Origin of the sequence: Paludisphaera sp., from assembly GCF_037189885.1 — a bacterium.
Taxonomy (GTDB): domain Bacteria; phylum Planctomycetota; class Planctomycetia; order Isosphaerales; family Isosphaeraceae; genus Paludisphaera.
This window is the reverse complement of the sequence record NZ_JBBCIR010000009.1, coordinates 1-57195: the sequence shown is the minus strand read 5'-3', so window position 1 is coordinate 57195 and position 57195 is coordinate 1. Positions and strand designations below refer to the sequence as shown.

At 71.8% G+C, this 57195-nt stretch carries 49 protein-coding genes (1 of these 49 only partly in view); 26 read left to right on the top strand and 23 right to left on the bottom strand.

Features of this window, described 5'->3' with window-relative positions:
* Both WG209_RS03910 and WG209_RS03905 read right to left on the bottom strand, forming a co-directional pair.
* Positions 1-135, bottom strand: the 5' portion of a protein-coding gene (locus WG209_RS03910; protein ID WP_337173697.1) for a superoxide dismutase. The gene continues 483 nt to the left of window position 1, outside the view; the window shows 135 of its 618 coding nt (coding positions 1-135); its start codon is at positions 133-135; its stop codon lies off the left edge, out of view.
* A gap of 186 nt (positions 136-321) precedes the next feature.
* Complete coding sequence (locus WG209_RS03905) at positions 322-2097, bottom strand: matrixin family metalloprotease (protein WP_337173696.1); 1776 nt, start codon at positions 2095-2097, stop codon at positions 322-324.
* Between the two features lie 604 nt (positions 2098-2701).
* Here WG209_RS03905 and WG209_RS03900 point away from each other — a divergent pair.
* Together WG209_RS03900 and WG209_RS03895 are read left to right on the top strand one after the other, a co-directional pair.
* Positions 2702-4732 carry an acetylxylan esterase gene (locus WG209_RS03900; RefSeq protein ID WP_337173695.1) on the top strand — a complete coding sequence of 677 codons (2031 nt, stop codon included), beginning with the start codon at positions 2702-2704 and terminating at the stop codon, positions 4730-4732.
* Between the two features lie 173 nt (positions 4733-4905).
* A complete protein-coding gene (locus WG209_RS03895) occupies positions 4906-6735 on the top strand; it encodes an HlyD family efflux transporter periplasmic adaptor subunit (RefSeq protein WP_337173694.1) in 1830 nt (609 codons plus the stop codon).
* 20 nt (positions 6736-6755) lie between these two features.
* Here the strand turns inward: WG209_RS03895 and WG209_RS03890 are convergent, their stop codons facing one another.
* Positions 6756-7670 (bottom strand): NAD(P)-dependent oxidoreductase, encoded by a 915-nt coding sequence (locus WG209_RS03890; protein WP_337173693.1) that lies wholly within the window; start codon positions 7668-7670, stop codon positions 6756-6758.
* A gap of 44 nt (positions 7671-7714) precedes the next feature.
* Between WG209_RS03890 and WG209_RS03885 the strand changes: the two genes are divergently transcribed.
* Positions 7715-8965, top strand: a complete 1251-nt coding sequence (locus WG209_RS03885; RefSeq protein WP_337173692.1) for an SGNH/GDSL hydrolase family protein — start codon at positions 7715-7717, stop codon at positions 8963-8965.
* 338 nt (positions 8966-9303) lie between these two features.
* Here WG209_RS03885 and WG209_RS03880 read toward each other — a convergent pair whose 3' ends face one another.
* Positions 9304-10290, bottom strand: coding sequence for a peptidoglycan recognition family protein (locus WG209_RS03880; protein WP_337173691.1), 987 nt, complete (start codon positions 10288-10290; stop codon positions 9304-9306).
* A gap of 148 nt (positions 10291-10438) precedes the next feature.
* Between WG209_RS03880 and WG209_RS03875 the strand changes: the two genes are divergently transcribed.
* Positions 10439-11392 carry a serine hydrolase gene (locus WG209_RS03875; RefSeq protein ID WP_337173690.1) on the top strand — a complete coding sequence of 318 codons (954 nt, stop codon included), beginning with the start codon at positions 10439-10441 and terminating at the stop codon, positions 11390-11392.
* A 20-nt stretch (positions 11393-11412) separates the two neighbouring features.
* Positions 11413-11931, top strand: coding sequence for a hypothetical protein (locus WG209_RS03870; RefSeq protein ID WP_337173689.1), 519 nt, complete (start codon positions 11413-11415; stop codon positions 11929-11931).
* Between the two features lie 282 nt (positions 11932-12213).
* Here the strand turns inward: WG209_RS03870 and WG209_RS03865 are convergent, their stop codons facing one another.
* The 5 genes from WG209_RS03865 to WG209_RS03845 form a co-directional block, all read right to left on the bottom strand.
* The gene (locus WG209_RS03865; RefSeq protein ID WP_337173688.1) at positions 12214-12600 is read right to left on the bottom strand and encodes a thioesterase family protein; all 387 of its coding nucleotides are present in this window, start codon (positions 12598-12600) and stop codon (positions 12214-12216) included.
* A complete protein-coding gene (locus WG209_RS03860; protein ID WP_337173687.1) occupies positions 12597-13181 on the bottom strand; it encodes a tyrosine-protein phosphatase in 585 nt (194 codons plus the stop codon). The genes WG209_RS03865 and WG209_RS03860 overlap by 4 nt, the downstream gene beginning before the upstream one ends.
* The gene (locus tag WG209_RS03855) at positions 13147-13890 is read right to left on the bottom strand and encodes a hypothetical protein (protein WP_337173686.1); all 744 of its coding nucleotides are present in this window, start codon (positions 13888-13890) and stop codon (positions 13147-13149) included. Before WG209_RS03855 ends, WG209_RS03860 begins: the two co-directional genes overlap by 35 nt.
* A gap of 186 nt (positions 13891-14076) precedes the next feature.
* Positions 14077-14886, bottom strand: coding sequence for a hypothetical protein (locus tag WG209_RS03850; protein WP_337173685.1), 810 nt, complete (start codon positions 14884-14886; stop codon positions 14077-14079).
* A gap of 317 nt (positions 14887-15203) precedes the next feature.
* Positions 15204-18278 (bottom strand): PVC-type heme-binding CxxCH protein, encoded by a 3075-nt coding sequence (locus WG209_RS03845; RefSeq protein ID WP_337173684.1) that lies wholly within the window; start codon positions 18276-18278, stop codon positions 15204-15206.
* 712 nt (positions 18279-18990) lie between these two features.
* Between WG209_RS03845 and lysS the strand changes: the two genes are divergently transcribed.
* The gene (gene lysS / locus WG209_RS03840; protein ID WP_337173683.1) at positions 18991-20505 is read left to right on the top strand and encodes a lysine--tRNA ligase; all 1515 of its coding nucleotides are present in this window, start codon (positions 18991-18993) and stop codon (positions 20503-20505) included.
* A 34-nt stretch (positions 20506-20539) separates the two neighbouring features.
* Here lysS and WG209_RS03835 read toward each other — a convergent pair whose 3' ends face one another.
* Entirely contained in the window at positions 20540-21712 is a 1173-nt protein-coding gene (locus tag WG209_RS03835; RefSeq protein ID WP_337173682.1) for an AI-2E family transporter, read from the bottom strand.
* Between the two features lie 287 nt (positions 21713-21999).
* Between WG209_RS03835 and WG209_RS03830 the strand changes: the two genes are divergently transcribed.
* Entirely contained in the window at positions 22000-22836 is an 837-nt protein-coding gene (locus tag WG209_RS03830; RefSeq protein ID WP_337173681.1) for a PEP-CTERM sorting domain-containing protein, read from the top strand.
* A 29-nt stretch (positions 22837-22865) separates the two neighbouring features.
* Here the strand turns inward: WG209_RS03830 and WG209_RS03825 are convergent, their stop codons facing one another.
* The 7 genes from WG209_RS03825 to WG209_RS03795 all read right to left on the bottom strand — a co-directional run bounded on the left by WG209_RS03825 (position 22866) and on the right by WG209_RS03795 (position 26597).
* On the bottom strand, positions 22866-23249 hold the full coding sequence (locus tag WG209_RS03825; protein ID WP_337173680.1) for a response regulator: 384 nt from the start codon (positions 23247-23249) through the stop codon (positions 22866-22868).
* A 114-nt stretch (positions 23250-23363) separates the two neighbouring features.
* Positions 23364-23834 (bottom strand): hypothetical protein, encoded by a 471-nt coding sequence (locus tag WG209_RS03820; protein WP_337173679.1) that lies wholly within the window; start codon positions 23832-23834, stop codon positions 23364-23366.
* Entirely contained in the window at positions 23815-24234 is a 420-nt protein-coding gene (locus WG209_RS03815) for a hypothetical protein (RefSeq protein WP_337173678.1), read from the bottom strand. Before WG209_RS03815 ends, WG209_RS03820 begins: the two co-directional genes overlap by 20 nt.
* Before the next feature lie 131 nt (positions 24235-24365).
* Positions 24366-25058 carry an HAD family phosphatase gene (locus WG209_RS03810; RefSeq protein WP_337173677.1) on the bottom strand — a complete coding sequence of 231 codons (693 nt, stop codon included), beginning with the start codon at positions 25056-25058 and terminating at the stop codon, positions 24366-24368.
* Between the two features lie 88 nt (positions 25059-25146).
* Positions 25147-25494, bottom strand: coding sequence for a P-II family nitrogen regulator (locus WG209_RS03805; protein ID WP_337173676.1), 348 nt, complete (start codon positions 25492-25494; stop codon positions 25147-25149).
* 612 nt (positions 25495-26106) lie between these two features.
* Complete coding sequence (locus WG209_RS03800; RefSeq protein ID WP_337173675.1) at positions 26107-26295, bottom strand: hypothetical protein; 189 nt, start codon at positions 26293-26295, stop codon at positions 26107-26109.
* A 17-nt stretch (positions 26296-26312) separates the two neighbouring features.
* Entirely contained in the window at positions 26313-26597 is a 285-nt protein-coding gene (locus WG209_RS03795; RefSeq protein WP_337173674.1) for a hypothetical protein, read from the bottom strand.
* Between the two features lie 286 nt (positions 26598-26883).
* Between WG209_RS03795 and WG209_RS03790 the strand changes: the two genes are divergently transcribed.
* Positions 26884-27729 carry an RNA polymerase sigma factor RpoD/SigA gene (locus tag WG209_RS03790; RefSeq protein ID WP_337173673.1) on the top strand — a complete coding sequence of 282 codons (846 nt, stop codon included), beginning with the start codon at positions 26884-26886 and terminating at the stop codon, positions 27727-27729.
* Positions 27730-27742: 13 nt separating this feature from the next.
* On the opposite strand, the gene queA is transcribed toward WG209_RS03790, so the two are convergent.
* A complete protein-coding gene (queA, locus tag WG209_RS03785; RefSeq protein ID WP_337173672.1) occupies positions 27743-28786 on the bottom strand; it encodes a tRNA preQ1(34) S-adenosylmethionine ribosyltransferase-isomerase QueA in 1044 nt (347 codons plus the stop codon).
* Between the two features lie 89 nt (positions 28787-28875).
* On the opposite strand from queA, the gene WG209_RS03780 reads away from it, so the two are divergent.
* Positions 28876-30072 (top strand): glycosyltransferase, encoded by a 1197-nt coding sequence (locus WG209_RS03780; protein ID WP_337173671.1) that lies wholly within the window; start codon positions 28876-28878, stop codon positions 30070-30072.
* Here the strand turns inward: WG209_RS03780 and WG209_RS03775 are convergent.
* Entirely contained in the window at positions 30045-30647 is a 603-nt protein-coding gene (locus WG209_RS03775) for a hypothetical protein (RefSeq protein ID WP_337173670.1), read from the bottom strand. The two genes, WG209_RS03780 and WG209_RS03775, sit on opposite strands and share 28 nt — an antisense overlap.
* A 757-nt stretch (positions 30648-31404) precedes the next feature.
* Between WG209_RS03775 and WG209_RS03770 the strand changes: the two genes are divergently transcribed.
* The 6 genes from WG209_RS03770 (at position 31405) to WG209_RS03745 (ending at position 40030) form a co-directional block, all read left to right on the top strand.
* On the top strand, positions 31405-31944 hold the full coding sequence (locus tag WG209_RS03770; protein WP_337173669.1) for a helix-turn-helix transcriptional regulator: 540 nt from the start codon (positions 31405-31407) through the stop codon (positions 31942-31944).
* A 168-nt stretch (positions 31945-32112) separates the two neighbouring features.
* On the top strand, positions 32113-33348 hold the full coding sequence (locus WG209_RS03765) for a BON domain-containing protein (RefSeq protein ID WP_337173668.1): 1236 nt from the start codon (positions 32113-32115) through the stop codon (positions 33346-33348).
* Between the two features lie 234 nt (positions 33349-33582).
* Positions 33583-35571 (top strand): squalene--hopene cyclase, encoded by a 1989-nt coding sequence (gene shc, locus WG209_RS03760; protein WP_337173667.1) that lies wholly within the window; start codon positions 33583-33585, stop codon positions 35569-35571.
* Positions 35572-35653: 82 nt separating this feature from the next.
* Positions 35654-36655 (top strand): adenosyl-hopene transferase HpnH, encoded by a 1002-nt coding sequence (gene hpnH, locus WG209_RS03755; RefSeq protein ID WP_337173666.1) that lies wholly within the window; start codon positions 35654-35656, stop codon positions 36653-36655.
* Positions 36656-36731: 76 nt separating this feature from the next.
* Complete coding sequence (locus WG209_RS03750; RefSeq protein WP_337173665.1) at positions 36732-37499, top strand: nucleoside phosphorylase; 768 nt, start codon at positions 36732-36734, stop codon at positions 37497-37499.
* A 200-nt stretch (positions 37500-37699) separates the two neighbouring features.
* The gene (locus WG209_RS03745; RefSeq protein ID WP_337173664.1) at positions 37700-40030 is read left to right on the top strand and encodes a patatin-like phospholipase family protein; all 2331 of its coding nucleotides are present in this window, start codon (positions 37700-37702) and stop codon (positions 40028-40030) included.
* A 15-nt stretch (positions 40031-40045) separates the two neighbouring features.
* Here the strand turns inward: WG209_RS03745 and WG209_RS03740 are convergent, their stop codons facing one another.
* A complete protein-coding gene (locus tag WG209_RS03740; protein ID WP_337173663.1) occupies positions 40046-40582 on the bottom strand; it encodes a hypothetical protein in 537 nt (178 codons plus the stop codon).
* Between the two features lie 108 nt (positions 40583-40690).
* On the opposite strand from WG209_RS03740, the gene WG209_RS03735 reads away from it, so the two are divergent.
* From WG209_RS03735 to WG209_RS03690, 10 genes are all read left to right on the top strand, one after another.
* Complete coding sequence (locus WG209_RS03735; RefSeq protein WP_337173662.1) at positions 40691-41515, top strand: sugar phosphate isomerase/epimerase family protein; 825 nt, start codon at positions 40691-40693, stop codon at positions 41513-41515.
* Positions 41516-41538: 23 nt separating this feature from the next.
* Positions 41539-42492: a sugar phosphate isomerase/epimerase family protein gene (locus WG209_RS03730; protein WP_337173661.1), complete on the top strand. Its 954-nt coding sequence runs from the start codon at positions 41539-41541 to the stop codon at positions 42490-42492.
* A gap of 135 nt (positions 42493-42627) precedes the next feature.
* Complete coding sequence (locus WG209_RS03725; RefSeq protein ID WP_337173660.1) at positions 42628-43572, top strand: glycosyltransferase; 945 nt, start codon at positions 42628-42630, stop codon at positions 43570-43572.
* 78 nt (positions 43573-43650) lie between these two features.
* Positions 43651-44691: a CDP-alcohol phosphatidyltransferase family protein gene (locus tag WG209_RS03720; RefSeq protein ID WP_337173659.1), complete on the top strand. Its 1041-nt coding sequence runs from the start codon at positions 43651-43653 to the stop codon at positions 44689-44691.
* The gene (locus WG209_RS03715) at positions 44684-45451 is read left to right on the top strand and encodes a glycosyltransferase family 2 protein (protein WP_337173658.1); all 768 of its coding nucleotides are present in this window, start codon (positions 44684-44686) and stop codon (positions 45449-45451) included. The genes WG209_RS03720 and WG209_RS03715 overlap by 8 nt, the downstream gene beginning before the upstream one ends.
* Complete coding sequence (locus WG209_RS03710; protein WP_337173657.1) at positions 45448-46149, top strand: methyltransferase domain-containing protein; 702 nt, start codon at positions 45448-45450, stop codon at positions 46147-46149. The genes WG209_RS03715 and WG209_RS03710 overlap by 4 nt, the downstream gene beginning before the upstream one ends.
* A complete protein-coding gene (locus WG209_RS03705) occupies positions 46142-47644 on the top strand; it encodes a hypothetical protein (protein WP_337173656.1) in 1503 nt (500 codons plus the stop codon). Before WG209_RS03710 ends, WG209_RS03705 begins: the two co-directional genes overlap by 8 nt.
* Positions 47644-48768, top strand: a complete 1125-nt coding sequence (locus WG209_RS03700; protein ID WP_337173655.1) for a glycosyltransferase — start codon at positions 47644-47646, stop codon at positions 48766-48768. Before WG209_RS03705 ends, WG209_RS03700 begins: the two co-directional genes overlap by 1 nt.
* Complete coding sequence (locus WG209_RS03695) at positions 48749-50077, top strand: glycosyltransferase family 9 protein (RefSeq protein ID WP_337173654.1); 1329 nt, start codon at positions 48749-48751, stop codon at positions 50075-50077. Before WG209_RS03700 ends, WG209_RS03695 begins: the two co-directional genes overlap by 20 nt.
* Positions 50049-50210 carry a hypothetical protein gene (locus WG209_RS03690; RefSeq protein ID WP_337173653.1) on the top strand — a complete coding sequence of 54 codons (162 nt, stop codon included), beginning with the start codon at positions 50049-50051 and terminating at the stop codon, positions 50208-50210. Before WG209_RS03695 ends, WG209_RS03690 begins: the two co-directional genes overlap by 29 nt.
* A gap of 12 nt (positions 50211-50222) precedes the next feature.
* On the opposite strand, the gene pruA is transcribed toward WG209_RS03690, so the two are convergent.
* Positions 50223-53288, bottom strand: coding sequence for an L-glutamate gamma-semialdehyde dehydrogenase (gene pruA / locus WG209_RS03685; RefSeq protein ID WP_337173652.1), 3066 nt, complete (start codon positions 53286-53288; stop codon positions 50223-50225).
* Positions 53289-53928: 640 nt separating this feature from the next.
* Here pruA and WG209_RS03680 point away from each other — a divergent pair.
* Positions 53929-54591, top strand: coding sequence for a YIP1 family protein (locus tag WG209_RS03680; RefSeq protein WP_337173651.1), 663 nt, complete (start codon positions 53929-53931; stop codon positions 54589-54591).
* 16 nt (positions 54592-54607) lie between these two features.
* On the opposite strand, the gene hemL is transcribed toward WG209_RS03680, so the two are convergent.
* On the bottom strand, positions 54608-55927 hold the full coding sequence (gene hemL, locus WG209_RS03675) for a glutamate-1-semialdehyde 2,1-aminomutase (RefSeq protein ID WP_337173650.1): 1320 nt from the start codon (positions 55925-55927) through the stop codon (positions 54608-54610).
* A 45-nt stretch (positions 55928-55972) separates the two neighbouring features.
* Entirely contained in the window at positions 55973-56977 is a 1005-nt protein-coding gene (gene hemB / locus WG209_RS03670) for a porphobilinogen synthase (protein WP_337173649.1), read from the bottom strand.
* Between the last annotated feature and the right edge of the window lie 218 nt (positions 56978-57195).

The following is a 57195-nucleotide window of genomic DNA, read 5'->3' as shown; positions in this document are numbered from 1 at the left end:
CTTCAGCGCCGCGTTCAGGTTGTTGACGTAGGCGGCGTGGTGCTTGTCGTGGTGGATCTCCATCGTCTTGGCGTCGATGTGCGGTTCGAGGGCCCCGAAGTCGTAGGGCAGCGGGGGGACGGTGTACTCGGCCATTCTTGATCGCTCCTTGTTCGCGGGGTCCGTCGGCGGGCCGTCAAGTCGATCGCCCCGGGCCGACGGGGCCCGGGGCGGTTCGCGACGTTCCGGTGGCGGGTCGGTCGATTCGACGTCCCGCTCAGGCTACCACACGACGGACTCGCCCTCAAACGAGGGAGGCAACTCCCGAGCCGTCGCCGAGCGTCAGGCGGGGGCCCGACGCAGGGCGGACTCCCAGCCGGCGGAGGCGAGCATGGGGGCCGTCTGCCGGAGCGGGGGCATGCGGCCGAACGGCGGCCGCCGCGCCGGCGGCAGCGGCGCGCGGCCCGGCGGCACGCGGGCCGGGGCCTGCGTCGCGGCGGCGATGGTCATGTTGTAGCCGGCGACGGGCGCGGCGCTCGGGGCCTGGATGAGCACGGTGAGCGCGGCGTTCCTCGTCGCCGAGACCGTCGCCTCGCCGTTCCCCTGGGCCACGACGCGGCCCCGGTTGTTGTAGATCTGCACGATCGTCCCCGGCGCCGAGACGTGGTAGACGCCCGCGACCGCCGCCTGGAACGCGTGGAAGTCGACGTCGCCCGTCGTCAGCGTCAGGCCGTAATAGACCTGCTGCGTGACCCGGCCCAGCCGCGTCGCCGTCCTCGCCGTGTCGTTCTGCTCGAATACGTCCGGCAGCACCACCGTCGTCGTCGGGTAGATGGGGCCGGTGGCGGGGGGAGTCGGCGCGACGGGGGGGATCGGCGCCGGGATGTTGGGCATCGTCGGGACGGTCGGGACCGCCGGGGCCGTCGGGACGGTCGGCCGGACCACGACCGGGGGCGGCGGCGGGGCCGGCGTGCCCGACACGGAGATCGTCAGGTTGTAGGTCCCCACCGCGAAGACGTCGTCGGTCGCGCCGGTGACGGCGGCGTAATACCGCCGGCCAGGGACCAGGGAGGACGCCCGGGCCGTCGCGTCGGCGCTCCACTTGCTGGGATCCGAGGCCGTCGCCAGCACGCGGCCCGAGTCGTCGTGGAGCGTGACCTTGGGGCTGAGCATGCTGAGGTTCGACGCCGACGCGGTCACGGACCACGTCCCGGCGGAGTACGAGGGGGCGACGAAGCTGAACCACTGGGTCTCGCCGATCACGTCCAGCGACGCCGCCTCGGAGGTGAACGTGTTCGAGGTCGCCAGCGGGCCCGTCATGTCGATGGGCAGCGCCGCGCTCTTGCCGTACCCCTGGGCCTCGTAGACGTCGACCTTCCGCGCCCCGTAGATCGCGCGGATGCCTTCGAGGTCGCCGTCCGAGAGGGTCGTGACGACGCCCCCGTAGACGGAGCGCATCACGTGGGACGAGTCCGTGGGATGCCCCAGGCCGAGGGAGTGGCCGGTCTCGTGCAACAGGACGCTGAACAGGTCGTACTGGCGGCCGATGCCGTAGTCCATCGTCAGGTTGATCTCGACGTCGCCGCCGCTGGTCGACCCGTTCGGGGGGGGGTAGTAGGTCTGGGCGAGGATCTTCTGCTCGCCCATCGCGACGCCGCCGATCCGGATGTCGCCGAACCGCGGATCCCCCTGCCAGGCGCCCAGCGCGTTCTGCCCGTAGGGGCCGTCGGCGACCGGGACGATGTTGATGTTGGCCGCGGTCTGCCAGGTGGCCAGCGCGCGCGCCAGCTCGCGCCGCCACGTCCCGGCGCCGAACTTGGCGTCGAACGCCGAGGAGATCGTGTTCGTCCCGCTGATCCACGACACGCCGTCGGGGGCGATGCTGTAGGTGATGCGCGAGGGGTCCGACCACTTGTAGCCCGAGATCACGTAGTCGACGCCCGACGCGCTGAGGAGCTGTCGCTCCTCCAGGACTTCGGACAGCGTCGGCCGCAGCCGTCGCCTCCGGGCCCGGGCCTTGGCCCTGGCGTCCACGATCCTCGATCCGATCCGCCGCCCAACATCCTTGCATCCCGTCCAGGTCCGCTCTCCGAGCTGGACCATGGGAAGCCCGAGCATGCCGCACCCCTGACCTTGCGGCGCGACGCGGGGCCCTCGGCGCGGACGACGATCCAGCCTCCCGTCGCGGGCGGACGAGACGGGCCGTCGGCCCATCCCCTCGCCCTCGACGGCCGGCGGCCGTCCCCCTCGCTCGCCCCTCCCTCGCCGCGCCTCTCCCGCCCTGGTCCATCCCTCCGTGAGTCCGACCCCCTATCCCTGGCGAAGTCGACCGCCGTCGCCGGCGGCCCGCGGCCTGGCCGCGCTTCCCTCGGAGGTTCACCGGGCCGTCGAGGTGGTCGACGACCTTGCGTGCCGCGCAGAGTTTGGCGACATGCATCAATCTGACGGCCTTGCCGAAGCCGCCGAATATTTCGGAGAGACCTTCGATACCCAAAACCTAGGTCAGGATTCCAGAGATATCCTCAAGAAATCCCCTGCGGCGGCCGAACAAAGCGGCCCACCCGCGCCAGGCGCACGGATCAGGCGGCATAATCGGATTATGCCAGGGACAACAGCCGCCACCCAGCCACCCACGCAGCCACGCCGCCCGCCCGCCCCTTGCGACGCCCCGGCGCGCCCGATAGCCTGATCCCCGGACGATCGGGACACGCGGAGGGCGGCCATGCGGACGATCCGGGAGAGCGACCCCAAGGCGGAGTACGGCGAGGCCCTGCGTCGATCGTTCCCGACGCCCGCGGCGGGCCCGGCCGGGGGGGTCGGCTGGGACGATCGATTGCGCGGCGTCGCCGAGGGGCTGCGAAGCTCGTTCGGAGCGGCCCTGGCGGCCGAGGCGGCCGACCTGGAGCCGGAGATCCTGGGCGTCGTGGAGCGCGACGACTACCTGATCGAGCGGCTGACCTTCCAGAGCCGCCCCGGCGTCCGCGTCACGGCGAACCTCTACCGGCCCCGTCGCGTCGACGCCCCCGCGGCGGGAGTCCTGTGCGTCCACGGGCACTGGAGTTGGGCCCGCGTCGACCCCGGCGTCCAGGCCCGTTGCATCGGGCTGGCGAAGCTGGGCTACGTCTGCCTCTGCGTCGACGCCTTCGGCGCCGGCGAACGCGCCGTCGCCCCCGCGCCGGGGACCTATCACGGCGGCCCCATGGGGGCCTCCACCTGGGCGGCCGGCGTCCCGCTGATCGGCCTGCAGGTCTTCGACAACCGCCGCGCGGTCGACTACCTGGCGAGCCGCCCCGAGGTCGACCCCGCCCGGCTGGCCATCACCGGGGCCTCCGGCGGCGGCAACCAGTCGCTCTACGCCGGGGCGCTCGACGACCGCCTCAAGGCCGTCGTCCCGGTCTGCGGGGTCGGCACCTACGAGGCCTACCTGAGCGCGGCCTGCTGCGCCTGCGAGGTCAACCCCTCGGGGATGACCTACGCCAGCACCGGCGACCTGCTGGCCCTGATCGCGCCCCGGGCGCTGCTGGTCATCAGCGCTAGCCAGGACGCCCCGCAGTTCAGCGTGGGGGAGGCCGCCAGGAGCCTCGCCTACGCCCGGGGCCGGTTCGAGGCCCTGGAGGCGGGGGACAAGGTCCGGCAGGTCGTGATCGACTCGGGCCACGACTACAACAAGCCGATGCGCGAGGCGATGTACGGCTGGCTCGACCGCTGGCTCCGCGAGAAGGGGGACGGCTCGCCCGTCGCCGAGCCGGAGATCCAGGCCGAGGACCCCGAGACGATCCGCTGCTATCCCGACGCCGCGTCCCGGCCGGCGACGATCGTCACGATCCCGGCGTTCGTCCACGCCGAGGCGAAGGCGCGCTTCGCCGCGCTGCCGGCCGCGCCCGACCACCGCGAGGCCTGGGACGCGGCCGCGTTCATGCTCCGGGACGACCTGGACCGTGTCCTGGGGGGAGTAGCCCCGACGAACCCCCGAGCGCGGATGACCTTCGGCGCGGCGGGCGGCCCCTGGTCGATCGCGATGGAACCCGAGGCCGGCCTGTCGCTCCGGGGGATCTACCGTCGCCCCGCGCCGCCGGCCGCGCCGAAGGGGCTGGCGATCCTGGCGAGCGAGGAGGAAGTCTCCGCGGAAGCCACGGCCGCCTGGGCCGAGACGTGGGCCCGCGCCGGGCACGCGACCTGCGCGGTCGAGCTGCGCGCCCTCGGGCGGCTCAAGCCGGCGACGAACCCGGTGGCCGGGGCGATCGACCACGACGAGGCGGAATGGGGAGTCTGGACCGGTCGCCCCCTGCTCGGCCGCTGGGTCCGCGACTTACTCACCTGGGTCGAACTCCTCGCCTCCTTCGCGGACGGGCCGCCGAAGCTCCCACCCGGCACCCCGGTGGTCGTCCACGGCCGGGGCGCGGCGGGGACCGCGGCGATCCTCGCGGCGGGGCTCTCCGAACGGATCGGGACGGCCGTCGCGGAGGACGCCATCGTCCGCCTGGTCGGGCCCGAACCGGCCGCCTGGGGGCCCATGCGGATGGGCCTGATCGTCCCGAATCTGTTGACCCTGGGCGACTTCGGACGCCTCGCGAGCCTGGCGGCGCCGCGACGCCTGGCGATCGTCCGGGGGCTGGGGACGGACGGCGAGCCGGTGCCGCGGGGCGAGCTGGTCGAGGCGTTCGCGCATTCTCGCACGATCTACCGGCTCCACGACGCCGCCGACGCCCTCTCGTTCGCGGATCGACTGGAGGACGTCCCTGGCCTGACGTGAACGTGCGCGCGGCGAATCGAGGGTCCGGGCGCGGGGATTTTGACGCCGATTCAAGATAGGTCAGCGCCGCGACGGGCGTTGACCCGGGCGGTCGACTTCCGATAATCGAGATATCATCGACGAGGAGTCGCGGCCCGCGGCCGGATCGAGCGCCCCTTCCCTTCGGACGACTCATGCAAGACTTCACGCCCCCCGCCCCGCGCATCGAGCTGCCCTCCCCGCCTCGGCGCTCCTCGTTCGCGCGGAAGTCGGCCGGGCTCGTCCTCGCGCTGGCGGCGATCGGGGGGGCGGCCTGGGCCTGGGAGAACGGCTACCGTCCCGAGTGGCTGAAGGACGACGACGGCCCGGCGTTCGAGCTGGTACAGGTCGACCGCGGCGACGTCATTCAGTTCGTCGTGGAGTTCGGCACGATCGAGAGCGCGTCCGACGCCGTGGTGAAGTGCGAGGTCGAGGCGCTGGTCGGCGTCGCGGGCGGGTCCGGCGGCGGGTCCGGCGGCGGGGCCGGCGGATCGTCGGGCGCCGCGAGCAAGGCCTCGACGGGGAGCGCGCCGGCGGCCGGGGTCGCGAAGGCCGCGGCGGCCACGAAGGGGGCTTCGGGGGGCGGCGCGGCCGCGACGTCCGGGGCGGCCGCGGGGGGCAGGCCGACGATCCGCAGCTTCAGTTACACGGTCCCCAGGTACACGCCCCTCCGTCGGACGACCAGCACGGCCGGCGCCGGCGGGGGCGGCGGCGGTGGCGGTGGGGGCGGCGGCCGGGGCGGCCGGGGCGGCGGCGGCGGCGGGTTCGAGGAGCGGGCGGGGTCGACCCGGATCATCTCGATCCTCCCCGAGGGGACGGAGGTGAAGAAGGGGGACGTGGTCTGCGAGCTGGACGCCTCCGCCTTCCGCGACGAGCTGAAGGCCCAGCAGATCCGCTGGCTCCAGGCGAAGTCCTACGTCGTGCAGGCCGCCTCCACGCTGGCCGTCAACGAGATCACCCTGCGAGAGTATCGCGACGGCATCCTGCCGCAGGACCTCCACCAGATCCGCCAGTACATCGACACGTGCGAGACCGACCGCGACCGCGCCGCGAAGAACCTGGAATGGTCGCGGGGCATCCAGGCGAAGAACCTGCGCGCCGCCTCCCAGGTCCTCGCCGACGAGCTGACGCTCCAGCAGGCCGAGTTCGTCCTGAGCGAGGCGAACGGCATGCTGGAGCGGCTGGAGAAGTACACCGGCCCGAAGATCATCAAGTCGCTGGAGGCGAAGCTCGCCTCGATCCGGGCCGACAAGCTCGCCCAGGACGCCAGCTTCGCCCTGGAGGACGAGCGGCTGAAGCGGCTGGAGAAGAACATCGCCGCCTGCACCCTGCGCGCCCCCAGCGACGGCGTGGTCGTCTACGTCAACCAGACCAACGCCTGGGGGCGCGTCGAGTCGTACATCGAGGAGGGGACGACGGTCCGCCAGGACCAGCCCATCTTCCAGCTCCCGGATCCCAAGCGCATGCGGGTCAAGGCCCGGATCAACGAGACCAAGGTCTCCTCGCTGCGGGCCGGGCAGACGTGCCAGGTGCGGGTGGACGCCTACCCGGACCGCCCCCTGCTCGGCAAGGTGGTGGACATCACGGCGATCTCCAGCCCGGTGAACGGCCCGTTCTCGGACGTGCGGGTCTACTTCGCGATCATCTCGATCGACGACGCCTTCTCCGACCTGCGCCCCGGCCTCAGCGCCGAGGTGACGTTCCTCAGCGACCGCCGGGACGACGTCGAGCGGATCCCGCTGGCCTCGGTCCGTCGCCACGGCGGCGCCTCGTTCGTCGCGCTCCCCGAGGAGCGGCCCGACGACGACCGCGACGAGCCCGCCTACCGCTGGCAGAAGGTCGACCTCGGCCTGAGCGACGCCGAGTTCGTCGAGGTCGTCTCCGGCCTCCGCGCCGGCGACCGCATCATCGCCGACCCCTCCGCCCTCGCCGCCCCCGCCCTCGCCCCGGCCAATACCCAGGTCGCCACCGCCGCGGGGGAGTGAACCGGCATCGAGAGGCCGGCTCACCCCCGCGCCGCGGCGACCAGCTCCGCGACGGTCCGTTCCAGCAACGGCGCGCCGCCGAAGGTCATGCCGAGGGCGCGCAGCCGGTCGGTCACGATCTCGTTCCTCGGCCGGCCCGGCTCCCCCTCGATCGGCCCTCGGGCGTCGGCCAGCCGGCGGGCGATCTGGGCGACCTCGTGCTCGGAGACGTAGCGGTCGCAGCAGTTGAACATCCGGCCCGAGACGGCGTCGGCCTCGGCGTCCAGGAGGATCGCCACGGCCTTCGCCACGTCGGCCGCGTGGACCACCTTCGCGCCGCGGCGGCACTCGACGGGCCGCCCGGCGACCGCCTCGCGGACGAGGTCGAACCACTTGCTGTCGGCCGGGCGACGGGCCAGGCCGTACACGCCGCAAGGGCGCAGGGAGCAGGCGGCGAGCCGTCCGGAGAGGCCGTAATCGGCGACGAACGCCTCGACGGCCCCCTTGCTCGCGCCGTAGTGGCTGCGGCTCCAGCTCGGGTGGGTTTCGTCGAGCGGCCGGTCGGGCAGGATGACGTCGTGGACGGCGCCCGAGGAGAGGAAGACGAACCGGCCGACGCCCGCCTCGCGGGCGCGCTCCATCAGCCGGATCGAGCCGGTGACGTTGCGGTCGACGAACTCCAGGACATCCCCCTCGTCGCCGACGAACCCCCGGCCGGGGCGATCGACGGCCGCGTGGACCACGGCGTCGGCGTCGCGGACCAGCTCCCGCGCCGCGCGGTCGTCCCCCAGGCCGCCGTCGATCCATTCGAGCGAGCCGGGCGTACCACCCTCGGGGAAGCCGAAGAGGTCGCTCGACGCCCGCCGCCAGGCGACGACGCGGTGTCCCGACGCGAGCAGATTTGCGACGATGTAGCGGCCGACGAACCCCGTCGCCCCGGTCACGGCGATCCTCATCCCACCCTCCCGGCCGGCGCGCCCGACCCCTCGGAGACCTCGACGTGGAGCCCACCCCCGCCCGTTCGCCCGCCCGCGTCCGCTGGTTCAAGCGGCTCATCATACTCGGCACGCTGGCGGCCGTCGCGGGCGTGGTGGCCTCGTTCCCGATCGGGCGGCATTACGCGATCGAGGGCTACACCGCGGCCAGGCGCTCCGCGCTCTACCACCTCACCGGCCTGACCCCCGACCGCTCCGAGATCGAGGCCGACTGGGCCCGTCGGCGGGCGCTCGGCGTCGCCCGGACCACCGAGGTCCTGACCAAATTCTACGAGAAGGCCGACGAGCCCATGAGGGAGCTGTTCCGGGTCGCCGGGATGGACCCCGAGCACGGCCTGGTCCGCTACGGCCGGGCCGACCAGGCGTTCCTGCTCTCCTCGCAGGTCTTCGAGCCCGACGACTCGGGCCGCTCGTACCGCTTCCGGCCGGGCCGGAAGTCGGTCTGGCTGCGGCAGGTCACGCTGCACGACGGCCCGTTCGGCCTGTTCCTGGTCCTCGACACGCCGGCCCATCGCGAGGCCGCCCAAAAGGCCGGCGCGATCGTCGACGAGGTCTCGGCCACCACGATCAACTCGTGGGGCCTGCGTGGCCCGGAGCCCGACCCGTCCGCCCCGCTCCGCGGGATCGTCCTGGGCGACTCGTTCATGCAAGGGATGTTCAACCCGGACGACCAGACCCCGCCCCTCCACCTGGAGAAGCGGCTCGCCGAGCTGGAGGGGAAGGCGGTCTCCGTCGCCAACACGGGGCACATCGGCTACTCGCCCGAGCAATATTATTATTCGTTGGTGGAATACGGCGAGCGGATGGACCCCCATTTCGTCGTCATGAGCGTCTGCCCCAACGACTTCGGCGGCGACTTCGACATCCTCGCCGGCCGCCCCGACTGGATGGACGAGGCCGAGTACTGGATCGACAGGGCCCACGGCTGGTGCCGGTCGCGCAACGTCCCGTTCCTGCTGGTGCCGGTCCCCAGCTTCCCCCAGGTGGAGAGCCGACGCAAGGACGGCTTCTATCCCGGCCTGGTGAGCAACATCTTCGCGGCGCCGCCGTCGCGCTATCTCGATCCGCTGGAACGCTTCCTGGACGAGAACCTGCGCCTGAAGCTGGAGGCCCAGAAAACCGGCGAAAACAACGCGCGCAGCAAGCTCTACAACCGCCACATCGACGACGACCACTTCTCGCCCAAGGGCGCCGAGGTCTGGGCCGACGCCGTCGCCCGCCGCCTCTCCCTCATCATGGCGACGACGGAGCGCTAGCGCCGGGGGAGACGCCGGAGGGCGGACGATCTTCCCCCCTGGAGGGGGAAGACAGACTCCGAAGGAGTCAGATGAGGGGGAGCCCGCCCGCAACGCTTCGCATTTCGCGACCCCGCCCGGGCCGACGGCCCCGGCTGGCCCCTTCGACCCTCGATGGCCGTCTCGCCCGTCCCCCCCTCATCCGGCCCTTCGGGCCACCTTCCCCCACCAGGGGGGAAGGCCGTTATCAAGGTCAATCCGCGATCCGGCACGTCGGGCGGATCCGTGGAGACAGGCGCCGCGGGGGGAGACGAGGCAGGCCGCACGCGCCGGGGGAGGCACCGGCGCGCCGCCCATGATCACTTCTTCATCAATTCCCGCGCCCCGCCGACGACCGCTTCCCACTGGAAGGCCGGGCCGGGGTCGGTCTTGTTGGTCTGGACGTGCCAGTGGCCGAGGACGCCCTGGTAGGCGTCGAACTCCGCGCGGGGGAGGGCGTCCGGGCGGACCTGGCCGGAGTCGTCGCGGGGGTAGTCGCAGTTGATCTTGGGGAAGACCGCGCAGAGCGCGGCGGTCAGCTTCGTCAGGGCGTCGTACTGGGCCTGGGTGAGGTCGTACTGCTCCAGCGTCGAGCCCTGCAGCTTGCCGGTGATCGGCTCGTTGCGGGCGGGGGCGAGCGGGACGGACGGGTCGCGGATCAGGTCGTCCTCCGGGGTGCCCGGCAGCTTGATCTTCACGCGTCCGGCGTCGTCCTTCTCGTACCAGCGGTCGCGGGTCGCCGTCTTGCCGGGGGGATAGGCCCCCATGTTGGCGATCTCGATGCCGATGGAGCGGCCGTTGGCGATCGTGGCGTGCCAGGCGGCCTCCTTGAGGTCGAGCGTCTGGTAGATCGTGCCGTCGAGGTCCAGCATGAAGTGGACGCTCAGGCCGCGGTCGTCGTGCAGGACGCGGAAGCAGCGCTTGCTGGTGCCGCAGACGTCGTAGTGGATGACGAACTGGTCGACGACGTTCTGGAGCGTCGGCAGATCCCAGCCGTGGAGCTTCACGCGGGCCTGGTCGGCCTCGGACAGGTTGTGCCGGCGCTGGCTGAAGCGGACCTTCGCCAGGTCGGGCCGGACCTTGTCGGCCGGGATGAAGCGGGGCTCGACGCGGTAGGCGTCGTACCCGCCCGGGTCGGTCCACAGGACGACGGGGGTGCCGGTGTGGAAGAGCTGGCCGCAGACCATGATCTCGTCCCCCCGGCGTTCCAGCGGGTCGCCCGGCTTCGGGTCGTCGGCCGCGAGGGCGAGGGGGGCGATGGCGAGCAGCCCGAGGGCCGCGACGAGGCGGGGCGGGGACGGACGCAAGGCGTTCTCCTTCCACGGACGGGGGGCGGGCGTGGGCCTGGACTCGCGGACGCGCGCGGCCCACAATGGATTTTCCGTCGTGGCGGCCGCTCGGGACAAGCGGGTTCCCCCCCCCGTCATGCTCGAATCGAAGCACGGAATCATCTCCATGACCCAGCGCCCCTCGCAAGCTTCCCGCCGTCCCTCCCCCCTGGCCCTCCTCCTGGCCCTGGCCCTCGCCCATGCCCACGCGGCGACCGCCCAGGAGGCGACCCCCCCGCAAGCCCCCGCCGAGCTGGCCTCGAAGCTGACCGCGCTGGCCGAGGCCCACAAGGGCAAGGTCGCGATCGCGCTGAAGCACCTGAAGACGGGCGAGTCGTTCGCGCTGAACGCCGACGTCCCCATGCCGACGGCCAGCCTCATCAAGTTCCCGGTGATGATCGAGGCCTACCGCCAGGCCGCCGAGGGGAAGGTGGACCTAAACGCCCCGGTGACGCTCCGCAAGAAGGACATGGTGCCGGGCTCCGGCGTGCTGACCTACCACTTCTCCGAGGGGGCCACCTTCCCGCTGGTCGACGCCGTCCACCTGATGATCACCTACTCCGACAACACGGCCACGAACCTCGTGCTGGACGCGGTCGGCATCGGGTCGACGGCCGCGACGATGGAGGCGATGGGCCTCCCGAACACCAAGATCCACTCCAAGGTCTACCGCCGCGACACCTCCGTCTTCCCCGAGCGCAGCAAGCAGTTCGGCCTGGGGAGCACCACCGCCGCCGACATGGTCGCGCTGCTCGACGACCTCCACGCGCGCAAGATCGTCGACGAGAAGGCGAGCGAGGCCATGTGGAACCACCTGCTCACCTGCGACGACAAGGACAAGTTCCCGCGCCTGCTCCCCCCGAACGTGAAGATCGCCTTCAAGACCGGCAGCATCGACGACGCTCGCACCTGCGCCGGGGTGATCGAGACCAAGGGGGGGCCGGTCGCCCTCTGCGTCCTGACCTCCGAGAACGAGGACAAGAGCTGGGGCCCGGACAACGCCGGCAACCTCCTCTGCGCCCGGGCGGCCAGGGAGGTCTACGACTCCTTCAGCGCGCGGGCCGACGGCCCGGCGAATTGACCCCAACGCGAGGCGTCGACATGGGATTCCTCCGCTCGCTCCGCAACTTCCTGGCCGACCGCTCCCACGAGCAGCCCCCCGAGGATTCGGTCCGTCGATTCCGCGACGCCTGGGGCCTCGACCCCGAGGCGGGCGAGCTGATCGAGCCGACCGACGCCGCCCCGGCCGCCCCGGCCCCCAGCGCCCCGGGGCCCGACGCCCGGGGGGCGTCCGAGTACGACCGGACCCAGTGGCGGCGGAAGCTCCATCACATCTTCGAGGCGGGCCCGGCCACCAACCCCGAGTGGCCCGCCCTGCTCCGCGAGGCCCGCGCCCTGAACCTGGACGACGCCTGGGTCGCCGACGGCATGCGCGAGGAGTTCACGATGCTGATCCGCTCCCACATCGCCGACCGTCGGCTCACCGAGGACGAGCGCGCCAACCTCGACGCCGTCCGCCGCCGCATCGGCTGGACCGAGGCGGAAGCCGCCGCCATCGTCGAATCCGTCGTCGCCGAGGCTCGCCGCTTCTTCGGCGGCGACGTGGTCGTGGAGAGCTGACGACGCGCCAGCCATCGTTGTTTCATGACGGCCGCGATCCGAACAACGGTCTTCCCCCCTGGTGGGGGAAGACAGACCGCGAAGCGGTCAGATGAGGGGGCGCTTGCGCCAGGAGCGCAGGAGTTCGGGGCCACGGCCCAGGCAGTCGGCCGCCGGAAGGCCGCCCCGGATCCCGACCGCCTCCCTGCTCGTCCCCCCCTCATCCGGCCCTTCGGGCCACCTTCCCCTACCAGGGGGGAAGGGCGTCGGGATGACCCGCTCCGGCCCCGGCCCGGCCGCTCCTCAGCGCAGATTCTCGGGGAGCGCCTGGGGCTTGCCCTCGCGGTCGACGCACGCGAGGGTGGTGCGGCCCTCGGTGAGGAGGACGCCGTCGCGGAACAGCTTGTACTCGTGGACGATCTTGACGTGCGTGACCCGCGCGACGGACGTCCGCAGGGTCAGCAGGTCGTCGTAGCGGGCGGGCTGCCGGAACTTGCACTCCAGGTCGACGATGACCAGGAAGAAGCCGGCGTCCTCGATGTCGCGGTAGGAATGGCCGCGGGCGCGGAGCAGCTCGGTGCGGCCCATCTCGAAGTAGACCGCGTAGGTCGCGTGGTGCAGCAGCCCCATGCGATCGGTCTCGGCGTAGCGGACGCGGATGGGGATCTCGTGGCTGTCGAGCTGGCTCATCGCGTCGCCTTTCCGGTCTCCGGGTTCGCCGCGGTCGCCTCGGCCGGCGGCGGCGTCACGACGATCAGCGGGTACGGGTCGTAGGGCCAGTCCTCGCGGCTCGGGTCTTGCGGCCGGTAGCCCGATTCCGCCCAGCGCCGGAATGTCGCGGGGGAATGGGCCGTCTTCTCGGCCTTGAGCCAGCCCTCGTACTGGTCGATCAGCTCCGACATGATCTTCCCGTCGCCGGCCGGGACGTAGAGGTGCCGGATGCTGAACTGGGCGCGGGCGTCGTCCAGGGTGGAGCCCTCGCGGAGCAGCTCGGCGATCGCGGCGACCAGCCCGGTGCGCTCCGCCCCCCAGGCGCAATGGATCAGGACGGGATACTCCATCTCGTCCAGCGCCTTGACGATCGTCCGGAGCTGGACGCGGGACATCCAGATGCACGAGGAGAGCGCGACGTCCACCTGGGTCGCCCCGGCGGCCAGGGTGGCGGCGCGCTCGTCGCGATACCAGGCCTTCTCGGGGTTCGCGCCGCGGAGGTTCAGGACCGTCCGGACGCCGTGCTCACGAAGGGTCGAGGACAGCAGTTTCGACGACATCTGGGACGACCGGAGGATCCGATCGGGCTGCACGATCCCGAAGTTGCCGTTCGCCTGGTTCCAGGTGATCCAGGCCGTCGGCCCCAGGAGGAGCGCCGCGATCGTCGCCAGGCCCCCGCGCGCGAGCTTCCTGCGCGTGCTTGCCACTACCGACCTCCCAATATCCCTCGCCGGGCGCGGGCGGCAGAGTCGCCTGGACCCGGGCGAATTCTTCGATCAAGAACCGGTCATTCTGATCCGGCGGGGCGTCGGGGCGGGCCCATGACAGGCCCGAGACCGTGTCCCACGCCTGCTCGGCCGTGTAGCCCTCGTGGCGGATCAGATACGCGGCGTGCGCCAGGCTCGTGCGATGGTGGCCGGCGACGCAGTGGAAGAAGACGGGCTGGCGAGACGGGTCGGCCAGCAGGTCGGCCGCGATGGCCATCTGCTCGACCGTGGCGCGCGAGCCGCGCATGGGGATGATGACCCAGTCGAGCCCCTCGTCCTCGACGACCTTGCTCTGGCCGATGTACTTCTCGTCCGTGCGGTTGATCGCCGTGAGCGTGACGATCGTCTTGATGCCCTCGCGGGCGACGACCCTCCGCAACGGGGCGGGCTTCTGCCACGCGCCCCGGACGACGCGGCCGGGGCGGATCACCTCCACCCGCTTCTCCAGCCAGTATTCGCGGGCCCAGAGCGAGCCGCCCACGACGGCGGCGGCCGTAATCACGACCGCCCCGAGGATCCAGGGCAAAGAAGGGCGACGGACCACGTGGACTCCTTCCCGCGGCGGCCTATGAAGGCGTGCGCGAACGGCCCTCGCGGCCGTCACGCCCGAAATCGCCGGCATTGTAGCCGCCCCCCCCCTCCCGGCAAGGCCAACAACCGTCGCGGGGGACGCGCGAGCCGTCGTCGTTCAGCCGGGCTTCTCCGCGTCGCCGGGCGAGGGGAACTGGGCGAGCGCCTCGCGGTAGGCCCGCTCCACGGCCTGGAACTCGGCCGGCTTCCCGCCAGCGTCCGGGTGCTTCTCCCGGGCGAGTCGCCGGTAGGCGGCCTTGATCGACTCCCTGGAACAGGGAAAGCCGACATCAAGCACGACGCTCCAGGGATGCCGCGAGGCCAGGTCGGCGTGGACGCCCTGGACGCCCTTCTCCTCGCTGACGTAGAAGTCCGTGCCGTGGTGCGTCACCCGCCCCTCGCGCCTCAGCGTCTCGCGGTCGATGGACAGCGAAGGAGCCTTCGGCGCCTCCGCGTCGCCCGCTCCGTCGCCCGGCAGATCCTCCTCGCGATAGGGCTCGCGGTCGATGTACATCTTCCCCGCGGTCCGCCGGACGATCCGATGCCTGGCGACCGTGACCTCGCCGAGCGAGCCGGCCTGCCCGGCCTCGGAGACGGCGTAGAGGAAGGCGAGAGGCGCGGGGCGGGCCTCCTTCGCGGGGGGGCGACGGGACAGGCGGCTCCTGGGCTTCTCTCGCCCCTGGTCGTCCGGCGCGCGGGCCGGCCCGCCCCGCTTGGAGGCGGAAGCCCACTTCGAGGGCAACCGTTTCCCCCCGTCGCCGGCCGCCTCGGCGGCCTTCTCCTCGGCCGCCTTCGCGTTCTTCTCGTAGCCGGTCGCCAGGGGCTTGGCCCCCTCCCTGGCGTCCGACTCCGAGGCCCAGACCAGCCAGCACCACCGGCCGATCCCGACCGAGCAGCAGGCGTAAGCGGTTTCTTCATCCTGGATCATGTTCACCGACCGATCCGGCGAGATTGAGGGGACTGACCTGTGTTCCGTGGAAAACCGGGCGAGGAAGTCACGACCAGCATCCCTTCTCCCCTCATGGGAGAAGGTGGCCGAAGGCCGGATGAGGGGGGCGACCGGCCCCGCGTCATGCCGGCCGCGAGGGACCTGAAGCCGTCGGCCGTCGGTTGCGTTCCCTCATCCGCCCCTCCGGGGCACCTTCTCCCACGAGGGGAGAAGGGGGGATGCGCATCCCCCCCACCGGGCACGCTACCGGCGTTCCGTAGGCCGTGTTGACGATCCGGCGACCCGCCCCGGCGGCGTCAATCCGCCGGGGCGTCCTCGCGACGGCCGAGGAGGTAGCTCATCAGGTCGTGGAATTCCCGCTCGGGGATCTGCTGGGCGATGTCGGCCGGCATGGGGGAGAGCTGGACGGTCTTACGCTCCTCGACCTCGTCGGCGGGGACGCGGATTTCCTGGCCCTGGGCGTCGGCCATGACGAGGATCTTCCCCTCCTCGCGGAGCAGCAGGCCGGAGATGACGCGGCCGTCCTCCAGGGCGAGGACCGTCGTGCGGAACATCTGGTCGACGTTCCGGTTCGGGTCCAGCACGTCCTCCAGGAGCCGGTCGAGCCCCCGGGCGCCGATCCCGTCGAGCTGCGGTCCGACGCGCGCCCCCCGCCCCCCGATCTGGTGGCAGACGCCGCAATGCGTCTCGAACGCCTTCGCGCCGGCGGGCACGTCGGGCGTCGCCGCGGCGAAATCCGCGCGGCGCTTCTCGATCAGCTCCGCGAGTTGCTCGTCGGCCGGCGGCAGCCCGGCGAGCAGCCCGGCGATCCGGTCGGCCACGTCCGCGATCCCCGCGTTTTCCAGGCCGATGACGATCGGCCGCCGCTGGAGCAGCCGGGCCGACGCCTTCCCCTCGGCGATCGCCTTCAGGAGCGCCTCGCCGCCGTCCTTCCGACGCACCAGAGCCGCGGCCGTCGTGTACTGGATCGGCTCGGGGATCGTCGCCAGCGCCGCGACGATGGCGTCGCGCGCCTCGGGCCTGTCGATCCCCGAGATCGCCACGGCCGCGGCCTCGCGCAGCGAGGGCGGCAGCGAGCCGTCCTCCAGCACCCGCTTGAGCCCGGCCAGCCCGCGCGGCATGTCTATCGCCGCGACCGCCGCCAGCGCCTCCAGGCGACGCCCTTCCGGCAGGTCCTCGCGGGCGAAGACGGCCTCCAGGTCGGGGATCGCCTCCTTGATCTGGAACTCGCCGACGGCGTCGACGCCCCGCTTCACCTCGTCGGCGTCCTTCGACGTCAGCGACCCCTCCAGCAGCCCGGCGACCATCGCCCGAAGCTCGGCGGGGGTCTCGGCGCCGCGCTCGGCCAACCCCTGCCGGATATCCCGCAACGCCGCCAGTTGGGCCTCCGGCCCGCCGGCGGCCACCGTCCCCTCCACGAACGTCGCGAGGGTCGGGAAGATCGATTCCTCCCCGTGCCGCGCGACGTGGCGCAGGTAGCGGGCGACGTCCGCCGGGTGCTCTGAGGCGTGCTGGAGATGCGTCATCAGGAACGCGGCGGCCGAGGCGGTCGGCGCGGCCACCGCCACGTTGGCGAGGTCGGAACGGTCGCGGTCGCTCAACTTCATCGCGGCCAGGCCGGGCCAGACGCCGGGGCCCGAAAGCTGGTCGCGGAGCGCCTTCCGCGCGGTGTAGAGCAGGTGCGTGTCGTCTTCCGACGTCGATTGCCGCAGGTCCAGCAGCGGGCGGACGAACGCGATCTCGGGATGCGCCCCCAGCACCTCGGCCGCCGCGCGGCGGACGTGGGCGTCGGGCGAGGCGAGCGACTCCAGCGCGAACGCCCGAGTCTCCGGGGCGAGCGCCGGCCGGTCGGCCAGGATCCGCAGGCCGTGGACGCGGAGCGCCGGGCCGTCGGCATCGGTCGCGCCCCTCGCCACGTCCGCCAGGGTCTCGTCGTCGAGCATCCCCAGGCGTTCGAGGATCCAGAGGGCGTGGACCCGCTCGGTCGGCCCGGCGTCGTGGGCGAGGGAACGTTCGCGGAGCTTTCTCACACCCTCCTCGCCGCCGCGCGCGACGAGCTGGTTGGCCGCGCTGACGCGGACGGGGAGCGTGGGACTCTTGAGGTCCGCGATCAGCTCGTCGACGCTCGATTTCGTCCGGTCGACCGCCTCGGGCGAGGGGATCGGCCTGGAGCCGTCCCCCTTGTACACGATGCGCCAGATCCGGCCGCTGGTCCGGTCGCGGCCGGGGTGGGTGAGCGGGACCTCGTAGTGGCCGATGATGCGGTTGTAGAAGTCGGCGACGTAGATCGCGCCGTCGGGGCCGATCTTCATGTCGACGGGGCGGAACCAGTTGTCCTCGCTCCAGACGAAGTCGGGCTGCTCGATCCCGCGGGGGGTCGACCCATGCCACTCGACCGAGTCGTGGTTGATGCGGTTCGTGACGACGTTCCCGACCATCAGCCGGCCGCGATACTCGGGGGGGAAGTGGTCCGACTCATAGGCGATGATGCCGGAGATGGCCGTGGAGCCGTGGTCGTGCGTGACCATCTCGGGCGCGAAGCCCAGGCCGTCGTGGGGCTTGCCGAAGCTGGGGTAGTACCCCCCTCGGATCAACTGGTACAGCGGCTTGCTGTGGCAGTCGGCCGAGTAGAGGTAGCCGAGCGAATCGAACGCCAGGCCGAAGGGGTTCACCTGCCCGTGCGTGACGCGCTCGGCGTGCGAGCCGTCGGCGCGCATGCGGTAGACGTTGCCGGAGTTCATCTTCACGGCGCGCCCGTCCGCCCCGGCGAGTTCCGAGTCGTTGGAGAAGCCGTGGCAGGCGTAGATCCAGCCGTCGTGGCCCCAGGTGAAGCTGTTGGTCATGCCGTGGGTGTCGCGATGGCCGATGTAGCTGTACGCCGCCTCGCGGGCATCGGCCTTGCCGTCGCCGTCGGTGTCCTTCAGCCGCCAGATGTTGGGGATGCCGTGCGCCAGCGCCTCGTCGGCGGAGGGCATCGGCAGGACGCCGATGGGGATGTTGAGGCCGTCGGCGAAGGTCTCGACCTTCCGCGCGCGGCCGTCGGGCCCGAAATCGGACAGGATCTTGACCGTGTCTCGGGGCCTGGCCCCCCCCTCGGCCGCGTAGGGATACTCGACCGTGTCCGTGACCCAGAGCCGCCCCCGGTCGTCGAACGCGATGTTCAGCGGCTTCTGGATGTCGGGCTCGGCGGCGACGAGCTGGACCTCGAACCCCGGCGGGACGTGGAGCGCCTTCCGCTCCTCCTCCGGCGACCGGGGCTCGAACGTCGAGACGTCCTGCACCGGCGCGGGCTGCTGGCCGACGACGCGGACCGACACGAAGACCGCGGCCAGCCCCAGGCACGCCAGGGCCGGCACTCTCATATGAAGCATCACGACGCTCCGTCGCGGGGAGGGACAAGGTGTGACTTCGGGCGGAGATGCGTTTCAGCGTGCCCGCTCGGCCGTCGGAAATCAAGGGGATGCAGTCGCGCGAGCCGCGCGGACTCGCCCGGGCGTCGGACATGTCTCGGGAGATTTTCCGGGATTCCTGAAATCCCGCCGATCTCGCCGCTGATCCTTCGGGTGTTCGATGAAGCTGTTCTTTGACAACTCGGAAGCAGCCAGGCGTCACGGAGCCGTGACGAGCGCTCGCCCCAATCCGTCCCCTCTCCCGCCGGGAGAGGGCGGCCGCGCCAGCGGCGGGCGGGGGTCGTCGCGGCGCGGATGGAGCGATGGCCGCGCGAATCGTGAACCGCCGCTATCTCGACCGGTCCGACGACCCTCGCCCGGCCCTCCGGGCCACCTTCTCCCGGCGGGAGAGGGGACGCGCGTTTCACGCTCATCGAGCAGGGCGCGGAGCGAGAAACCACTTCGAATTCGACGAACGAAGCCAACGCTCCACAGCCGTAAACCTTTTATGGAGAAACGACTTAACTACCCCGCGACGTGGAACGACGGCGCGCGAACGAAGCCAACCCGGCCGGCCCCTTATCTCGGCGGCGGGCGGCCTATCGGTTGCGGTTGCGGGGCTTCGGGCGGGTCACTACAATTGGCCGATTCGTTCTCCCCAAGTCGAACCCTGGAAAAGAGCTAAGGCGGCGAGATGGCCGAAGAGTCGCGGGACGGTCTGGAGGCGGTGCGGGCGGAGAAGCTGCGGAAGATCGCCGAGCTGGGGATCGACCCCTGGGGGCGTCGGTTCGACGACCATCGGGCCATCGCCTCCGTGCGCGCGATCGACCCGCCGAAACCCGCCGAGGGGGAGACTCCCGAGCCCGGCCCGGCCGTGCGGATCGCCGGGCGGATCATGCTCCGGCGCGGGCAGGGGAAGGTCGTCTTCCTGGAAGTCCGCGACTGGACCGAGCGCGTCCAGGTCTTCATCGGCAAGAAGCAGGTCGGCGACCAGGCATGGGCGCTGGTGGACCTGCTGGACCTCGGCGACCTCCTCGGCGTCGACGGCACGCTCGGCTACACCAGGACGGGCGAGCTGACCGTCTTCGCCACCGAGCTGACCTTCCTGGGCAAGAGCCTGACCCCGCCCCCCGAGAAGTGGCACGGGCTCACCGACCAGGAGGTCCGCTACCGCCGCCGCTACGTCGACCTGTTCTCGAACCCGGAGTCGCTCCAGACCTTCATGGCCCGGTCGACCATCGTCCGCACCTTCCGCAAGGTGATGGAGCAGCGCGGGTTCGTGGAGGTCGAGACCCCCACCATGCAGTCCATCGCCGGCGGCGCGGCGGCCCGGCCGTTCGTCACCCACCACAACACGCTGGACATCGACCTGTTCCTGCGGATCGCGCCCGAGCTGTACCTCAAGCGGCTCCTGGTCGGCGGCATGGAGCGGGTGTTCGAGATCGGCCGCGTCTATCGGAACGAGGGGATCAGCCCCAAGCACAACCCCGAATTCACGATGATGGAAGCCTACCAGGCGTACGGCGACTATCACTCGATGATGGACCTGACCGAAGGGCTGATCCGCGCCTCCATCGAGGCGATCGGCGGCGGCTTCGTCCGCCCCTGGGGCGAGAAGACCATCGACTTCACCTCCCCCTGGCCGCGCCGCCCCTACTTCGACCTGCTGAGGGAGCACGCCGGCGTCGACCCCGAGGACTTCGAGGCCGTGAAGGCCCGCGCCCAGGCCGCCGGGATCAAGACGGAGGGGCGCGATCGCGACGTCATCATCAGCGACCTGTTCGAGGCGACCGTCGAGGACGCGCTGGTCGGCCCGGTGTTCGTCATCGACTACCCGGCCGCGATCTGCCCGCTGACCAAGCGGAAGGCGGCCGACCCGCGCGTCGCCGAGCGGTTCGAGCTGTTCGTCGACGGCATCGAGCTGGCGAACGCCTACACCGAGCTGAACGACCCCTACCTGCAGGAAGACCTCTTCCGCGGCCAGCTCGCCGGCCAGAAGGAGGAGGACTCGATGGCCAAGATGGACGACGACTTCGTCCAGGCCCTCAAGAACGCCATGCCCCCCGCCGGCGGCCTCGGCGTCGGCATCGACCGCCTCTGCATGCTGCTCCTGAACAAGGCCAGCATCCGAGACGTCATCCTGTTCCCCCTGATGCGTCCCCAGGCCCCCCGCCCCGTCGAGACCGAGGACGACGAGTCGGAGATCTGACGACCCACGCCGGCCCTCGCCCTCGCCCCCGCCCTCACCCGCCGCCGGCGCGACCGCCTTCCGCCGGCGGGATGGGGGCCGGGATCAGCGCCGGGCGCGGTTCGGGGACGGTCGCGACGGCTTCCGCCGCCTCGCCCTCGACGCCGGGCGAGCGCCAGTCGACGCTCATCAGCTCGGCCCAGCGGTTCAGCTCGGGGACGGTCTGGCAGACGATCTTGATGGTGACGGTGATGGGCATCGCCAGGATCAGGCCGGAGAGGCCCCAGATGTATCCCCAGAAGAGGCAGGCGATCAGAACCGTGGTCCCGTTGAGGTCCAGCGACCTCCCCATGACCAGCGGCGTGACGACGTAGCCGTCGATCCCCATCACGGCAAGGTACATGGCCGCGACGATCAGGGCGTCCCCCAACGAGCCGGTCTGCCCCAGCGCGATGAGCGTCGGCGCCGCGCCGCCGGCGAGCTGGCCGATGTACGGGATGTAGTTCGTCACCGCCGCGAACAGCCCCAGCGGCAGGGCGAAGTTGATCCCCAACAGCCACAGCCCGGCCGTCACCGCCGCCCCGACGCCCAGGTTCATGAGCGTCCGGGCGATCAGGTACGCCCGCACCTTCCGCGTCACCTGCTCCAGGACCCCCTGGGCGTTCCGCGACGACTCGGGCGTCCGGGCGAAGAACCGGAGCACCTTGACCTTGAGCATGTCGCTCTCGATCAGCAGGAAGATCATCAGGACCAGGACGATGAACCCGTGGACGACCCACGCGGTGAAGTCGGACAGGCCCAGGCTGAGCTTCTCGATAAGGAGCGCGCGGTTGGTGTCGCCGAGGCGGTCGATGGTCCCCGGCTCCGGGAGGATCGCGCGCAGCGAGGGCTGATCGCGGATCAGGTCGGTGAGCCGCCCGCTGAGCCGGCCGGCCAGGCGCTCGATGTCGCTGGGCAGGGTGTTGGCGGCCTGGATGAGCCCCTCGGCCGTCATGCCGGCGAGGTACACCCCCCCCAGCACCAGCATGAGGAAGATCGTCAGCAGGCCGATCGGCCCGTAGGCCAGCCTGCGCCGGAAGAACGACGCCAGCGGCGACAGCATCGACGCCAGCACCAGCGCGAAGGCGATCGGCGCCAGGATCGTCTTCAGCAGATAGAGCGCGGCGACGACCCCGAGCACGGCCAGGACGACCTGGGACGACGCCGCATACCTCGCCGCTCGATCCAAGACGACTCTCCCGCGACGATGGACGGGCCGGGGCCGCTCGGAGTGGGAGCGTCCCCCCTCCATCATCGGCCCCGGGCGGCCCCGCCGCAAGTCCCGCGCCGGATCACGCGCCTCCCCCCGGCGACGGCCTCGGCGCCAACCCCTCCGGGCGGGAAGCCCTCTCGGCGCCCGCGTTTGAGAAGCGAGGACGGGGCGATTGATCCCATGCCTACTTTCAGGCAGAATCACGCCCTCTTGCCAGCGGCAACGTCAAGTTCCGTACCACGAGGCACCAGAGAGGCCGAACTATGTTCGCAACCATTTGGCGGTCCGTCTTGGCCGCCTCGCTGCTCCTCGCGGCGGCCCGGGGGTCGTCGGCCGGACCGATCGCCTACGTCGTCGATTCCTCGAACAACCTGGGGACGCTCGAGTTGGACACGGGGGCGTTCCATCGGGTCGGGACGGTGGCGACGGCGCTCGACTCGATGGGCCGGCCTAGCCGGCTCTTCGCGATGGGCTTCGGCGCGGACGGGATGCTCTACGGCGTGGACAACCGCGTCGGCGACCTGTACAGGATCGACCCGGCGACGGCCGCGACGACCGACCTGGGCAATACCGGGTCGCGCGCCGTGGGCGGCGGCGCGGGGCCCGGGGGCGACCTCTACTTCCTCTACTTCTTCATCCCGTCCACCCTCCGCCAGATCGATTTGCCCGGCCCGGCCTCCTCGCTGATCGGCTCGATCGGCTTCGAAGGGGACGGCTCGCTGGCGTACGACGGCCGGGGCTCCTTCTACGCGACCGAGTTCGGCACCGAGATGCTGTACCGGATCGACCCGGCGACGGGGGCGTCGGTCCTCGTGGGTAGCCTCGGCCTCCCGCCCGGCTCGGAGGGCGTCGGCGCGGCCGTGTTCGTCGACGGGGTGCTCTACGGCTTCACCGGGAACAACACGATCGTCATGATCGACGTCGCGACCGGCGCGTCGACCTACGTGGCCGACATCCAGACGCCCGGGGCCTTCATCGGCGCCGCCGCGGTCCCCTGGTCGACCGCGGTCCCCGAGCCTTCCAGCATCGTCTCGCTGGGCGTCGGCCTGCTCGTCGGCCTCGGATTCGTGGGCCGCCGCCTCGGGCGTCGCGCGGGCTGAGATGCAGGCCCGCCCGAGGTCGCCGGGCATCAGCCGGCCGTCGGCTCGTCGCCCAGGTGGGCGCGGATCAGGTCGGGGAGCTGGGCGGTGAACTTGCTCCGGGGCATGACCTCGCGGCAGCCGGCGTCGCGGGCGGCCTGGAAGGCCTCCACCTCGACGTGGGGGCCGAAGGCGATGAAGGGGACGTCCGGCGCCAGCGCCATCAGCTTCGTCAGCGACTCCCGCGAGGCCAACTCGCCGGCGGTCAGGTCGACGAACACGGCGCGGGGCCGGTTCCCGGCTAGGAACTCCTCGGCCTGCTCGACCCGGCCGACGGCCTTGACCTTCCGGCCCAGCTCCTTGGCCGTGCTGGTGATCTTGACCGTGAACATCAAATCGCGGCTGAGGAGCAGGCCAGAGGGGGTCGTTTCCATGATGCGGCTCCGTTGGGGGGATTGTCGCCGAAGGCCGCCCCACCATACCGGAACGGGCGGGGGATAGGCGAGGGCCGACGGCTCGATGCCCACGGGGGCGACATCCCGCGCGGATCAGGGCCACTCGTCGGGCAACTCGCTCAGGAACTTCTGGAGGACCGCGCGGGCATGGTCGACCGACATCGGCCCGGGATCGACGTCCGATTCGTGCGCCCAGTAATTGCGGACCCGCCGCACCGCGTGGGCCCTCTCGCGATCCGCCTTCGAGATCCCTCGGTATCGCTTCCCGCCGATCTGGTCGATCATCACCGATGCGTCGGTCCGCCGCCCCGGGTCGCCGTGCCGCGAGCGGTCATACGACCGCAGGGCCGCCTCGAACGCCGCGAAGAGGCGGACGATGTACGTCCCTTCGAGGTTCAGGTGCGCGGCTTTGAGGTTGTCGCGGGCCGGCCTCTCGAGCAGATTCGCGAGATCTGGCGCGGCTTGCAGCGCGGCGCGCAGGCGATCCACGGCGGCGCGGGTCGCCTTGTATTCGCCCCAGACCTCGGCGACGCGCTCGTGGAAGTCAGACCGACGGTATGGCATGCTCCGCGATCGCTTCCATCACCCGGTTGAGCGTGTCGCGCGAGAGGCTCGCCCGCCTTCCCTGTTCCACGGAGCCACCGGCTCCCGCGTCGGGCAGGAAGTCGGAATCGACGTACCAGCGGCCGTTTTCGCTGTAGAAAGTCGCCAGCGGATCGTAGGTCGGCATCAGGTAGAGGTCGACGGCCGCCTCCGCCCCGGGGATGTCGTACGCAATAGGGTCGAGGCCGAGACGGACCGGCCCCTTCTGCAGGGCCAGGAACGGGACCTCGTACACGGCCCGGTCCGCGTCCCGCATCCTCTTCGTGTACCGCTTCTTGACCCAATCGGGATCGTCCAGGCCGGCTTCCACCTGGGTGACCAGGTCCTCGGCCAGCCGCGCGAATTCCTCTCGATTCGACATCCCGCCGCCCCTGTTATTGATGCCTTGGGATTCGGGCCGCCGTAGGGGGCCAGGCGGCCCGTCGATCAGGATCGGACAGGCCGCCGGTCGTCCCCGATGGTCCATTGTAACCGCGTCGGCCCGTCGGCGGCTCAGCGGGCCGGGAAGGTCGCCTGGATCCAGGCGGGGGTGAGGGTGGCCAGGTCGTCGATGGTGGCGTCGGCGCCGGCGGCGAGGAGGTCGGCGGCGGGGTAGGTCTGGGTGATGCCGACGGCCTTCATGCCGGCTCCCTTGGCCGACTGGAGCCCCGCGGTGCTGTCCTCGATCACCAGGCACGAGGCGGCTTGCAGGTCGAGCGCGGGGTGGACCTGGCGCAGGGCCTCGAGCGCCTGGACGTAGCCGGCCGGGTGGGGCTTGCAGTGGGTGGCGTCCTCGGCGGCGACGATGGCGGAGATCCGGTCGCGCAGGCCCAGCTTCTCCAGCGTGAAGACGATCTCCCCGCGCAGGGCGCCGGAGTTGATCGCCACCGGGTACTGGTCGGCCATCCGTCGGACCGTGGCGGCGGCGTCGGGGAAGTACTTCAGCCCCTGCTCGGCCACCTCGAAGTAGCGGCGGCCCTTGCGGGCGATCATGTCGGCGATGCGCGCGTCGTCATAGGCCTGGCCATGGTCGGCCAGGACGTGCTCGAAGCATCCGGCGTCGTCGTAGCCGAGGTAGCGTTCGTGGTAGGCCTCGAAGGTGAGGTCCACGCCCTCCTGTAGCAGCACCTCGCGGAACAGGTCGAAGTGGACCGACTCGTCGTCGACGAGGACACCGTTGAAGTCGAAGATCACGGCGGAAATCATGGGGCTTCGTCACCGGGGCTGGGGCTGCGGGGATGCGTCGGGGTCGGTCGATGATCGGGGGGGATGGCGGTCGGGCGGGCCGGCTCGGCTAGATGGCCTCGGGCCCGCGTTCGCCGGTGCGGATCCGGATGCAGTCGTCCAGCGGGAGGATGAAGATCTTGCCGTCGCCGATGTTGCCGTCGGGACCGCCGCGGGCGGCCTGGAGGATGGCCCGGACGGTCGGCTCGACGAAGTCCTCGTTGACGGCGATCTGGAGCTGGGTCTTGCGCCTGAGGCTCAGCGTGACCTCGTGGCCGCGGTAGACCTCCGCGGCCCCCTTCTGGCGGCCGAAGCCCTGCACGTCCATGATCGTCAGCCGGAAGACCTCGACCCGCGACAGGGCCTCCTTCACGGCCTCGAGCTTCGTCGGCTGGATGATGGCGATGATCAGCTTCATGGTCCGGCCCGGCCGCGCGTGGGGCGAAGCGCGGAGCCCGCGCCCGAACGGCCCATTCTCAAGCAGCCCCGCGTCCGGCGTCAACCTGGCCTCGCCGGAAGCGCGCGCGTTTCGACCCCGGCCGCCGGTCGCGCCCCGAGAAACATTCCAGATTCCTGAAATCCCGCCGATCCCGCCGCGGACTATACGGGAGCATTGATGACGGTGCTCCTTGACAATCCGGAAGCAGTGGAGCGCCGAGGGGCGTCGGCCTCCCGGCTCCCATCCCCCCCACGCTGGGCCGACGACCCGACGCTTTCTCGGCGCTGGATGCGAAACGCGCCGTCGTCCGTCTCGGCCGTTACTCCGGAGCATCCCTCCCTCCCAGCCCAGGGGGAACGGACGGGCGGTTCACGCTCGACGAGCCCGGCGTGGCGCGAGAAACCGCTTCGAAAATGACGAACGAAGCCACCCCGCCTCGGCCGCAAACCCCTTAACGGCAATGCCTTGGCCGAGAATCGGCGGAAACCGCGGCGCGCGAACGAACCCACCGCGCGCGGTGGGGCCGTCGGGGCATGCCTCGCCGGTGTCGAGGTCGAAAGGCACGCCCAGGTCGGGACGCGGGGGGATCGGTCAGTGCGCGCCGTGATCGTGCCCGGGGCCATGGGCATGGCCATGGCCATGGCCGGCGCCATGCCCGTCGGCTTGCTGGAACATGGAGGGGGGGTAGTCGTCGCGGGTCTCGGCCCAGGTGCAGCCGGCGACGGCCGCGACGGCGGCGATCATCAGGCAGGCGAGGGCGCGGGCGGCATTCCTGGCCATGGCGAGTTCCTTCCGTGTCAAGGTCCGGTGGGCCCGGAGGAGGGGACGCCCGCGCCGCCGCCCTGCGCGGCGCTGGGGGCGGAGGTCTGGCCCGATTCGCGCGTCGCGGTGGGCGAGAGCGGGGCGGGGCCGGCTTGCGAGTACGCGTGGCCCCCTTCGAGCGGGGGCCCGGTGTACGAGCCCGGGAGGGCCGCGAACCGGCCCGGGACCGGGAATTCGTGGCACTCGTCGCAGAACGTCGCGCAGCCGACGCCGCACGTCGCCAGGGCGACGGCCGCGACCGCGTGTCGAAGCCTGAACATGGGCGATCCCTCCTCCTGATTCCCTCTCGATCGCGGGCCCGTCGTCCTCAACGGGCCGAGAGGATTCATCGGCCGGCCCGCCCCGCCACGATGAGCCGAATCCCCCCGCCCTCCCCATCGACCGGGGCGCGCTTCGGGACGTCGAGTTCTCCCCCCAGGCGTGGATGTCTTAGGGTTCTGATGGACGGGCCCCTCAAGGAAGACTCGCGGCCTCGGGCGCGCCCGGCCGCGCCGGGCGTCGTCGGAGTCGACGGGACCGCGCTCGATCTTCAAGGAGTATGCACCGATGGCATCCAGGAACGTCAGCCGCCGAGAGCCGGGCGCCTCCCCGCTCCAGATCTACCTCCAGGACATCAACGACACCGCGCTCCTCAGCGCCGAGGAGGAGCGCGAGCTGGCCGCGCGGATCGCCGAGGGGGATCCCTTCGCCCGCGAGCACATGGTGAAGGCCAACCTCCGCCTGGTCGTGAACATCGCCCGTGGCTACGTCGGCAAGGGGCTGAACCTCGAGGACCTGATCGAGGAGGGGAACCTCGGCCTGATGCGCGCCGTCGAGGGCTACGACGGCATGATGGAGACGCGGTTCAGCACCTACGCCAGCTACTGGATCAAGCAGTCGATCCGCCGGGCCGTGATGAACAACGGCAAGCCGATCCGCCTGCCGGCCTACATGGTGACGCTACTGGCGAAGTGGAAGCGGGCCTCCAACGCCCTGGCCGAGCGCCTGGGCCGCCAGCCGACGCACGAGGAGGTCGGCAAGGCGCTGAAGCTCTCCAAGAAGAAGATCGGCATCGTCGCCAAGGCGATCCGGGTCAACGGCCTGACCCACCAGCCCGACCACTCCGGCGACGAGGGCCAGGCCCTCGACGACGTCCTGACCGACGACGGCAAGGCGCCCGAGGACCTGATGATGGAGACCGACGACCTGGAGCGGATCCTCGGCCGCCTCGACGCGCTGGACGACCGCGAGGCCGACGTCCTCCGCATGCGGTTCGGCCTGGAGCCGTTCGAGCCGATGACCCTCCGCGAGGTGGGCGAGCGCCTCGGCCTGACCCGCGAGCGGGTCCGCCAGCTGGAGCACCAGGCGCTCCGCAAGCTGACCCGCGACGCGGAAGACCTGGCGTGGGCCTGACGGCCGGCGCCCGTCAGCCCAGGATCAGCATGGCGTCGCCGTAGCTGTAGAAGCGATAGCGGCGCCGCACGGCCTCGGCGTAGGCGGTCCGGATCAGCCCCGGGCCCGCCAGCGCGGAGACCAGCACCAGCAGGCTGCTCCGCGGCAGGTGGAAGTTCGTGACCAGGGCGTCCACCGCGCGGAATTCGTGCCCCGGCCGGATGAACAGGTCGGTCCGGCCGCGGTACTCCTCCAGCCTCCCCAAGGCCGCCGCCGTCTCCAGGGTGCGCGTGCTGGTGGTGCCGACGGCCACGACCCGGCCGCCGGCAGCCTTCGCGTCGTTGAGCCGGTCGGCCGTCTCGCGGGAGACCTCGGCCCATTCGGCGTGCATGCGGTGGGCCTCGACCGTCTCGGCCTCGATCGGCCGGAACGTCCCCACGCCGACGTGCAGCGTGACGTCGGCCGTCGCCACGCCCCGCGCCGCCAGCCGGGCGAACACGTCGTCGGTGAAGTGGAGCCCGGCCGTCGGCGCGGCCACCGACCCCGGCCGGCGGGCGTAGACGGTCTGGTAGCGCTCCAGATCGCCCTCGCCGGCGAGCCCGCGCCGGATGTACGGCGGCAGGGGGGTCTGGCCGAAGCGGGCCAGCAGTTCCAGGGTCGTCGCGGGAGCCTCGGGCGTCGGGCGGACGATCCACGATCCCCCCTCGCCGCGCCCTTCCAGGATCAACGCCAGCCCGGGGGCCTCGCCCACCGTCACCGATTCGCCGAGCGCCGGCCGGCCGCGGGTCTGGGCCAGGATCTCCCAGGTGCCGTCGCCGCGGTCGTCGAGGAACAGCCCCTCCCACCTGCCCCCCGTCGCCGATCGCCGGCCGATCAGCCGGGCGGGGACCACGCGCGAATCGTTGCGGACCAGCACGTCGCGCGGGCCGAGGAGGTCCGGCAGGTCGGCGAACGCGCGATGGTCGATCGTCCCGGAAAGGCGGTCGACCACCATCAGCCGCGAGGCGTCGCGGGGCTCCGCGGGATGCTGGGCGATCAACTCGTCGGGGAGGTCGAAGTCGTATTCCGAGGTCAACACGGGGCGTCGGGCTCTGGGGCGGGGCGGGGCGATGGTATAACGGGGCGACCCATGGCGCGGCCCCCCCGTCGATCCCGAGCGATTATATCGTGCAGAGCCTCAAGCGACGCCTGGAGATCGCCGCCCGCGCCCGACGCCCCTGGCCGGACCGACCCGTCCCGATCGCGCTGGTGATCACCGACCTGGACGTCGGCGGGGCCGAGCGGGCGATGACCTCGTTGGTCCTCGGGCTGGACCGTCGCCGATGGGCGCCGCTGGTCGTGAACCTCAGCGCCGAGGGGGAGCTGGCGGCCGTGATCCGCGACGCCGGCATCCCGGTCGAGAGCCTGGGCCTGGGCCGTCGGAGCCTGGCGCGCGGGGTGGCCGGGCTGGTCGCGGCCCTGCGGCGACACCGCCCGGCGCTGGCGCAGAGCTTCCTCTTCCACGCCAACCTCCTGACGAAGCTGGCGGCGCCCGCCGCGGGCTCCCCCTGGGTGCTCGGGGGGCTCCGGGTCGCCGAGCGCCAGAAGCGGTGGCACCTGACGCTCGACCGCCTCACCGGCCGGATGGCCTGCGGCTCGGTCTGCGTCTCCGGCGGGGTAACGCGGTTCAGCGTCGAGCAAGGGGGGCTCGACCCGGACCGGCTGACCGTGATCCCCAACGGCGTCGAGCTATCCCGGTTCGACGTCCCGCCCGTCGACCGCGCGACGCTGGGCGTCCCTGGAGACGCCTTCCTCGCGCTGGCCGTCGGCCGGCTCGACGTCCAGAAGGGGTTGCCCGACCTGCTGGCCGCCGTTGGACTCGCGGCGGGCGACGCCCCCGGGCTGCGACTGGCGGTGGTCGGCGACGGACCCTTGCGGGGCTGGCTCGAAGCGGAAATCGCCGCGCGGCCGGGGCTGTCGGGGCGCGTCCGGCTCCTGGGCCGCCGCGACGACGTCCCGGCACTGATGCGGGGGGCCGACCTGCTGGTCCACGCGGCCCACTGGGAGGGGATGCCGAACGTGGTGCTGGAGGCGATGGCCGCCGGCCTGCCGGTCGTCGCGACGGCCGTGGAGGGGGTCGACGAGCTGGTCGCGCCGGGGGAGACCGGCTGGATCGTCCCGCCGCGCGACCCCGAGGCCCTGGCTGGGGCGATCCGACGGGCCGCGGCCGACCGCGAGGCGTCGCGACGCCTGGGGGCCGCGGGGCGTCGCCGCGCGAGGGAGGCGTTCTCGACGGCCCGGATGGTCGAGCGGTACGAGGCTCTCTGGGCGGCCGTGATCGGCCTCGACGACGGGCGTCAGGCGTTGCCGACCGACCAGGCGTAGGCGGCCTCCAGCCGGCGCGTGGCGTCCGGGCGCTCGCGGCACGCCTCGGCGGTCGCCAGGACGCACTCCAGCGGGTCGAACGGGGAGGCGGCCTGCGCCCGGATCGCCAGGTGCAACTCCCGGGTGAAATCGGGGCTCAGCGTCACCCCGCGCTGGGCGTGGATCAGGCCGTCGTCCGCCCCGACCAGCGTGATCCAGAGCAGCGCCCGCCATTCGGGCGAGGCCGGCTCCGGGGGCGTCGCGCGGGCGGCCCGATGCTGGAGGTGCCAGCAGTAAGGCGCGTCCCCCCACCCCGCCCAGCCCTCGAAGCAATACGCCAGGTAGAAGACCGGCCCCGCCACGCTCAGCGCGAACCGGGGCTGCCCGCGGCGGACGCCGGCGATCATCTCGGGCGTCGGCGACGCGACGAACAGGGTCAACTCGTGGCCCGACTTGCCATGGCCGTACTGGGCGCCCTCGGGCCAGCGGGCTCGCCCCGCCTCGAACGGCTCTCCCACGCGGTACGAGGGCACGCGGAACTCCTCGGCCGAGCGATTCCAATGGGAGGCCGGAGTCAGGCGATTGCGGAGATTCATCTCAGCCTCGTCGTGCTAGAGCCCGGTCCACCGCGACGCGTCCGGTCCCCCCGTCGCATCCGGCCCGCCTCCCCCGGGATGCCCGCGCCCCCGTCGCGGCGAGCCGCCGGGCGCCCGACGCCCCGAGTCGGCGCCGTCCTCTCCCTGTAATACGCACGACGCCCGCGGATCCTTACAAGGCCCGTCGAAAATCGTAGCGACCGTCGGCCGGCCCCGGCGACCTCGCCACAATCATCAACAAACATAGATACGATTTATACGGATCGGGTCCGCCGGGACTCGTCTCGAAAGCTCCACGACGCTCGCGGCGACATCCGGGACGAGCGGGCGATCCGGCGATAAATGGCAAACCACTTCCCGGCACGCAAAACCTTGCGCGGAAGTTACTCCGAACGAATTCGGCGTCGGAGGGGGCCGGCCAACCCCGCGCCGAGACGCATCATGATGCCATTTTACTGGATCGGCGAAGTGGGCCGATCCGGCGAGCGGGGGAAGTCGACGATCGGGCCGGCGCGGGCGGGCATCGGGCGTCGGCCGGCGAGTCGCGAGACGAGGGCGGGCCCGGCCATTTGGATGGGTTGATTCAGGGAGGCAATTCCCAATGTAGGCGATTCGCGTCGTTTCGGAATTGATTTTTTTTGAGGATGATATACTATTCCCTTAAACCAGGATGGTCTCGGCCCATCCGATCGAAATCGAATCCTCTCGACCAGCACGACCACGTTCGCGCTTGCACTCACAGAAGACGAGATTTTCCATGAACCTTGCGAAACGAATTCGGGACCTGCGCTACGCCAAGGGGTGGGGGCCCGACGAGCTCGCCAGCCGGGCGAAGATCTCCCGGACGGCCCTATACCAGATCGAGCGCGGCAACACGAGCAAGCCGCAGGCGGGGACGCTGCGGCGGATCTCGCGGGCGCTCGGGGTTCCGCTGGAGGTCCTGCTCGACTCGACGCCCATGCTGGGGGACCAGGGGGAAGTCGAGCCGACGGCGCCGACGCCGGCCTACTCGCCGGCCCCCTACGGCGGCGAGCGGTCGTTCGCCAGCGACCGTGGCGAGGAGCTGATCGAGAAGTTCCGGCTCCTGCTGGCCTCGCCCATGGCCGACGGGATCGCCCGGATCGTGGAGGAGTCGTTCCGTCTCCTGCCGATCATCCCGCCGCCGGTGCAGAGCCAGGCGTCGCACTTCATGGCCTCCCTGGACGCCGAGCCCATCCGCAACCGTCACCGTTCGCGACCGTCGCAGCCCTCCTCGACGCCCGCCCCGGCCCCGGCCGAGGCCCCGGCCGCCGAGTGATTTTCGACGCGCCCCCGCCTCGGCGGGGGCCGCCCGTCGCATAGCCCCGGCCTTTCTCGATGCGCTCCTTCAGGGGGCCGATCCCCGACGACTTGCCGTCGGGCCCTCGTCGCCCCTAGACTTCAACGCGCGGCGGTCCCGCGTCGCGCGTCGATAGGGGGGCGGACCATGACCGCGCGCGTCGGATCGATCGTGCTCGCCACGCTCGTCGCCTCCACGGCGACCTCGGCCCCCGGCCAGACGCCAGACGCCCCGGAGCGGGCTGTCGTCGAGGCCCTGCGGGCCAATCCCCTCCTCCTGCCCTACCCGATCCGCGTCACCGCGGGCAAGTCGGGCGAGATCATCCTCTCGGGCAAGGTAGGCTCCAGGGCCCTCCACGACGAGGCGATCCGCACAGTCCTCGACATGGGCCTCGTCCCTCATGACGCCCTGACCATCGACACGGCCGAGGCCTACCGTGTCGCGGCCGAGCAGGTCCAGAACATCGCCCCCGCGTCGTACTTCGTCTACCCGCCGCCCCTCTTCGGCCGGATCGACGAGCCGTTCTGGGGCATGGAGCCTCCCGTGGTCAGCTTCCCGCCGGGCTACGCGCGCCGGGCGGGCCCGTCGGTCGCCGCGTCTCGTCCCGCCACCACGCCCGAGGAACGCATGCGCCGCGCCGCCGCGCCTCCGATCGGGAAGATCGACCTCGCGGTCGACGAGTTCGGCCAGGTCCACCTCTCCGGGGTGGCGGCCAGCGAGGAGGACAAGCGGCGCATCGAGGAAGAGGCGATGCGGACCCCCGGCGTGACCCGGGTCTCCAGCGAATTGAAGGTCCTCGACCGGGCCACCCCACCGCCGCCCCCCCTCCCCTTCGACGGCAAGCCGATCGAGACCATGCCCGCCGACGAGGCCGACGCGCAGGCCGAGCCCCCCCCGCCCCCCGCCGATCCCTCCGATGCGAACGTCCCCGACGCGCTCTCCGCACGGATCGAACAGGCTCTCGAACGCCGTCCGGCACTCAAGGGGTTGAAATTCGACGCGAGCGTCAAAAATGCGGTGGTCACCCTTAGGGGCAAGGTCCCCTCCGCGTACGAGGCGATGCTAGCATTTCGCGCCGTCGAGCGGACTCCGGGCGTCCGGGCGGTGGTCGACGAGCTGGAATTCCCGCTCCCCGACGAGAACTCGCCCAACCCCCTCCCCGACAAGGCCCGGCCCGACGACCTGGAGCCTTATCTCCTCCACCAGATCCGCCGCCACGCCGGCGAGGCGGCCCACGTCGACCGCGTCGACGTCATCGGTGACCTGGTCAAGGTCCGCGGCTCCCTCGCGCCCGGCGAGTCGCCCGACCGGATGGGGGCGATCCTCCGGTCCATGCCCCTGCTCCGCGACTTCCGCGTGGAATCGACCTTCTCCGCCGATTGACCGCCGCGTCGCGCGCGACACTGGAAAGAATGGGCTGAGTGTCCGTTCGTCGACGCAACCGTCAAGAACGCCGGCCGCAAATCGGGCGGTCGTTTGATCTTGATCGGATCTCCGCGACGCGCTTAGGATGACCCGCTGCCGGGGGGGCGTTCGGCGCCCATCCCCGCGCGCCGGGGATCGACGGCGATCCCGACCGGCCGGCCACCATCACGAGCGAACGAGGGTCGACGACGCATGATCGCCAACACGGAGGGAGGCGCTCGCCACGGCACCGCGGGCCAGTCTTTCGCCAGCGGCCACGACGCCGCGCTCGACCGGACGCGGGGTTGGCTCCGCGACCGCCAGCAGGCCGACGGCCACTGGGTCGCCGAGCTGGAAGGCGACACGATCCTCGAATCCGAGACGATCCTCCTGATGGCCTTCTTCGGCCGCGAGCGGGAGGACGTCTGCGTCCGGTGCGCCCGGTACCTGCTGGAACACCAGCTGCCCGAGGGGGGTTGGGCCAATTACCCCGGCGGCCCCGCCGATATCAGCACGTCGGTCAAGGGATACTTCGCCCTGAAGCTGACCGGCACCCCCGTCGACCATCCCGCCATGGTCAAGGCCCGCGAGGCCGTCCTGAAAATGGGGGGCGCGGGGGCCTGCAACAGCTTCACGCGGTTCTATCTCGCCCTGCTGGGCCAGGTCTCCTACGACGAGTGCCCGACCGTCCCGCCCGAGCTGACGCTGATCCCGAAGCATTGGGGCTTCAGCCTCTACGCGATGTCGTCGTGGACGCGGACCATCGTCGTGCCGCTGTCGATCGTCTCCCACTTCAAGCCCACGCGCCAGACGCCGGTGGGGATCGACGAGCTGTTCCTCGACGGCGTGAAGCGGTGGACCCGGCCGAAGTACCCGCTGTTCTCCTGGAGCCGGTTCTTCCTGATCGGCGACCGCGCCCTGAAGTGGTACGACCGCCTCGCGCCGGCGGCGTTGCGGCGCCCGGGGGTGAAGGCGGCGCACCGGTGGATGGTCGAGCACTTCGAGGATTCCGACGGCGTCGGCGCGATCTACCCGCCGATGGTCTACACGATCCTCTCGCTGCACTGCCTGGGATACGAGCCCGACTCCGAGCCGGTGGCCTGGGCGTGGCGGCAGCTTGAGGATCTGCGGATCGACGAGGGGGAGACCACGCGGTTCCAGCCCTGCGTCTCGCCGGTGTGGGACACGGCCATCGCGGCCATCGCCCTGTCGGACGCCGACGAGCCGGCCGACGAGCCGGCGGTGGAGAAGGCGGCCGAATGGCTCCTCTCCAAGGAGATCCGCCGCGGCGGCGACTGGCAGGTGCGTCGGCCGGGGATCGAGCCGACCGGCTGGCACTTCCAGTACGCCAACGGGTTCTACCCGGACATCGACGACACCGCGATGGTGCTGATGGCCCTGCTCCGCGCCGGCAAGGCGGACGAGCCGCGCTACGCCGCGTCGATCAAGCGGGCCGTCGACTGGCTGCTCGCCATGCAGAACCGGGACGGCGGCTGGGCGGCGTTCGACGTCGACATCGACAACGAGGTGCTGACCAAGGTCCCGTTCGCCGACCACAACGCCATGCTCGACCCGAGCTGCCCCGACATCACCGCGAGGGTGATCGAGGCCCTGGGCGACCTGGGCCACGCGGTCGACCACCCTTCGGTCCAGAAGGGGCTGGCCTACATCTGGCGGACGCAGGAGCCCGAGGGCTGCTGGTACGGCCGCTGGGGCGTGAACTACATCTACGGGACGTGGCAGGTGCTCCAGGGCCTCAAGGCGATCGGCCACCCGATGGACCACCCCGCCCTGGTCCGCGGGGCCGACTGGCTGGAGTCCGTCCAGCAGCCGTGCGGCGGCTGGGGCGAGACCTGCCGGACGTACGACGACCCCTCGCTGAAGGGGACCGGGAACCCGACCCCGTCGCAGACGGCCTGGGCCGTGCTGGGGCTGATGGCCGCCGGCCGCGCGGCCAGCCCGGCGGTCGCCCGCGGGATCCGCTACCTCGTCGACGCCCAGGCCGAGGACGGCTCGTGGGACGAGGCCGATTTCACCGGGACGGGCTTCCCCCGCGTCTTCTACCTGCGGTATCACCTGTATCGGATCTCGTTCCCGCTGATGGCCCTCGCCCGCTACGGCCGGGCCGTCGCCCGCGAGCGGGGCCTGGCCACTGGGGCGTTGGCGAGCCGCGTCCCGGCCGACCCCCGGCCGATCGCCTGATCAACAACCCCCTCGTCGAATCGAAACACCCCGCCCGATCCGGTTCGGTCTCACGCAAGCAGAACAAGGGAGTGACCGCAGCATGCGTTTCCCATTCGAGGCCACCAGCCGGATCGCCGGCTACATCGCGAGGAAGAAGCTCTCCAGGGCCAAGAAGTTCCCGATGGTCCTGATGCTGGAGCCGCTGCACGCCTGCAACCTGACCTGCACCGGATGCGGCCGGATCCGCGAGTACTCCCAGACGATCAAGCAGAAGCTGTCGATCGACGAATGCCTGGCCGCCGTCGACGACTGCGGCGCCCCGGTGGTCTCGATCTGCGGCGGCGAGCCGATGATCTACCCCGGCATCGGCGAGCTGACGGCCAAGATCCTGGAGCGCAAGAAGGTCGTCTACCTCTGCACCAACGGGATGTTCATCCGCAAGAAGATCGCGGACTTCAAGCCGAACAACCGCTTCTTCTTCAACGTCCACTTCGACGGCATGCGCAAGAACCACGACCTCGCCGTCGAGCGCGAGGGGGTCTTCGACATCGCCGTCGACGGCGTCAAGGCGGCCAAGGAGGCCGGGTTCCTCGTCTGCACGAACACGACGGTCTTCAAGGAGACCGACATGGCCGAGCTGGACGAGCTGTTCGGGTTCCTCACCGGCCTGGACGTCGACGGCTTCCTGATCTCCCCCGGCTACGGCTACGACGCCGTCGCGGACAAGGAGATGTTCCTCACCCGCGCCGACATCCGCGCCAAGTTCCGCGCCGCCGAGGCGATGTTCCGCAAGTACCGCTTCTACACCTCGCCGATCTACCTGGAGTTCCTCCAGGGCAAGCGCGAGCTGAGCTGCACCGCCTGGGCCAACCCCACGCGGAACATCAAGGGCTGGAAGGGCCCCTGCTACCTCATCACCGACACCCACCATCCCACCTTCGGCGACCTCATCGACGGCACCGACTGGGAGAAGTATGGGCCCGGCCGCGACCCCCGCTGCGAAAACTGCATGATGCACTCGGGGTTCGAGACCTCCGCCGCCCTGGGCGTCAACAGCCGCCTCGGCGACACGCTCAAGATGGTCAAGTGGCAGTTCATGTGAGATGAGGCGACGGCCGGCCGCGACCACGACCGTCCCCCCTCCCGCCGGGAGGGGGTAGCCGCGCGGAGGGATGTCCTTGGACCACGACTCCGCGTCACGCCCCAACCTCGCCCCGCCCCCATCGCCGGCCGACGTCGGCGTGGTGGCGGCGATGCCGATGGAGGTCGGCCACCTGGTCGACCGGCTGGCGAGGGTCAGCCGGTACTCCTCGCGCGGGCTGACCGTGGTCGAGGGGGAGCTTGAGGGCCGCCTGGTCGTCGTCGTCGCCTCGGGCGTCGGCGTGGCGGCGGCGAGGCGGGGCGTCGGGCACCTGCTCGACGGCCACCGGCCGCGCTCGCTGATCTCGGCGGGCTTCGCCGGGGCCCTGGACCCCGCGTTGAACCGCAACGACCTGCTCGCCCCCCGTTCGGTGGTCGACGGCCAGGGGGCCGCGATCGAGCTGGACCCGACGGCCGTCGCGGCGGTCCCCACCGTCCGCGCGATCGACCGATTGCTGCTGGTGGACCGGGTCATCGGCCGCGTCGCCGAGAAATCGCGCCTCCGCGCCGAGCATTCGGCCGACGCGGTCGACATGGAGACCTTCGCCGCGGCCGACGCCGCCCGCGCGCGCCACGTCCCGTTCCATTCCCTTCGCGTCGTCAGCGACGACGCCCGGACGGATCTCCCCCCCGGGATCGACCGGATGCTCAACGCCTCCGGGAGCTACCGCGTCGGCGCGGCGATCCGCGCGCTGGTCGCGCGGCCCTCGGCCGTGAAGGACTTCTGGTCGCTGCACGCCCACGCCCAGGAGGCCGCCGACCGCCTGGCCGACGCCCTCCAGGTCCTGCTGCGCGGCCTGGCCTGATCGCGAGGCCCCGCCCCGGGAGCCTCCGCGACGCGTCGGCGCGCCAGTTGCGATTAATCGCGCTCCATGGACGCGCCGGCCGCGAAGGCCGCAGCGCGGCCGGCGGTCGATCCGCGTCGCGGCGGAAGCAGTTGACGAGACATCTCGCGGCGGCGACTCCCCGCGCCGTCGCGTCGCGAATAGGTCACGGAGGCGAGACCATGCCCAAGATCGGACTGGCCCTGTCCGGGGGCGGATTCCGAGCCACGCTCTATCACCTGGGGATCATCCGATTCCTCCGCGACGCCGGGATGCTGCGCGACGTCACGCACATCACGTCCGTCTCCGGGGGGAGCATCCTCGCGGCCCACCTGGTCCTGAACTGGGAGCGGTACAACGGCGCCCCCGAGGAGTTCGACAAGGCCGCGAAGGAGATCCTCGACTTCGTCCGGATGGACATCCGCAACCGGATCGTCAGGCGCTACCCGTTCGCCGTCCTGGCGACGGCCCCGCGGTGGATCCTGCGGCGGCCCGTCAAGCGGCGGTACACCCGGGCCGGCATGCTCGAACACCATTACGAGAAGCACCTGTACGGCGACGTCTGCCTCTACGAGCTGCCCGAATCCCCCGAGCTGCACATCCTGGCGACGAACCTCAGCGAGGGCTGCATCACGTCGTTCACGCGGTCGGGCCTGATCATGCAGCGCCGGCTGCCGGGGGACCGGGTGCAGTTCGAGCGGATCCACGCGGGGCTGGCGACGGTCTCGCTGGCGGTGGCGGCGTCGTCGGCGTTCCCCGGGTTCTTCCCGCCGATCCAGCTCCACTCGCACGACATCGGGGCCGCCGAGGCGGCCTTCTCGCACCAGGCGTTCACCGACGGCGGCGTCTTCGACAACCTGGGCATCCGCGCGTTCCGGTTCATCGAGCGATGCTGGTCCGAGGAATGCCGGCCGACCGAGGCCGACGGCCGCGAGATCGAGGTGGAGGAGGCGCCCCCCCGCGACCAGGAGGCCGTCGTCGCCGGCTCGGGGACGGGGGCGAGGAAGGCCGCGCGCGTCGCCGCGTCGAGCGGCGGCGGGCGCGACGACGAGGACGAGGACGTCGAGGAGGCCGAGCCCGGCGACGGGACCGGCCTCGCCCCCGACCACGTCCCCGGCGCGCCGCCGCCGGTCCGGCCGTCGGCCTCGAACTTCGACGCCGTGATCGTCAGCGACGCCGGCGCCAAGCTGAGCATCACCCGCGACGCGTTCAGCGGCGGCCTGATCCAGACGGCCATGCGCTCCTCGGACATCCTGATGGACCGCGTCTGGCAGCTGGAGAAGGAGATCTTCGGCGCGGCCGAGGGGTTCCTGTTCACGCCGATCTACCGCCTGGTCGAGCCCGACGAGGATCCCACGGCCCCGCCGCCGGTGGTCCAGCGCCAGGTGGTCGGCATGCGGACCGACCTGGACCGATTCACGCCCGCCGAGATCCGCGCCCTCGTGCGCCACGGCTACTGCATCGCCCGCCAGGCGTGCCGCTCCCGCCCCGACGTGTTCGGCCACGACCTACCCGACGATCCGCCGTGGGATCCCATGCCCCGGCCGCCGCGCAAGATCGACCGCCTCCTCGGCCGCGATCGCCCCACGTCGGACGCGACCGCCCTCGCCCGCGAGCTGCAAGGCTCGGCCGCGCGTCGCATCTTCAGCACGCTTCTGGACCGCAAGGACGCGATGACCTACCTGTTCCTGCCGCTCATGCTCGCGGTGCTCCTCTCCGGGCCTTACCTCCTCTACCGCACCTACACCAGCACCATGAGCGTCCGCCAGGCGCTGGGGCTCGTCGCCGAGGGGAACCCGGACGAGGCTCGGCTCCTGAACCTCGTGCGCGGCGGGCCCGTGTCTAGCCTGGAGGGGCTCAAGCCGGCCGCCGTCGACCGGTTCGAGCCCCCCGACTTCCGCGGCTTCGAGTTCCTCACCGACTCGCACATCGTCGACCTCCGCCTCTGGCGGCGCGACAACCTCTCCCTGGGCCGCGGGTCCGCGCCGCAGGTCTATCAGCACCGGCGCTACCTGGTGCGCAGGACCGGCGAGGAGGGTGCCGACGACCACCTGCGGTTCCAGTTCGACAGCCGCTCGCCGGATCTCACCGTCGCCTGCTCCAACCGGAGCCTCGCGCCGACCCTCAAGCAGATCCCCCCCGAGGGCGAGGCGCGGGACTACCGCTGGGAGCTGGACCTGGACTTCAGCGGCGTCCCGATCGGCGAGCCCGTCGAGGTCATCGTGGACCAGATCTACCGGGGCCCGGAGATCCGCGAGGGACGCGACGGCGCCAACGCGCTGGTCCACGTCAGCTACGGCATCACGAAGGTCGCGAGGATGTGGATCCTCATGCCCTCGCGACGCCCGGGGGGGCGGCTCAGCCTGATCGCCTACAAGGCGTCGAAGCCCGAGGAACGCCGCCCCATCCGGCCGACCCGCCTGTTCGAGGCCCTCGACGGCGCGGTCGTCGGCTGGGAGATCATCGGCCCGGACCCGGACACGACCTACGAAGGGCACTGGATCCTGGAGTGAGCCGACGCGCCTAGGTCACGGCGCCTTGGCCGCCGGCGCGGCGGCGGCGGGGGCCGTGGCCCCCCCCGGCGAGAGCGTGCCCCGCACCGGCCGGGTCGCCGCCGACGCGCCGCTGCGGATCCGCTGGACCTGGTCATCCGGGGCGAGCATGCTGTCGACCCCCATCGTCGCCAGCGGCGACACCAGGCACATCAGCAGCGCGCCGATCCCCAGCGCGTGCCAGGGGTGGAACTCCAGCACGAACAGGAAGACCGCGAACCAGACGATCCCCTGGAGCACCGTCGTGCCGAGGGTCGCCGTGAACATCGTCTCGAACGACGGGTGGAAGTAGGTCATCATCAGGGCCAGGATCGTCGCCGCCAGCGAGACCTTCAGCCCGGCCCGGGGCGTCACCTCGTCGTAGAGCGCGTCCTGCGCGATCTCGACCGCCGTGAAGCTGCCGACGAAGGCCACGGCCCAGTAGACCACGAACGAGAAGAAGAGCGTCCACATGGCGGGGGTCCCGGCTCCCTGGCGGTTGACACGCGGGCCGTCGGCGATGGCCGACTGCATCCTACTCCGAAGCCCAGGCGCCCGCCACCGGCCCCTGGAGGTTTCGCGCCGAAGTGCTATCATCGCCAGGAGACCATACGACGCCCAACGCCCGAGAGCGACGCCACGATGATCCGCCTCAGCGCCTTCGCCGACGAGATCTCCCAGGATCCCCGCGAGCAGATCGACGTCCTGGCCCGCCACGGGGTCATGAACATCGAGTTCCGCGCGATCCACGGGACGAACGTCCTGGACCTCTCCGACGAGCAACACGACGCCTTCCGCGCCATGCTCCGCGAGGCCGGCTTCGGCCTCAGCGCCATCGGCTCGCCCATCGGCAAGATCAAGGTCAACGAGCCGTTCGACCCCCACCTGGACCGCTTCGCACGCGCGCTCGACCTGGCCGACTTTTACGAGTGCCCGCGGATCCGCGTCTTCAGCTTCTACATCCCCGCCGGCGACGACCCCGCCGCGCACCGCGACGAGGTGATGGCCCGCATGGCCGAGCTGGCCCGCCGCGCCGCCGACCGCGGCGTGACGCTGATGCTGGAGAACGAGAAGGGCATCTACGGCGACACCGCCCCGCGCGTCCACGACATCCTCACGACCGTCGCCTCCCCGGCGCTGGCGCACGCCTTCGACCCGGCGAACTACGTCGAGGTCGGCCAGCCGATCGAGGCGGCGTGGGATCTCCTCAAGCCGTTCGTCTCCCACTTCCACGTCAAGGACTACAGCGAGTCCCTGAAGCGATGCGTCCCCGCCGGCGAGGGGGACGGCAAGTTCGACTTCCTCCTCGACGACGCCGCGGCATCCGGATACGACGGCTTCGTCGTCCTGGAGCCCCACCTGACCGTCGCCGAGATGTCCTACGGCTTCACCGGCCCGGAGCGCTTCGCCGACGCGGCGAACGCCCTGAAGGGGATCCTGATCGACCACGCCATCACCTTCGCCTGAAACCGCAACCAGGAGAGATCCCGATGCACTCTCGCCCGCTCGACCGCCGTTCGTTCCTCCGCGGGGCCGTCGCCGGCGGCGCCCTGCTGGGCCTCGGCATGCGCTCGCCGCTCGCCCTGGCCGCCGACCTCTCCGGCAAGCCCAGGCCGGGCAAGATCGGCGACTACAAGATCTCGCTGGCCCAGTGGTCGCTGCACAAGGCGCTCTTCTCCGGGAAGCTCGACAACCTCGACTTCCCGAAGGTCGCCCGCGAGGAGTACGGGGTCGACGGCGTCGAGTACGTCAACCAGTTCTTCAAGGACAAGCCCCGCGATTCGGCCTACCTGAAGGATCTGAAGAAGCGCGCCGCCGACCACGGCATCGCCAACGTCCTCATCATGATCGACGGCGAGGGGGACCTCTCCGCCCCCGACAAGGCCGCCCGCGACCAGGCCGTCGAGAACCACAAGAAGTGGGTCGACGCCGCCGCCGAGCTGGGCTGCCACGCGATCCGCGTGAACACCGGCAACCACTACGGCCCCACCGACGTCGCCGACGCCGCCGAGGCCTGCGGCGCCCTCTCCGCCTACGGCGCCGAGCGCAAGATCCACGTCATCTGCGAGAACCACGGCGGCCCGTCGAGCAACCCGGACGCCCTCCTGGCGCTCATCAAGGCCGTCGGCTCCGACAACTTCGGCACCCTGCCCGACTTCGGCAACTTCCCGAAGAACGACGGCCAGTACGCCATCGACGTCTACGAGGCCATCGCCCGGATGATGCCCTTCGCCAAGGGGGTCTCCGCCAAGAGCTACGACTTCGACGAGCAGGGCAACGAGTCGAACCTCGACTTCGCCCGCATCATGAAGATCGTCACCGACGCCGGCTACAACGGCTTCGTCGGGATCGAATACGAAGGCGGCCGCCTGAGCGAGTCCGACGGCATCATCGCCACGCGGAAGCTGCTGGAGAAGCTCCGCGGCTCCGACTACGCCGGCTGATGGACGGCCCTTCGACGGCGGGGGAGCCGGCCTTGACCGGTCCCCCGCCGTTTCGTAAGTTACGCGCCGAAATGGGCGGAATGCGGACGGACGCCGCGAGCCCACGCCACGAGCCCCCACCACGGCGAAACAGGGATGGAACCCGTGTCGCTCGATCGCGCCTGCATCCTGGTGCTCAACTACAACGGCCGGGACCTCCTGCGGGAGTGCCTCCCCTCCGTCGTCGAGGCCGCCCGCCGCTCGCCCGTCCCCTGCGGCGTCGTCGTCGTCGACAACGACTCGGCCGACGACTCGCTCGCGTGGCTCGCCGCGAACCACCCCGAGATCCGCGTCGTCCGCCGGCCCAACCGCGGCCTCGCCTCGTTCAACGACGCGCTCGCCGAGACGGACGAGCCGGTCGCGCTGCTGCTCAACAACGACGTGAAGCTGGCGCCGGACTCGATCGCCCCCCTGCTCCGCCCGCTCGCGGAACACGCCGACGCCCTCTTCTCCGCGCCGCTCTGCTGGACCTTCGACGGATCGACGTATGAGGGGATGCGGACCCGAGTCCGGACGCGATTCGGGCTGGTCCAGGGGATGAGCCGCGTGCCGGGGCACGAGGCGGCCATCCACGACGCCGACCTGACCGCCGCCGCCGGCCCCGTCCTCGCCGTGCATCGGGCGCGGTTCCTGGCGTTGGGCGGCTACGACCCGATCTATTTCCCGGGCCGGATCGAGGACCTGGACCTCGGCTTCCGCGCCTGGATGGCCGGCCTTCGGGGCTACTACATCCCGGAATCCGTGGCCTATCACAAGGGATTCGCGACGTTCGCCCCGGAACTCGGCGAGGCGCGGTGCGACGGCCTGGCGATCCGGAACACGCTGATCTTCGCCTGGAAGAACCTGAGCGGCCGCCGCCTGGCGAGCCACCTGGCGTGGCTGCCCGTCCGGCTGGCCCGCGGCGGCAAGGCGTTCCGCCGGGCGTTCGTCGAGGCCGCCTCGCGCTGGCGGGAGGTCGCCAGGGCGCGCCGGGCGCTGCAAGCCGGGGCCGTCGGCTGGGTCGACCGCCAGGAGGCGTTCTTCAGACGCTTCGAATGGTGAACATGACGGTGGCATGATCGCGAAGGAATCGCGGCATGCGAGGGAGGCGGATCGGGTCGGGACGCACGGAGGCGAATCATGAGGTCGGGATTCCGAAACCTGGTGATCGACGCCCGCCCTCATGGGCCGCGCGGGCCGCTGGCCGCGGAGGTCGTGATGGGCCGGACCGTGCTGGCCCGGCTGGTCGGCCAGGCGCTGCAGGCGGTCGGCCCGGACGAGGGCGTGGCCGTGCTGGGGGGCCGCGACGTGATCCCCCTGCTCGCCGAGGTCGGGCCGGACGCCGAGCGCGTCGCGCTGATCGACCGCGAGCCCGCGTCGGCCCCGATCGTCCGCGCCGATCGCCTGTATGACGCCCGCCGGCTCCGCCGGGCCGTCCGCCGGGGACGCGACCCCGAGACCGCCGTGTTCTGGCGGCTCGACCGCCCCGAGGGCCTCGCCGGCGCCGAGCAGGAGCTGAACCGGCGGCTGAACTATCAGCCCCTCGGCCGCTACTGGGCCTTCCCGATCGCCGATCGGCTGGCCGCATCGCTCAAGGACACGAGGGTCACGCCCAACGCCCTGACGCTGACCGCCGGGACGCTCATGCTCCTGTCCGCGGCGCTCGTCGCGCGCGGCGACCTGGGGTGGATCGGCCGCGCCGCGGTGGCGTTCGCCCTCGCCGCTGGCCTGGTGCTCGACACGGCCGACGGCCGGCTCGCCCGGCTCCAGGGGTCGTGCTCCGCGTTCGGCCGGTGGCTCGACCAGGTGCTCGACGAGTCGGCCGACCTGGCGCTCCACGCGGCCGTCGCCTGGGCCGCCTTCGCCGCGACGGCATGGGCCGGGTGGCTGTTGCTCGGGATCGCGTTCGCCTCGGGCAAATACCTGTTCCTGATCCAGTCCCTCACCGGCGAGGAGTTGGAGAATGGCGAGGGGACGACCGGGGAGGTCCGCGCCCCGCGCGGACGGCTCGCGCCGCTGCGGTCGCTCCTGGGCCTGATGGGCCACGCGGACTTGCGCTGGCATCTGTGGATCGTCCTCGCGGCGGTCGGCCGGCTGGACGTCGAGCTGGCGTTGTACGCGGCGTACTTCCCGCTGCGGGCGGCGCTGGGGATCGCGCGGAAGGGGGCGGCCCATGCCTGAGCCCCGGATCACGGCGCTGATCGTCGCCCGGGACGAGGAGGCCAACCTCCCCGGCTGCCTGGCGTCCGTCGCCTTCGCCCACGAGCGAGTCGTGGTCGTCGACCCGGCGAGCACCGACCACACGAAGGTCATCGCCGAGCGCCTGGCCGACGTCGTGATCGTCCGACCGTTCGACGACTTCGCCTCCCAGCGCAACGCGGGGAAGGCCGCCGCCTCCGGCGATTGGATCCTCTCGATCGACGCCGACGAGCGCGTGACGCCCGAGTTGGCCGACGAGATCCGCGCCGCGACGGCCGACCCATCGAGCCCATTCGCCGGCTACCGCGTGCCCATCCGGAGCGCGATCCTCGGCCGCCCGTTCGGCCACTCCGGGACGCAGCAGGACCTGCCGCTCCGGCTGTTCCGTCGCGATCGCGGCGAGTGGACCGGCCGCGTCCATGAGACGGTCCGGCTGGACGGCCCCGAGGGCCGCCTGCGCGGGGTCCTGGAGCATCGCACGATCCCGGACGTCCGCGTCTTCCTCCGCAAGATCGACCACTACACGACGCTGGAGGCCCGCGACCTCCACAACGCGGGCGCCCGATTCCGGGCGCGAGACCTGACGCTCCGCCCGGCCTGGCTGTTTCTGAAACTGTACTTATACAAGCAAGGATTCCGCGACGGGCTGGAAGGGCTGATGTTCTGCGCGATGTCCGGCGTGTCGGCCGCGGTCCGCGCGTGGAAACTCAGGGAGCTGAACCTCATGGAGGCGGCGGGATGATCTCGGCCCACGAGGCGGAAGTCGCGTCGCGGTTCGACGCCCTGCACCGGCGGTTCAAGGACGCGCTCGCGCCGGACGATTATCGCCTGGACGGCGTCCTGGAGGTCCTCGGCCCCGTCGCCGGCATGCGCATCCTGGACCTGGGGTGCGGCAAGGGGCGATTCGCCAGGGCGCTGCGGGATCGCAGGGCGATCGTGACGGGGATCGATCTGTCGGCCGCGATGCTCGCCGAGGCCGGGGGGATCGCGAGGGTGCGCGGCAGCGCCCGGAGCCTCCCCTTCGCGTCGGGGAGCTTCGACGCCGCGATCGCCGTGGAGATGTTCGAGCACCTCGACCCGGGGACATGGCCGGTCGCGATCGCGGAGGCCCGCCGCGTGCTGTCGCCGCGCGGGACGCTGGCGATCGTCGACAAGAGCCTGGCGTCGCTCGACGCCCGGCGCCCGTGGCTCCCCGCCGCCCTCGTGAAGGCGATCGACGAGCGTCGGGGCCTGTGGATGTACCCGGCCGGCGGCCCCGTCCGCGAGCGCTGGTTCTGGCCCCGAAGGTTGCGCAAGGTGTTGCTCAAATCATTCGCCGAGGTCCGCGTCGTCCACCTCCTCTCGCCGGCGGAACGGCGGCGGGCGCTGTTCCGCCGCGTCCCGGCCGCGCGGCTGATGGCCCTGTGGGTCGCCCGGGGCGACGGAGGCATCGATGTCTGAGATCCACGCGACGCGCCCCGCCGCACTCGCGCTCCCCCTGCTGCTCTGGAAGACGCCGCCGGGCCTGGAGCTGATCCTGGCGCAGGAGGGGGTCGCCTTCGAGGTCGTCCGCGACGCCCACCCGTTCGCCTTCCGCGGCGGCCGGTTCGTGCTGTTCGACGGCCGCCGCGAGTCGCCGGCCGCGATGCGGCTGCTCCTGACCTCCGGCCAGGCCGCGATCGACGTCGACGCCTACCGCAAGGGGGAGCCCGTCGACCCGTACGACGCCCTGGTCGACGACCGGCCGATGCGCGCGGCGTGGCGGGTGGGCGGCTACACGCTCCGCGAGCGCGTGGCCCGGCGGCCCAAGGCCCTGATCCGCGAACGGATCATCGCCCGCCTGCGCGAGGACGTGCTGGCGCGTAACGGCGTCTGGGCCCGGCTCGCCCCCTTCCCTCACCCGTACCGATCGGCGTTCAACCTGCGCGTGGACATGGACGAGCCGGTGGCGGAGGACTACTTCCGATTCGCGGCGGCCCGCGGGCCGCTCGACGACTGCACCACCCACTTCGTCTCCACGGCCGCCTACCAGGCCGAGCGTCGGGTGCTGGCCGACCTGTCCGGGCGCGACGCGCAGTCGCACGGGCACTACCACCACGTCTACCGCGACACCGAGGCCAACCTCCGCAACCTGGATCGGGCCGACCTGATCCTCCGCGACCGCGGCTTCGAGGTCGAGGGCTTCGCCGGGCCCCACGGCCGCTGGAACGCCCCGGTCGACGACGCGATGGAGGCGCTGGGGTACTCGTACTCGTCGGACTTCCAGCTCGGCTACGACGACCTGCCCTTCTTCCCGTGGAAGGCCGGGCGGTTCTCCAGCGTGCTGCAGGTCCCCGTTCATCCGATCTGCGAGGGCCTGTTCCTGGACGCCGGCGCGGCCGACGGCCGCCGCGTGGCCGCGCACCTGGCCGCCGTGGTCGCGGAGAAGGTCGACGCGGGGGAGCCCGCCTTCGTGTACGGCCATCCCGAGCGCCGGCTGGGCCGGATGCCGGAGGTGATGATGGCCCTGGCCGCGGCGCTCGACCGTCGCCCGCTGGTCTGGCGGACGACGCTCACCGAGATGGCCCGCTGGTGGCGCTGGCGGGCCTCGCGGAAATGGCTGGCGATCGCCCGCGGGCCGGGCCGCGTGGAGGTCCAGTTCGAGGAGTGGGACGCCGGCTATCCGCTGGCGCTCGAGGTCTTCCGGGGCGAGTTCCGCGCCCTGCTGCCGCTCTCGGGGCCGCGGACGGTCGTGGATCTGGAGTCGCTGGCGTTCGAGCGCCGGCCCGTCCCCGCGCGGCGGGCGGCGGTCCCGCCGTCGCCCGACCGGCGGCCGGACTCGTGGCGGCAGGTGGTCCGGCGGGCGATCGACTGGGAGACGGTGACGCCCATCGACGAGATCCCCGACGCCACGATCGCCGGCCGGGTGAAGAAGGGGCTCAGGCGATGGAAACTCCAGGGGGCGGGGACGACCTGATGGACGACCGATCGATCGAGACGTCCGACGCCGAGCCGACCGCGTCGCGATGGCTGGCCGCCCGCTCGCAGGGGCCTTTCCCCGCGGGCTCGGCCTTCCTGCACGCGCCGTCGTTCGCCTTCCAGGCGCCCGGCGGCGGCGAGAACCAACTGATCCAGACGGGACGACATCTGGAGGCGATGGACGTCGCCGTCCGCCTCTTCCACCCGTGGACGGATCGGCTCGACCACGCCCGCCTGCTGCACCTCTTCGGGATGTCTCGCGAGGGGCTGGAGCTGGCCGCCGCGGCGAAGGCCCGCCGCGTCCCGGTCGTCCTCTCGCCGATCTGCTGGTACGAGCCCCGCGCCCTCTGGGCGCTGGAACCGACCGCGAGGCGCAAGCTGACGGCCGTCGGCGCCTGGGCGGCGCGGCGGGCGCTCCGAGGGCTGCCGGGCTGGCGCCGCGAGCTGCTCCGGGTGGCCGACGCCGTCCTGCCGAACTCGGAGGAGGAGGCGGACCAGCTCGTCCGGCTTTTCGGCGTCGACCGCCGGAGGATCCAGGTGGTGCCCAACGGGGTGCTGCCGGACTTCGGCTGGGGGTCGCCCGCCCTGTTCCGCGAGCGGGTCGGGGACTTCGAGTTCGTGCTGTTCGTCGGCCGGATCGAGCCCCGCAAGAACCCGCTCGGGGTGATCCGCGCGGCGCGTCGGCTGGGGCTGCCGATGGTCGTGGTCGGGGAGGCGCCGCCCCGGCACGAGGGCTACGAGCGCGAGTGCCGTCGCGAGGGGGGCGACCGCGTCGTCTGGCTGGAATCGCTGGACCATCACGACCCGCTGCTGATCTCCACCTACGCCGCCGCGCGGGTCTTCGCCCTCTGCTCCTGGTTCGAGACCCCCGGCCTGGCGGCGCTGGAGGCGGCGCTGGCGGGGGCGGCGGTGGTGATCACGCCGCGCGGCTCCACGCGGTCTTACTTCGGCGATCGCGCCATCTACGCCCGGCCCGGCCGCGACGGCGAGATCGGCGAGGCCCTGGCACGGGCGTGGCGCGAAGGGCCGAGACCTGGACTTGCGGCACACGTCGCTTCCCACTACCTTTGGGACCGCGTCGCCAAGCTCACGGCGGAGGTTTATGACCGCGTCGCCGATTGACCTCAAGCCTGTTCGGACCGGCCGCTATCGCTACAGCAAGCTGCGATGGCGAGTCCTGGTGCGCGCGTTCGACGCGGCCGGCGGGATCGCCGCGCCGCTCTGGCGGCGGCTCCGGCCGTCGCGCCAGGTCGACTCGCCGCGCCGGATCCTCGTGGTCCAGCTCGATCACCTGGGCGACGCCGTCCTGTCGGCCCCGCTGATCGCGCAGCTCGCCGCGGCCTACCCCGACGCCGAGATCGACGTCCTGGCCTCGCCCAGCAACCACGAGGTCTTCGAGGCCGACGCCAACGTCGCCCGCGTGCGGGTCGCCGAGCGGACGTGGTTCGAGCGCAGCCCGTCGCGGCGCGGCCTGGTCTCCGAGGTCTGGCGGCTCGGCCGATCGCTCCGCGGCGCCCGCTACGACCTGGGGATCGACGTCCGGGGGGACGTGCTGTCCATCCTGGTGCTGGCGATCGGCGGCGTGGCCCGGCGGGTGGGCTTCGCGATGGGGGGCGGCTCGTTCCTGCTCACCGACGTGGCCGAGTGGAGCCGCGGCCGGCACGAGGTCCGATCGCGGCTGGCCCTGCTGGGCCCGCTGGGGATCGAGCCCGACTTCGACGGCCGCGCCCTGGTCCGCGTCCGCGACGAGGACCGCGCCGACGTCGCCGCCCGCCTGCTCGACGCCTGGCCCGGGAGGGGCGGACGCCGCGACCGCCGGGCCCCGCGCGACGCCGAGGCCAGCCTCCACGCCGAGCAATTCCGCCCCCACCCGCCGATGCTGGCCGTCCACCTCGGCGCCGGCACCGCCGCCAAGCGCTGGCCCCGCGGGCACTGGAAGGCGCTGCTGGAACGGTTCCTGGACGACGGCTGGCGCGTGGTGATCGTCGGCGGCCCGGAAGACCCGCCGCTGTCGCGCAGCCTCCGCCCGCACGAGCGCCTGGTCGACTGGTCGGGCCGGCTGAGCGTGCGCCAGACGACGGCGCTGCTGGAGCGGGCCGACCTGTTCATCGGCGCCGACTCGGGCCCGGCGCACCTGGCGGCGTCGGCCGGGGTGCTCTCGGTGATCCTGTTCAGCGGGACGAACAGCCCGATCCAGTGGCGGCCGTGGTCGTCGCGGTCTCTGGTGATCCGGCATCGCGTCCCCTGCCGGCCCTGCCACCAGAAGGTCTGCCCGCTGCCCGACCACCCCTGCATGACGGGGATGACCCCGGATCGCGTCTACAAGGCCGCCCGCCGCTGGCTGTCGCGGGCCGATCGACTCGGCGCCGCGGTCACCGCGCCGGCCCCCCTGGAGGTCGTCCATGAGCCCGACTACCACCCCGCCCCCTGACCGCCGACCCTGGAACGACCCGCGCGGCTGGCTGGCCCTGGCATGGGTCGTCGCCTGGTCCGCGGCCTACGTCCACTCGGCCCTCGGCGAGCGCTTCCCCTGGATCCGGACCTGGGTCGACGGCCTGCTCTGATCCGAGGGAGGGTCACTCCCCGCCGGCGCCATTCGAGAGGTCTTCCGGCGCGAAGCCGCGGCGCATGGTGTTCTCGGTGACGCAGCGGGTGAGGAGGAATTCCAGCAGGTATTCCGGCCCCCCCGCCTTCGCCCCGACCCCCGAGAGCTTGAAGCCGCCGAACGGCTGGCGATCGACCATCGCGCCGGTGATCGCGCGGTTGATGTAGAGGTTGCCGACGCGGTACTCGCGACGCACGCGCTCGATGGTCGCCGGGCTCCGCGAGTAGAGGCCGCCGGTCAGGGCGTAGGCCGTCCCCTCGGCGATCGCCAGCGCGTCGTCCAGGTCCCTGGCCTTGAGCACCGCCAGGATCGGGCCGAAGACCTCCTCCTGGGCGATCCGGGCGTCGGGCTTCACGTCGGCGACGATCAGCGGCCCGACGAACGCGCCCCGGTCGGCCAGCGCCGAGACGTCCACGTCCAGCACGACTCGCCCCTCGGCCGCGGCGACCTCGCGATACTGGAGGATCCGCCGGCGGGCGTCGGCGTCGATCACCGGGCCGACGAACGTGTCGGGGTCGTCGGCGGGCCCGACCCGAAGCGCCTTGCCGGCCTCGGCGAGCCGGGCGACGAAGGCGTCGTACACCCCTTCCAGAACCACGGCCCGCGAGCCGGCCGAGCACTTCTGCCCCGCGTAGCCGAACGCGCTCTGCAGCACGCCCACCACGGCCTCGTCCAGGTCGGCGTCGTCGTCCACGATGATGGCGTTCTTGCCCCCCATCTCGGCGAGGACGCGCTTGACGTGCTCCTGCCCCGGCGGGGTCTCGGCCGCCTGCCGGTTGAGGAGCAACCCGACCTCGCGCGAACCGGTGAACGAGACCACGGCGATCCGGCGGTCGTTCGCCAGCGCCTGGCCGACCTCCTCCCCCTTGCCCGGCAGGTAGTGGAGGACGCCCGGCGGCACGCCCGCCTCGTGGAGGATGTCGACCAGCAGGGCGGCGACGATCGGCGCCTGTTCCGCCGGCTTGAGGACCACCGGGCAGCCGGCGACGAGCGGGGCGACGGTCATGCCGCAGGGGATGGCGATCGGGAAGTTCCACGGCGGGATCACCACGGCCACCCCGCGCGGGAGGCGGTCGGATACGTTGGTCTCGCCGGGCACGTCGCGACGCCGGGGCTCGGCCAGGCGGATCATCTCGCGGGCGTAGAACTCGCAGAAGTCGATCGCCTCGCAGATGTCCGCGTCGGCCTCGCGCCAGGGCTTGCCGCACTCATAAACCTCCCACGCCGACAGCTCGAACCGGCGCTCGCGGAGGATCGCCGCGGCGCGGACGATGACGGCCGCCCGCTCCTCGACGGGCCGCGACGCCCAGCCCCCGAGCGCGGCGAGCGACGCGGCGATCGCGCGGTCGGCGTGCAAGGCGTCGGCCGTGGCGACCCGTCCCACGAGGCGGTCGGTCCGGCTCGGGTCGCGCGACTCGGCGAGCCGGTCGGGGGTCTCGATCCGCTCGCCGTCCACCACCAGCGGGTACGTCCGGCCGAGCCTCCCGGCGACCTCGCGCAGCGCCGCCGCCATGGCGTCGCGGTTCTCGGCCCTGGCGAAGTCGGCCAGCGGCTCGTTGCGGAACGGCGGGAGCCCCGACGAGGGGGCCGCGGGACGGGGGGCGGGACGCTTCCTGAGCAGCATGGCTCCGGTCTCCTCGGGGTCGCGCAGGAGGTCGTCGACGGCGACGCCCGACGCGCCGGCGGCCTTGAGGAACGATTCGTTCGAGGTGTTCTCCAGCAGCCGGCGCACCAGGTACGCCATCCCCGGCAGCATCGCGCCATAGGGGGTGTAGACCCGCACGCGGCGGCCCCGCTCCACCAGCGCCTCGGCGATGGCCTCCCCCATGCCGTGGAGGACCTGCAACTCGTAGGCGTCGGCCGGCAGCCCAAGCGCCTCGGCGGCGGCCATGGCGTGGGCCAGGCTGCGGATGTTGTGGCTGGCGATGGCCGGCCGGAGGTTCGCACGCCGCTCCATCAGGAACCGCGAGCAGCGCTCGAAGTTGTCGTCGCTTTGCCACTTCTGGAGGAAGACGGGCTCCGGCCAGCCGTGGCGACGTGACGTGAGCACCTCGTAATCCCAGTAGGCCCCCTTCACCAGCCGGACGGTGATCGGAGCCCCCCGGCGCTCGACGAACGCGTCGAGCCGGCGCAGCTCGGCCGCGGCGTCGGGCTGGTACGCCTGGACGACGATCCCGACGTCGGGCCAGTCGCGGAACTCCTCCTCGCCGAGCACGGCCTCGAACAGGTCGTAGCTGAGCGTCCGATAGTCGTACTGCTCCATGTCGACGTGAACATACGCGCCGAGTTCGCGGGCGGCGTGGAGGATCGGGCGGAGGCGGCCGGCGGCCCGCGCGATGGTCGCGGCGGGGCTGATGGGGTCGAACCAGGTGGTCAGGCTGGAGAGCTTGAGCGACAGGTTGACGCGCGGGATGGGCCCGTCGGCGTCGCGGTCGATCAGGGGGATCTCCGGCCGCGAGGCCAGCGGGCCGGCCAAACCGCGGATCAGGTCGAGGCAGGTCCGCTGGTAGGCGTCGGCCTCGTGCTCGCTGATGACGGCCTCGCCCAGCAGGTCGGCGGTGAAGGCGACCTTGCGTGCGCGCAGCTTCAGCACCGTCTGGAGCGCCTCGTCGGGCGTCGACCCGGCGATGAACTTCCGGGCCATCAGCGACGCCGCCGCCCGCGCCGAGGACGCCAGCGCCCCCTCGCGCGACGAGCCCGGCGGGGCCAGCGCGACGGCCGCCCGCAGCCACCACGGCACGCGGTCGCCGGCCTCGCCCAGGTATTCCGCCAGGTGCCGCCGGACGGCGCCGGGCGTCCTCAGGGCCGGGAGCGCGTCGATGAAGCGGAAGAGCTGGACGCGGACCTCGGGGTCGGCGAGCGTCGCCCCCATGAATCGCTCTTCCCACCACTCCCGACGCCAGGGACGCGAGGCCCCGCCGACGCGGTCGAACAGCTCGCGGCCGATCTCCCGCGTCCGTCCCTCGATCCGCGCCCGATCGCCCGAGCCGAGCGACCGCGGGCTAGTCCCGATCTTGCTCGTGGATGTCGTGGCCATGATCGTCCGCCGGCCTTCGGGTGATCCTCGACCGCTCCCGCCCCGGGGCGGCCCGCTTTCATTCTACGTCCGCGGGCGACTCCCGGCCCGGATTCACGCCTCGGCCCCGGTCTTCCGCCCTCCGCCGCGGCCGCCCGAAGTTGGCTTCGTTCGCGCGCCGCGACTTTCCGCATTTCCGTCGCATCATCATGAGCACCAGATTTTTACGTCCAAAACCTCGTGGCTTCGTTCGTCGTTTTCGAATGCATTTTTCGCTATCGCCCGCCGGCGGTCGGCGTCACGCGCGCCGACGTCTCGCAAGCGAGTCCGATCGGCCCGGCCCGCCAAAAATTAGCCCGCGCATGGGCCGCGAAGGGTTCTCCGCGACCCTCATGCCGATTCCAAATTGTCAAGGAACGCGAGTATCGATCTCCCGTATGCTCACCGGTGGGAGGGGGGTGATTCCATGTTTCCGATAATCTTTCACGATTGTCGGCCGGCACTTCGGCCGGAGCGTCGTCGCGACGCCCGGACGGGCAAAATCATGGTCGACGAACGACCGAATTCCGGGACGCCCCCGAGCGCGCCGGCCGACGCTTGCCCGCGACGGACGCGCCGAGGATGATGGACGCCCAGCACCGCCGAACATTGAGGAGGCGCCATGGGCGAGGTCGACGCGAAGATGGCCGACGAGGACTTTCCCCGCCAGGACGGCTGGGCGCGCCCGCTGGCGACGACGTGGACGCATCCGCGGCGGACCTTCCGCGACACGCTCGTCTGGCGGCCGACGCACCTGGTCTTGCCGCTGGCCGCGGCGTGGGGGGTGGATCGCCTGCTCGCCCTGCAAATCACCCGGGGCGCGGCCGACTACATGGCGATCCCGACGATGCTGATCATGGTCGCGGTCATCGGCCCCCTGATCGGGATCGCCCTGGTCTGGCTGTTCGGCTGGATCTGGGCGTGGTCGGGGAGGCTCCTGGGGGGCGAGGCGTCCCCCCCGGCCGTCCGCGCCGCGATCGCCTGGGGGCAGGCGCCGGCGCTGTTCCTGCTCGCGCTGGCGGCGATCCAGTTCGCGGCGATCGGCCCCGAGTTGCTGCACAAGTCGAGGCCCGGCCTGATGGGGGACGACGGCCTGAAGGCGTTCTACTACGCCACGCTCTTCTGCCGGAATTTCCTGAGCGGCGCGATCGTCGTTCGCATCATCATATTCCTGGCGCAAGCCCACCGGTTCTCGACCTGGCGAGCCATCGGCGCGATCCTGCTGGGGCTCGCCCCGGGGTTCGCGGTGCTCGTCGGGTTCTTGTTCCTGCTGAGGGCGAGTTGAGCCCGCGCCGGGAGCGTCAGCCGAGCGCGGCGGCCAGCGCCTCGCGGGCGGCGGCGACGGTGTGATCGATGTCGGCCTCGGTGTGGGCCAGCGAGACGAACGCGGCCTCGAACTGGCTGCACGGCAGGTAGACGCCCCGGGCCAGCATCTCCCAGAAGAAGCGGGCGAACAGGGCCGTGTCGGAGCCTTTCGCGTCCTCGTAGTCGCGGACCGGGCCGTCGTGGAAGAACAGCGTGATCATGCTGCCGACGCGCTGGACGACGTGGGGCGCTCCGGCCTCGCGGGCGGCGGCCTCCAGGCCGTCGGCCAGGCGGGCGGTGAGGGCCTCCAGGCGATCGTAGGCACCGGGCTCGCGCAGGATTTCCAGCGTGGCGAGGCCCGCGGCCATCGCCAGCGGGTTGCCGGAGAGCGTGCCGGCCTGGTAGATCGGCCCGGTCGGCGAGACCTTCGCCATGATCTCGCGCGACGCCCCATACGCCGCGGCCGGCAGCCCGCCGCCGATCACCTTGCCCAGCGCGGTGATGTCCGGGCTGACCCCGAACCGCTCCTGCGCCCCGCCGTACGCGAGGCGGAACCCGGTCATCACCTCGTCGAAGATCAGCAGCGTGCCGTGCTTCGTGGTCAGGTCGCGTAGAGCCTGGAGGTAGCCCGGCTCGGGGGGGACCAGCCCCATGTTGCCGGCGACCGGCTCCAGCAGGACGGCGGCGACCTGGCCCGGGTTGGCTTCCAGCAGCGCCTCGACGGCCGCGGCGTCGTTGAACGGGGAGAGGAGCGTGTCGGCCGCCGCCCCGGCGGTGACGCCGGGGCTGTTGGGGACGCCCAGGGTGGTCGCGGCCGAGCCCGCCTGGATCAGCAGGCTGTCGGCGTGGCCGTGGTAGCAGCCGGCCATCTTCACGATCTTGTCGCGCCCGGTGTACCCCCGCGCCAGCCGGATCGCGGACATCGTCGCCTCGGTCCCCGAGGAGACGAATCGGCACATCTCGATCGACGGCACGGCCGCGACGACGGCCTCGGCGATCTCGGCCTCGCGCTCCGTCGGCGCGCCGAAGCTGGAGCCCAGCGCCAGCGCCTCGGTCACCGCCGCCCGCACCTTCGGGTGGACGTGGCCTACGATCATCGGGCCCCACGAGCCGATGTAGTCGACGTAGCGGTGGCCATCCACGTCGTGCAGGTACGCCCCCTCCGCGCGGGCCATGAACGGCGGCTCGCCGCCGACCGCGCCGAACGCCCGCGCGGGGCTGTTCACCCCGCCGGGGATCACGCGCGAGGCGCGCGCGAACGCGGCGGAACTCTTCGGGAGGTCGTAGTCCGGGCGGGAGATGGCGGGCGTGGTCATCGGTCGTCCTCGGTCTCGTCTCGGCTCGGCTCGGCTCGGCTCGGCTCAGCCCTGCTGGAGCCAGCGGGCGACGTCGGGGGCGTGGTAGGTGAGGATCATGTCGATCCCCGCGCGCTTGAAGCCGGTGAGGGTCTCCAGGACGACGCGGCGCTCGTCGATCCAGCCGCGCTCGGCGGCGGCCTTGACCATGGCGTACTCGCCGGAGACGTTGTAGGCGGCCAGCGGGACGCGGAACTGGTCCTTCAGCCGCCGGGCGACGTCCAGGTACGCCAGGGCCGGCTTCACCATGATGATATCCGCCCCCTCGGCCAGGTCGAGGGCCGCCTCGCGCACCGCCTCGTCGCCGTTGGCCGGGTCCATCTGGTAGCCGCGGCGGTCGCCGAAGCTGGGCGCGCTCTCGGCCGCCTCGCGGAACGGGCCGTAGTAGCCGCTCGCGAACTTGGACGAGTACGCCATGATCGGGACGTGCTCATAATTCGCCGCGTCCATCCCGGCGCGGAGGGCGCGGACCATGCCGTCCATCATGCCGGACGGGGCGATGACGTCGGCCCCGGCGCGGCAGTGGCTGACGGCCTGCTCGACCAGCATCGGCAGCGTGGCGTCGTTGTCCACGTCCAGCCGGCCGGTCGACTCGGACAGCGGCCCGCAATGGCCGTGGTCGGTGTACTCGCAGAAGCAGAGGTCGGTGATCGTCAGGAGGTCCGGGGCGAGCTTCCTGGTCAGCCGGACGGCCTCCTGGACGATGCCGTCGTCGCTCAGGGCGGCCGAGCCGCGGGCGTCCTTGTGCTCGGGGATGCCGAAGAACATGACCCCCGGCAGCTTCAGCTCGACGACCTGGTCGATGATCTCCCCCAGGCGGTCGAGCGACCATTGCCGCTGGCCGGGCATCGAGGGGATTTCTCGGCTGACGTCCGAGCCGTGGTAGACGAACAGCGGGTAGATCAAATCGTCGCGCGTGAGGATGTTCTCGCGGACGAGGTCGCGGAGCCGAGGGTTCCCGCGCAGTCGGCGCGGGCGGTGGGTCGGATAGCCGGCGGCGGGGTCGAACATGGGAGCGTCCCGGAATATGTGGAGTCGGCGGGATTCGAGACGGCCTCGGCGATCCATGCCTTCTCCCCTTGGGACGCTCCGTCGAGTACCCCGGGGATCGGCGATGACAAGCATCCCTTCTCCCCTCGTGGGAGAAGGTGCCCCGAAGGCCGGATGAGGGGGCGACCGGCGCCGCTCCATCCGGTTCGCAAGGGACTTCGAGCCGACGCCACCCGGTC

Bases quoted from the DNA above. Each gene is read 5' to 3' on its own strand.
- WG209_RS03905 (WP_337173696.1), bottom strand. From the start codon at position 2,097: ATGCTCGGGCTTCCCATGGTCCAGCTCGGAGAGCGGACCTGGACGGGA.
- WG209_RS03900 (WP_337173695.1), top strand. From the start codon at position 2,702: ATGCGGACGATCCGGGAGAGCGACCCCAAGGCGGAGTACGGCGAGGCC.
- WG209_RS03895 (WP_337173694.1), top strand. From the start codon at position 4,906: ATGCAAGACTTCACGCCCCCCGCCCCGCGCATCGAGCTGCCCTCCCCG.
- WG209_RS03890 (WP_337173693.1), bottom strand. From the start codon at position 7,670: ATGAGGATCGCCGTGACCGGGGCGACGGGGTTCGTCGGCCGCTACATC.
- WG209_RS03875 (WP_337173690.1), top strand. From the start codon at position 10,439: ATGACCCAGCGCCCCTCGCAAGCTTCCCGCCGTCCCTCCCCCCTGGCC.
- WG209_RS03870 (WP_337173689.1), top strand. From the start codon at position 11,413: ATGGGATTCCTCCGCTCGCTCCGCAACTTCCTGGCCGACCGCTCCCAC.
- WG209_RS03865 (WP_337173688.1), bottom strand. From the start codon at position 12,600: ATGAGCCAGCTCGACAGCCACGAGATCCCCATCCGCGTCCGCTACGCC.
- WG209_RS03860 (WP_337173687.1), bottom strand. From the start codon at position 13,181: ATGTCGTCGAAACTGCTGTCCTCGACCCTTCGTGAGCACGGCGTCCGG.
- WG209_RS03850 (WP_337173685.1), bottom strand. From the start codon at position 14,886: ATGATCCAGGATGAAGAAACCGCTTACGCCTGCTGCTCGGTCGGGATC.
- WG209_RS03845 (WP_337173684.1), bottom strand. From the start codon at position 18,278: ATGCTTCATATGAGAGTGCCGGCCCTGGCGTGCCTGGGGCTGGCCGCG.
- lysS (WP_337173683.1), top strand. From the start codon at position 18,991: ATGGCCGAAGAGTCGCGGGACGGTCTGGAGGCGGTGCGGGCGGAGAAG.
- WG209_RS03830 (WP_337173681.1), top strand. From the start codon at position 22,000: ATGTTCGCAACCATTTGGCGGTCCGTCTTGGCCGCCTCGCTGCTCCTC.
- WG209_RS03825 (WP_337173680.1), bottom strand. From the start codon at position 23,249: ATGGAAACGACCCCCTCTGGCCTGCTCCTCAGCCGCGATTTGATGTTC.
- WG209_RS03820 (WP_337173679.1), bottom strand. From the start codon at position 23,834: ATGCCATACCGTCGGTCTGACTTCCACGAGCGCGTCGCCGAGGTCTGG.
- WG209_RS03815 (WP_337173678.1), bottom strand. From the start codon at position 24,234: ATGTCGAATCGAGAGGAATTCGCGCGGCTGGCCGAGGACCTGGTCACC.
- WG209_RS03810 (WP_337173677.1), bottom strand. From the start codon at position 25,058: ATGATTTCCGCCGTGATCTTCGACTTCAACGGTGTCCTCGTCGACGAC.
- WG209_RS03805 (WP_337173676.1), bottom strand. From the start codon at position 25,494: ATGAAGCTGATCATCGCCATCATCCAGCCGACGAAGCTCGAGGCCGTG.
- WG209_RS03800 (WP_337173675.1), bottom strand. From the start codon at position 26,295: ATGGCCAGGAATGCCGCCCGCGCCCTCGCCTGCCTGATGATCGCCGCC.
- WG209_RS03795 (WP_337173674.1), bottom strand. From the start codon at position 26,597: ATGTTCAGGCTTCGACACGCGGTCGCGGCCGTCGCCCTGGCGACGTGC.
- WG209_RS03790 (WP_337173673.1), top strand. From the start codon at position 26,884: ATGGCATCCAGGAACGTCAGCCGCCGAGAGCCGGGCGCCTCCCCGCTC.
- WG209_RS03775 (WP_337173670.1), bottom strand. From the start codon at position 30,647: ATGAATCTCCGCAATCGCCTGACTCCGGCCTCCCATTGGAATCGCTCG.
- WG209_RS03770 (WP_337173669.1), top strand. From the start codon at position 31,405: ATGAACCTTGCGAAACGAATTCGGGACCTGCGCTACGCCAAGGGGTGG.
- WG209_RS03765 (WP_337173668.1), top strand. From the start codon at position 32,113: ATGACCGCGCGCGTCGGATCGATCGTGCTCGCCACGCTCGTCGCCTCC.
- shc (WP_337173667.1), top strand. From the start codon at position 33,583: ATGATCGCCAACACGGAGGGAGGCGCTCGCCACGGCACCGCGGGCCAG.
- hpnH (WP_337173666.1), top strand. From the start codon at position 35,654: ATGCGTTTCCCATTCGAGGCCACCAGCCGGATCGCCGGCTACATCGCG.
- WG209_RS03745 (WP_337173664.1), top strand. From the start codon at position 37,700: ATGCCCAAGATCGGACTGGCCCTGTCCGGGGGCGGATTCCGAGCCACG.
- WG209_RS03740 (WP_337173663.1), bottom strand. From the start codon at position 40,582: ATGCAGTCGGCCATCGCCGACGGCCCGCGTGTCAACCGCCAGGGAGCC.
- WG209_RS03735 (WP_337173662.1), top strand. From the start codon at position 40,691: ATGATCCGCCTCAGCGCCTTCGCCGACGAGATCTCCCAGGATCCCCGC.
- WG209_RS03730 (WP_337173661.1), top strand. From the start codon at position 41,539: ATGCACTCTCGCCCGCTCGACCGCCGTTCGTTCCTCCGCGGGGCCGTC.
- WG209_RS03725 (WP_337173660.1), top strand. From the start codon at position 42,628: ATGGAACCCGTGTCGCTCGATCGCGCCTGCATCCTGGTGCTCAACTAC.
- WG209_RS03720 (WP_337173659.1), top strand. From the start codon at position 43,651: ATGAGGTCGGGATTCCGAAACCTGGTGATCGACGCCCGCCCTCATGGG.
- WG209_RS03715 (WP_337173658.1), top strand. From the start codon at position 44,684: ATGCCTGAGCCCCGGATCACGGCGCTGATCGTCGCCCGGGACGAGGAG.
- WG209_RS03710 (WP_337173657.1), top strand. From the start codon at position 45,448: ATGATCTCGGCCCACGAGGCGGAAGTCGCGTCGCGGTTCGACGCCCTG.
- WG209_RS03705 (WP_337173656.1), top strand. From the start codon at position 46,142: ATGTCTGAGATCCACGCGACGCGCCCCGCCGCACTCGCGCTCCCCCTG.
- WG209_RS03700 (WP_337173655.1), top strand. From the start codon at position 47,644: ATGGACGACCGATCGATCGAGACGTCCGACGCCGAGCCGACCGCGTCG.
- WG209_RS03695 (WP_337173654.1), top strand. From the start codon at position 48,749: ATGACCGCGTCGCCGATTGACCTCAAGCCTGTTCGGACCGGCCGCTAT.
- WG209_RS03690 (WP_337173653.1), top strand. From the start codon at position 50,049: ATGAGCCCGACTACCACCCCGCCCCCTGACCGCCGACCCTGGAACGAC.
- pruA (WP_337173652.1), bottom strand. From the start codon at position 53,288: ATGGCCACGACATCCACGAGCAAGATCGGGACTAGCCCGCGGTCGCTC.
- WG209_RS03680 (WP_337173651.1), top strand. From the start codon at position 53,929: ATGGGCGAGGTCGACGCGAAGATGGCCGACGAGGACTTTCCCCGCCAG.
- hemL (WP_337173650.1), bottom strand. From the start codon at position 55,927: ATGACCACGCCCGCCATCTCCCGCCCGGACTACGACCTCCCGAAGAGT.
- hemB (WP_337173649.1), bottom strand. From the start codon at position 56,977: ATGTTCGACCCCGCCGCCGGCTATCCGACCCACCGCCCGCGCCGACTG.